50 protein-coding genes (2 of these 50 cut by a window edge) are annotated in these 55943 nt (G+C 70.6%); 30 read left to right on the forward strand and 20 right to left on the reverse strand.

What is annotated here, in order from left to right; genetic code table 11:
• The 3 genes in view from AC6JA9_RS01375 to AC6JA9_RS01385 are tightly spaced (at most 9 nt apart) and all read right to left on the reverse strand, a layout consistent with a single transcriptional unit that may run on beyond the window.
• Nucleotides 1–1095, reverse strand: partial view of a hybrid sensor histidine kinase/response regulator gene (locus AC6JA9_RS01375; protein WP_497958975.1) — the 5' portion only. 951 nt of this gene lie to the left of the window's left edge; 1095 of the gene's 2046 nt are visible here — the first part of the coding sequence; the start codon lies at nt 1093–1095; its stop codon lies beyond the left edge, outside the window.
• On the reverse strand, nt 1092–1796 hold the full coding sequence (locus tag AC6JA9_RS01380) for a hypothetical protein (RefSeq protein WP_141327985.1): 705 nt from the start codon (nt 1794–1796) through the stop codon (nt 1092–1094). The genes AC6JA9_RS01375 and AC6JA9_RS01380 overlap by 4 nt, the downstream gene beginning before the upstream one ends.
• Nucleotides 1797–1805: 9 nt before the next feature.
• Entirely contained in the window at nt 1806–2459 is a 654-nt protein-coding gene (locus tag AC6JA9_RS01385) for a cobalamin B12-binding domain-containing protein (RefSeq protein ID WP_223751947.1), read from the reverse strand.
• A gap of 294 nt (nt 2460–2753) precedes the next feature.
• On the opposite strand from AC6JA9_RS01385, the gene AC6JA9_RS01390 reads away from it, so the two are divergent.
• Genes AC6JA9_RS01390 through AC6JA9_RS01400 form a run of 3 tightly spaced genes read left to right on the forward strand, consistent with a single transcriptional unit; the run spans nt 2754 to nt 4650 of the window.
• On the forward strand, nt 2754–3239 hold the full coding sequence (locus AC6JA9_RS01390; RefSeq protein WP_046710437.1) for an RNA polymerase sigma factor: 486 nt from the start codon (nt 2754–2756) through the stop codon (nt 3237–3239).
• The gene (locus AC6JA9_RS01395) at nt 3236–4039 is read left to right on the forward strand and encodes an ActD-like protein (RefSeq protein WP_497958976.1); all 804 of its coding nucleotides are present in this window, start codon (nt 3236–3238) and stop codon (nt 4037–4039) included. The genes AC6JA9_RS01390 and AC6JA9_RS01395 overlap by 4 nt, the downstream gene beginning before the upstream one ends.
• On the forward strand, nt 4039–4650 hold the full coding sequence (locus AC6JA9_RS01400) for a peptidase (protein WP_223751945.1): 612 nt from the start codon (nt 4039–4041) through the stop codon (nt 4648–4650). The genes AC6JA9_RS01395 and AC6JA9_RS01400 overlap by 1 nt, the downstream gene beginning before the upstream one ends.
• 5 nt (nt 4651–4655) lie before the next feature.
• Here the strand turns inward: AC6JA9_RS01400 and AC6JA9_RS01405 are convergent, their stop codons facing one another.
• On the reverse strand, nt 4656–5156 hold the full coding sequence (locus AC6JA9_RS01405) for a DUF6748 domain-containing protein (RefSeq protein WP_223782125.1): 501 nt from the start codon (nt 5154–5156) through the stop codon (nt 4656–4658).
• A 270-nt stretch (nt 5157–5426) separates the two neighbouring features.
• Between AC6JA9_RS01405 and dnaN the strand changes: the two genes are divergently transcribed.
• Together dnaN and AC6JA9_RS01415 are read left to right on the forward strand one after the other, a co-directional pair.
• On the forward strand, nt 5427–6533 hold the full coding sequence (dnaN, locus tag AC6JA9_RS01410) for a DNA polymerase III subunit beta (protein ID WP_074948321.1): 1107 nt from the start codon (nt 5427–5429) through the stop codon (nt 6531–6533).
• A gap of 425 nt (nt 6534–6958) precedes the next feature.
• Nucleotides 6959–8167: a hypothetical protein gene (locus AC6JA9_RS01415; protein WP_223751943.1), complete on the forward strand. Its 1209-nt coding sequence runs from the start codon at nt 6959–6961 to the stop codon at nt 8165–8167.
• Nucleotides 8168–8683: 516 nt separating this feature from the next.
• On the opposite strand, the gene AC6JA9_RS01420 is transcribed toward AC6JA9_RS01415, so the two are convergent.
• Nucleotides 8684–9946 carry a DUF1990 family protein gene (locus tag AC6JA9_RS01420; protein WP_497958977.1) on the reverse strand — a complete coding sequence of 421 codons (1263 nt, stop codon included), beginning with the start codon at nt 9944–9946 and terminating at the stop codon, nt 8684–8686.
• Nucleotides 9939–10631, reverse strand: coding sequence for a DUF1990 family protein (locus tag AC6JA9_RS01425; protein ID WP_408888429.1), 693 nt, complete (start codon nt 10629–10631; stop codon nt 9939–9941). The genes AC6JA9_RS01420 and AC6JA9_RS01425 overlap by 8 nt, the downstream gene beginning before the upstream one ends.
• Nucleotides 10632–10690: 59 nt before the next feature.
• On the opposite strand from AC6JA9_RS01425, the gene AC6JA9_RS01430 reads away from it, so the two are divergent.
• The gene (locus AC6JA9_RS01430; protein ID WP_141324112.1) at nt 10691–10981 is read left to right on the forward strand and encodes a hypothetical protein; all 291 of its coding nucleotides are present in this window, start codon (nt 10691–10693) and stop codon (nt 10979–10981) included.
• Nucleotides 10982–10994: 13 nt separating this feature from the next.
• Here AC6JA9_RS01430 and AC6JA9_RS01435 read toward each other — a convergent pair whose 3' ends face one another.
• A complete protein-coding gene (locus tag AC6JA9_RS01435; RefSeq protein ID WP_305070866.1) occupies nt 10995–12107 on the reverse strand; it encodes a DNA alkylation repair protein in 1113 nt (370 codons plus the stop codon).
• A gap of 157 nt (nt 12108–12264) precedes the next feature.
• Between AC6JA9_RS01435 and AC6JA9_RS01440 the strand changes: the two genes are divergently transcribed.
• The gene (locus tag AC6JA9_RS01440) at nt 12265–14247 is read left to right on the forward strand and encodes a sensor histidine kinase (protein ID WP_497958978.1); all 1983 of its coding nucleotides are present in this window, start codon (nt 12265–12267) and stop codon (nt 14245–14247) included.
• A 1-nt stretch (nt 14248) separates the two neighbouring features.
• Here the strand turns inward: AC6JA9_RS01440 and AC6JA9_RS01445 are convergent, their stop codons facing one another.
• Complete coding sequence (locus tag AC6JA9_RS01445) at nt 14249–15091, reverse strand: SDR family oxidoreductase (RefSeq protein ID WP_497958979.1); 843 nt, start codon at nt 15089–15091, stop codon at nt 14249–14251.
• A 353-nt stretch (nt 15092–15444) separates the two neighbouring features.
• Between AC6JA9_RS01445 and recF the strand changes: the two genes are divergently transcribed.
• On the forward strand, nt 15445–16584 hold the full coding sequence (gene recF, locus AC6JA9_RS01450) for a DNA replication/repair protein RecF (RefSeq protein WP_223751883.1): 1140 nt from the start codon (nt 15445–15447) through the stop codon (nt 16582–16584).
• Between the two features lie 7 nt (nt 16585–16591).
• On the opposite strand, the gene AC6JA9_RS01455 is transcribed toward recF, so the two are convergent.
• Complete coding sequence (locus AC6JA9_RS01455; protein ID WP_223751882.1) at nt 16592–16990, reverse strand: hypothetical protein; 399 nt, start codon at nt 16988–16990, stop codon at nt 16592–16594.
• 327 nt (nt 16991–17317) lie between these two features.
• Between AC6JA9_RS01455 and AC6JA9_RS01460 the strand changes: the two genes are divergently transcribed.
• From AC6JA9_RS01460 to AC6JA9_RS01475, 4 genes are read left to right on the forward strand one after another with little or no spacing between them, the layout of a single operon-like run.
• Complete coding sequence (locus tag AC6JA9_RS01460; RefSeq protein ID WP_174816692.1) at nt 17318–17821, forward strand: hypothetical protein; 504 nt, start codon at nt 17318–17320, stop codon at nt 17819–17821.
• Nucleotides 17818–18630: an MlaE family ABC transporter permease gene (locus AC6JA9_RS01465; protein WP_141324118.1), complete on the forward strand. Its 813-nt coding sequence runs from the start codon at nt 17818–17820 to the stop codon at nt 18628–18630. The genes AC6JA9_RS01460 and AC6JA9_RS01465 overlap by 4 nt, the downstream gene beginning before the upstream one ends.
• A gap of 6 nt (nt 18631–18636) precedes the next feature.
• Entirely contained in the window at nt 18637–19461 is an 825-nt protein-coding gene (locus AC6JA9_RS01470; protein ID WP_223751880.1) for an ABC transporter ATP-binding protein, read from the forward strand.
• Nucleotides 19458–20720, forward strand: coding sequence for an MlaD family protein (locus tag AC6JA9_RS01475; protein WP_223751879.1), 1263 nt, complete (start codon nt 19458–19460; stop codon nt 20718–20720). The genes AC6JA9_RS01470 and AC6JA9_RS01475 overlap by 4 nt, the downstream gene beginning before the upstream one ends.
• A 14-nt stretch (nt 20721–20734) precedes the next feature.
• Here AC6JA9_RS01475 and sitI6 read toward each other — a convergent pair whose 3' ends face one another.
• Nucleotides 20735–21460, reverse strand: coding sequence for a SitI6 family double-CXXCG motif immunity protein (sitI6, locus tag AC6JA9_RS01480; RefSeq protein ID WP_223751878.1), 726 nt, complete (start codon nt 21458–21460; stop codon nt 20735–20737).
• A 14-nt stretch (nt 21461–21474) separates the two neighbouring features.
• Nucleotides 21475–22122 carry a SitA6 family polymorphic toxin lipoprotein gene (sitA6, locus tag AC6JA9_RS01485; protein ID WP_483579337.1) on the reverse strand — a complete coding sequence of 216 codons (648 nt, stop codon included), beginning with the start codon at nt 22120–22122 and terminating at the stop codon, nt 21475–21477.
• 322 nt (nt 22123–22444) lie between these two features.
• Between sitA6 and AC6JA9_RS01490 the strand changes: the two genes are divergently transcribed.
• From AC6JA9_RS01490 to AC6JA9_RS01510, 5 genes are all read left to right on the forward strand, one after another.
• Complete coding sequence (locus AC6JA9_RS01490; protein ID WP_223751876.1) at nt 22445–23446, forward strand: terpene synthase family protein; 1002 nt, start codon at nt 22445–22447, stop codon at nt 23444–23446.
• Nucleotides 23447–23668: 222 nt separating this feature from the next.
• Nucleotides 23669–25006, forward strand: a complete 1338-nt coding sequence (locus AC6JA9_RS01495) for a hydroxymethylglutaryl-CoA reductase, degradative (protein ID WP_497958980.1) — start codon at nt 23669–23671, stop codon at nt 25004–25006.
• A gap of 15 nt (nt 25007–25021) precedes the next feature.
• The gene (locus AC6JA9_RS01500; RefSeq protein WP_497958981.1) at nt 25022–26041 is read left to right on the forward strand and encodes a terpene synthase family protein; all 1020 of its coding nucleotides are present in this window, start codon (nt 25022–25024) and stop codon (nt 26039–26041) included.
• Between the two features lie 85 nt (nt 26042–26126).
• Nucleotides 26127–28340 (forward strand): peptidase domain-containing ABC transporter, encoded by a 2214-nt coding sequence (locus AC6JA9_RS01505; RefSeq protein WP_497958982.1) that lies wholly within the window; start codon nt 26127–26129, stop codon nt 28338–28340.
• Nucleotides 28337–28516, forward strand: a complete 180-nt coding sequence (locus AC6JA9_RS01510; protein ID WP_223751872.1) for a hypothetical protein — start codon at nt 28337–28339, stop codon at nt 28514–28516. Before AC6JA9_RS01505 ends, AC6JA9_RS01510 begins: the two co-directional genes overlap by 4 nt.
• A 6-nt stretch (nt 28517–28522) precedes the next feature.
• Here AC6JA9_RS01510 and AC6JA9_RS01515 read toward each other — a convergent pair whose 3' ends face one another.
• Nucleotides 28523–29461 carry an ATP-grasp domain-containing protein gene (locus AC6JA9_RS01515; RefSeq protein WP_426748482.1) on the reverse strand — a complete coding sequence of 313 codons (939 nt, stop codon included), beginning with the start codon at nt 29459–29461 and terminating at the stop codon, nt 28523–28525.
• Nucleotides 29462–29513: 52 nt separating this feature from the next.
• The gene (locus tag AC6JA9_RS01520; protein WP_426748481.1) at nt 29514–29675 is read right to left on the reverse strand and encodes a hypothetical protein; all 162 of its coding nucleotides are present in this window, start codon (nt 29673–29675) and stop codon (nt 29514–29516) included.
• 118 nt (nt 29676–29793) lie between these two features.
• Here AC6JA9_RS01520 and AC6JA9_RS01525 point away from each other — a divergent pair, with 118 nt between their 5' ends.
• From AC6JA9_RS01525 to AC6JA9_RS01540, 4 genes are all read left to right on the forward strand, one after another.
• Nucleotides 29794–30705 (forward strand): zinc metalloprotease, encoded by a 912-nt coding sequence (locus AC6JA9_RS01525; RefSeq protein WP_497958983.1) that lies wholly within the window; start codon nt 29794–29796, stop codon nt 30703–30705.
• Between the two features lie 100 nt (nt 30706–30805).
• The gene (locus AC6JA9_RS01530) at nt 30806–32101 is read left to right on the forward strand and encodes a M20/M25/M40 family metallo-hydrolase (RefSeq protein ID WP_426748479.1); all 1296 of its coding nucleotides are present in this window, start codon (nt 30806–30808) and stop codon (nt 32099–32101) included.
• 103 nt (nt 32102–32204) lie between these two features.
• The gene (locus AC6JA9_RS01535; RefSeq protein ID WP_267698477.1) at nt 32205–33365 is read left to right on the forward strand and encodes a pyridoxal-phosphate-dependent aminotransferase family protein; all 1161 of its coding nucleotides are present in this window, start codon (nt 32205–32207) and stop codon (nt 33363–33365) included.
• Nucleotides 33366–33661: 296 nt separating this feature from the next.
• Nucleotides 33662–34270 carry a TIGR02265 family protein gene (locus AC6JA9_RS01540; RefSeq protein ID WP_223751866.1) on the forward strand — a complete coding sequence of 203 codons (609 nt, stop codon included), beginning with the start codon at nt 33662–33664 and terminating at the stop codon, nt 34268–34270.
• Between the two features lie 10 nt (nt 34271–34280).
• Here AC6JA9_RS01540 and AC6JA9_RS01545 read toward each other — a convergent pair whose 3' ends face one another.
• Together AC6JA9_RS01545 and AC6JA9_RS01550 are read right to left on the reverse strand one after the other, a co-directional pair.
• Nucleotides 34281–34994: a ferritin-like domain-containing protein gene (locus AC6JA9_RS01545; RefSeq protein WP_223751865.1), complete on the reverse strand. Its 714-nt coding sequence runs from the start codon at nt 34992–34994 to the stop codon at nt 34281–34283.
• Between the two features lie 11 nt (nt 34995–35005).
• Nucleotides 35006–35698, reverse strand: coding sequence for a hypothetical protein (locus AC6JA9_RS01550; protein ID WP_497958984.1), 693 nt, complete (start codon nt 35696–35698; stop codon nt 35006–35008).
• 444 nt (nt 35699–36142) lie between these two features.
• Between AC6JA9_RS01550 and AC6JA9_RS01555 the strand changes: the two genes are divergently transcribed.
• From AC6JA9_RS01555 to AC6JA9_RS01565, 3 genes are all read left to right on the forward strand, one after another.
• Nucleotides 36143–36511, forward strand: a complete 369-nt coding sequence (locus tag AC6JA9_RS01555; protein WP_141324131.1) for a response regulator — start codon at nt 36143–36145, stop codon at nt 36509–36511.
• Between the two features lie 97 nt (nt 36512–36608).
• Nucleotides 36609–38759, forward strand: a complete 2151-nt coding sequence (locus AC6JA9_RS01560) for a cation:proton antiporter domain-containing protein (protein WP_497958985.1) — start codon at nt 36609–36611, stop codon at nt 38757–38759.
• 10 nt (nt 38760–38769) lie between these two features.
• Nucleotides 38770–39588 carry a helix-turn-helix domain-containing protein gene (locus AC6JA9_RS01565; protein ID WP_223751862.1) on the forward strand — a complete coding sequence of 273 codons (819 nt, stop codon included), beginning with the start codon at nt 38770–38772 and terminating at the stop codon, nt 39586–39588.
• 10 nt (nt 39589–39598) lie between these two features.
• Here AC6JA9_RS01565 and AC6JA9_RS01570 read toward each other — a convergent pair whose 3' ends face one another.
• Entirely contained in the window at nt 39599–40348 is a 750-nt protein-coding gene (locus AC6JA9_RS01570; RefSeq protein WP_223751861.1) for a GNAT family N-acetyltransferase, read from the reverse strand.
• Nucleotides 40349–40448: 100 nt separating this feature from the next.
• Here AC6JA9_RS01570 and AC6JA9_RS01575 point away from each other — a divergent pair, with 100 nt between their 5' ends.
• Together AC6JA9_RS01575 and gyrB are read left to right on the forward strand one after the other, a co-directional pair.
• Nucleotides 40449–40907, forward strand: a complete 459-nt coding sequence (locus AC6JA9_RS01575) for a hypothetical protein (protein WP_223782143.1) — start codon at nt 40449–40451, stop codon at nt 40905–40907.
• A 157-nt stretch (nt 40908–41064) separates the two neighbouring features.
• Nucleotides 41065–43518, forward strand: coding sequence for a DNA topoisomerase (ATP-hydrolyzing) subunit B (gyrB, locus tag AC6JA9_RS01580; RefSeq protein ID WP_223782144.1), 2454 nt, complete (start codon nt 41065–41067; stop codon nt 43516–43518).
• 114 nt (nt 43519–43632) lie between these two features.
• Here the strand turns inward: gyrB and AC6JA9_RS01585 are convergent, their stop codons facing one another.
• Nucleotides 43633–44655: a hypothetical protein gene (locus AC6JA9_RS01585; RefSeq protein WP_408888418.1), complete on the reverse strand. Its 1023-nt coding sequence runs from the start codon at nt 44653–44655 to the stop codon at nt 43633–43635.
• Nucleotides 44656–44785: 130 nt separating this feature from the next.
• Between AC6JA9_RS01585 and AC6JA9_RS01590 the strand changes: the two genes are divergently transcribed.
• On the forward strand, nt 44786–45415 hold the full coding sequence (locus tag AC6JA9_RS01590) for an FMN-binding negative transcriptional regulator (RefSeq protein ID WP_223782146.1): 630 nt from the start codon (nt 44786–44788) through the stop codon (nt 45413–45415).
• 445 nt (nt 45416–45860) lie between these two features.
• On the opposite strand, the gene AC6JA9_RS01595 is transcribed toward AC6JA9_RS01590, so the two are convergent.
• Complete coding sequence (locus AC6JA9_RS01595; RefSeq protein WP_497958986.1) at nt 45861–48689, reverse strand: protein kinase domain-containing protein; 2829 nt, start codon at nt 48687–48689, stop codon at nt 45861–45863.
• Between the two features lie 449 nt (nt 48690–49138).
• On the opposite strand from AC6JA9_RS01595, the gene AC6JA9_RS01600 reads away from it, so the two are divergent.
• The 3 genes from AC6JA9_RS01600 (at nt 49139) to AC6JA9_RS01610 (ending at nt 52472) form a co-directional block, all read left to right on the forward strand.
• On the forward strand, nt 49139–50512 hold the full coding sequence (locus tag AC6JA9_RS01600; protein WP_223782148.1) for a hypothetical protein: 1374 nt from the start codon (nt 49139–49141) through the stop codon (nt 50510–50512).
• Nucleotides 50513–50690: 178 nt separating this feature from the next.
• Complete coding sequence (locus AC6JA9_RS01605) at nt 50691–51797, forward strand: metallophosphoesterase family protein (RefSeq protein ID WP_223751854.1); 1107 nt, start codon at nt 50691–50693, stop codon at nt 51795–51797.
• A 156-nt stretch (nt 51798–51953) separates the two neighbouring features.
• A complete protein-coding gene (locus AC6JA9_RS01610) occupies nt 51954–52472 on the forward strand; it encodes a hypothetical protein (RefSeq protein ID WP_223751853.1) in 519 nt (172 codons plus the stop codon).
• Nucleotides 52473–52646: 174 nt separating this feature from the next.
• On the opposite strand, the gene AC6JA9_RS01615 is transcribed toward AC6JA9_RS01610, so the two are convergent.
• Complete coding sequence (locus AC6JA9_RS01615; protein ID WP_497958987.1) at nt 52647–54026, reverse strand: beta-helix domain-containing protein; 1380 nt, start codon at nt 54024–54026, stop codon at nt 52647–52649.
• Between the two features lie 26 nt (nt 54027–54052).
• Nucleotides 54053–55943, reverse strand: partial view of a TonB-dependent receptor domain-containing protein gene (locus AC6JA9_RS01620; RefSeq protein WP_497960614.1) — the 3' portion only. 1274 nt of this gene lie beyond the right edge of the window; the window shows 1891 of its 3165 coding nt (coding positions 1275–3165); its start codon lies beyond the right edge, outside the window; it ends in the stop codon at nt 54053–54055.

Below are 55943 nucleotides of genomic sequence, written 5' to 3' on the forward strand. Positions count from 1 at the left end.
CACCTTGCGCTGCAGGTGGCTGTCGAGCTGGGTGAACTCCTCGAAGATGCGCTCGTGGTCCTCCGGCGCGATGCCGATTCCCGTGTCCTTCACGGTGAAGACCACCGTGTCGCGCGGGCCCGGCGCCGCGCTCACCGTGACGTGGCCGGCCTCGGTGAACTTCAGCGCGTTGGACACCAGGTTGCGCAGGACCTGGCTCAGCCGCGTCTCGTCCGTCTCCAGCTCCAGCGGCGCCTCCGGCTCCACCAGGCGCAGGTCCACGGGCGAGCCCGGCGGCAGCATGGGCTTCATCATGCCGCGCAGCGCGCTGAGCAGGTCGTGCACCACGAAGCGGCTGTGGCGCAGCGTCGTCTTGCCCGCCTCCACCTTGGACAAATCGAGCAGGTCGTTGACCAGCTCGAAGAGCGACTCGGCGGAGTTGCGGATGAACTGGACCTGCTTCTCCTGCTCGGAGGACAGCGGCCCGTTGATGGGGTTGAGCAGCACCTTGGACAGGCCGAGGATGGAGTGCAGCGGCGTGCGGAACTCGTGGCTGACGTTGGCGACGACGCGGCTCTTGATTTCGGCGGCGCGGTGCAGGCCCTCCGCCTTCTCGTCCAGGGCCGCGTGCAGGCTCCTCACGCCGCGGTTGGACTCCTCCAGCTCGCGGTTGAGCCGCATCAGTTCGTCCGCGCGGCGCTTGAGCTCGCGGCGCTGGGTCTCCGCCTCGCGATGCAGCGCGGACAGCTCGCTCATCGTCGTGCTCACCTGCTCCAGCGCGTTGCCGTAGTCCTCCGGCACCAGGCTGCCCACCAGCAGCACGCCGCCCTCGTGCGGGCGCGCGCGGAAGGCGAACGTGGTGGGCGTCTGGCCGCGGCACAGGATGAGCTCCCAGCCGTCCACGCGCTCGTCGCGCGCTTGGATCAACAGCCGGTCCACCTTGTCCTCGGTGCCCTGGGCCGCCAGGGCCCGCAGCGTCTTGCCCGGGACGGCCTCCAGCACGCCCTGGGCGCGCGCGTCCACCCAGGTGAGCACGCCCTCCGCGTCGCACATCATCGCGACCTCGCGGCTCAGCTCGTCCACGGGGGGGCTCTTGTCGGGAGCGGAGAGTCTCATGAGCGGGTCTCCTCCCACGAAACACCCGCGGTGGCGAGCAGCGCGCGCGCCTGCGGATGCCGGCCTCCCAGCACCGCCTTCAACATCCCCAGCACGGTGGGGAAGGCGAGCAGGCCGAAGCCCCGCCGGGGCCAGAAGCCCACGTACCAGCGCACGTGGTCCGCCATCAGCTCGGGCTTGTCCGCGTCCAGCGCGTCCGCCAGATATGAAAGCTGGAGTCTCAGCTCTTCCTCCAATCGGGGGCGGTCCTCCTGGGTGAGGTAGAGGGCCAGCCGGGCAGTGGCGGCACGGGACAGCTCCGCCGCGTCGTCTTGCAGGGTGCGTGAGGGACCTTCCGGGTAGCGCAAGGCTTCCCGGGCGGCGCGCACATGCTCGTACGGCTCGGTGCCGGGGCCCCACCCCTCGGCCTCCAGCGCGGAGGCCAGCCCGGCGAAGTTCGCGTCGAGATGGAAGGTGGACATTCCCCGCGACACCAGCAAGGTGCGCAGCCAGCGCGCATAGCCCTCCATCACCGAGGGGCGCTGCTCGTCGAGGGATTGCACAAGGTAGCGCACATGGAAGCGCGCATCCTCGTCGCCGAAGCGGCGCGCGCGCTCGGGGCCGTAGCGCGCTTCCCAGAAGGGGTCTTGATACATCGGTTCGACGGAGGCCTGGGCGATGGCGTCAGCGCGCGCAGCCAACTGGCGACTGGGTTTCTCCATGCGTTTTCCTCAAACTCCCAGCGTGCGGCACGCGGACGAGACGAGCTCGCGCGCGTCCTTGCCGTGGAAGGTCACGTCGAGCTCCTTCTCCAGGCCGGGGGCCCATCGGAAGGCGTGTCCGCCGACGGCGATGGGAAGGTGGGGGGCGACTTCTCTGGCGGCTTCCACCGCGCGGCGCAGCGCGGGCAGGTGGTACGACATCGTGACGGACAAGGCGAGCAGGTGCGGCGTCTGCTCGCGCAGCATGCGCGCCAGGTGCTCGGGGGGGACGTTGGCGCCCAGGAAGCGCACGTCGAAGCCCGCCATCTCCAGGAAGTCACTGGCCATGCGCGCGCCGACTTCGTGCAGCTCCCCCTCCACGCACGACACCATGACGACCTTGCCGTTGGGCGGGTCGCGGGGCAGGTGGCGGTAGAGGTGGGCCAGGGCGAGCTGCGAGACGGCGGTGGCCAGGTGCTCCTGGGCCACGGAGATGACGTTCTCCTGCCACATCCGGCCAATCTCGTACTGGGCCTGCTGGATGACCTCCAGGTGGATGAGCTGCAGGGGGATGCCCCGCAGCAGACCGTCATCCACCAGCAGGCGCAGGGCTTCCTGTCGGTTGCCCGCGAGCTGCGCCGCCAGGTAGCGCGTCCTGAGCTGGGTGAGGGCGTCTTCGGTCACAGGGGGCGCGAGCTGCCGGGGGCGTCGAGTTTCGGAAAGTAGTGACGGGAACCTGCCTCGATACAGTCGAGTACACGCGGGCGGGGGTGTTTTCATCGACAACCTGACACTGAACGCTCGGGAAGACGAGCGCTCGTGAAGCCGCCCGCCCTGTAGATTTTGCAGGTGGCGCGGGCCCATCGGGCTTCGCCGGCGGGGGGAATCGGGATAGGGAAACCGGAGCGCGAAGAGGCCGGTGACACTTTCGCAAGGCACTGGTGTTCCCTTTCGCGGAACGAGGGAGGCGCGACGCCGGTGTCTATCGATGTGGAGGCCTACTACCGCCGCTACGGCCCCCAGGTGCTCCGGCGCTGCCGCTTCCTCCTGCGTGACGAGGAGAAGGCCGTGGACGCCATGCACGACGTGTTCGTGCAGCTCTTGCGCTACCAGGGGGCGCTGAAGGACGCCGCTCCCTCCAGCCTGCTGCACCGCATCTCCACCACCGTGTGCCTCAACCGCCTGCGCGGCGCCCGGCGCCGCCCGGAGGACCGCGAGGACGAGCTGGTGCTGCAGATCGCCTCCGCGGACGACACCGAGTCGCGCGCGAGCGCGCGGGGCATGCTGGACCGGCTGTTCGGACGGGTGCCCGCGTCCAGCCGCGACATCGCGGTGCTGCACCTGGTGGATGGGATGACACTGGAGGAGACGGCGCGCGAGGTGGGCCTGTCCGTGTCCGGTGTGCGCAAGCGCCTGCGCGCGCTGACGTCCGTGTTGCAGGAGCTCGAGCTGGAGGCCGCATGACTTCCCCCCAACGCACCCCGGACTGGCTGCTGGAGCGAATCCTGCTGGGCGAGCTCCCCCCGGAGGAGCTGGCCGCCGCGCGCGCGCGGCTGGAGTCGGAGCCGGAGGGCCTGGCGCGCCTGGCCGCGCTGGAGGCCGACACGCGCGCCACTTTGGAGCGGCTGCCCGCCGAGCGCGTGACCCGCGAGGTGGATGCGCGATTTCGCCGGGGCGCCGGGCGTCGTGCGACTCGTCCCGCGTGGCTGACGCCCGCGATGGGGCTGGTGCCGGTGCTGGCGGCGCTCGCGCTGTTCATGGTGGTGAAGCCCGCGTCCCGGCCCTCGGATGGCGTGGAGGCGCCGGTGGCGGGGTGGGACACGGAGACCACGCGCTCCAAGGGCCTGAAGCCGAAGCTGGAGGTGCACCGCCAGCGGGGGCAGGCGGACGAGGCGCTCCAGGACGGCGCGCGCGCGGCGCCGGGAGACGTGGTGCAGCTGGCGTACGTGGCGGCGGGTCGGGCGCACGGCGTCATCCTCTCCGTGGACGGGCGGGGCGCCGTCACGCTGCACGCGCCGGAGCACGGGGCCCGGGCCGCGGCGTTGTCCCCCTCCGGCACACAGCGGCTGCCGGGGGCCTACGAGCTGGATGACGCGCCAGGCTTCGAGCGCTTCTTCCTGGTGACGTCCGACGCGCCCTTCGAGGTGGAACCCGTGGTGGAGGCGGCCCGGCGACTGGCGGCGTCGGCCGGGGCCGACACCGCGTCGCTCATGTTGCCCGAGGGCTTGACGCAGGTGTCCTTCACCCTTCAAAAGAAGGAGTGATGAAACCCCGAGCCCTTCTCGCACTGTGGCTGTGGGCGGGGGCGGCGGTCGCCGATGTCAGGGCGGCGCGCCCCCTCGCGATGGAGGAGGGTGAAGGTGCGTTCGCGCAGTCGGCGGACCCGGGCCCCGAGCCCGAGCGTCGCGGGCTGCGCAAGGGCAACGTCCACATGGAGCTGTGGTCGAGCGACATCCAGCTCGCCAACCTCGCGGTGAAGCTGGGCGGTGGCCCCTTCTACCTGACGCTGCTGGCGGGCATCGAGCCGGGCAGCCGCGACGAGGCCCGCTTCAACTTCGGCCTGGGCGTGGGCGGGCACATCGTGCTGTCGCACCGCTTCTGGCTGGACCTGGACGTGACGGGCGGCGCGGTGCAGCCGGTGCAGAAGCCGCTCGAGGGCGACGGCGGCAACGTGCTGGGCCAGCTGCGCCTGATGCTGGGCGTCCAGGTGATGCCGCGCTTCGCGGTGTTCGTCGGCCCCACGTACAACGCGTGGCTCGTGTGGGGACAGCCGGACTTCGCGTCGGTGACGCGCATGTCCGTGCGCGAGAGCCACCCGAAGGCCGACAAGCGCTTGCAGCACTGGCCCGGCCTCCAGCTGGGACTGCACTTCTAGTCGGGCTACTCCACCTTGCTGGCGCGCAGCACCGTGGCGTCGCCCGCGGGGCCCGCCTTGGCGCGCGTCTCCAGCGTGGCGCGGATGCGCAGCCCGCCGCTGGTGGTCTGCTGCATGAGCGACTCCATCTGCTGCTCGTTGCCGCCCGTCACCGCCGTCAGGTCCAGCTCGTGGACGGGAATCGCGTCCATGCCCGGCTTGTCCGCCAGCACCGCGTTGTACGAGGGGCACGGCGGCGCGATGCACCGGATGCCGCTGTCCGTGACGATGTAGACGGCGCTCTCACCCGGCTTGGCCTCGCCGCCGTTGGCGTTGGAGGGGGGCGGGGCGACAGGGGTGCCGCTGCGGTCATTGTCGGGGGCGGCGTTCTCCGCGGCCGGGCGGGTGTCGCCCGGGGGGGGCGTACCCGGCTCGCCCGTGGCCGACGACGAGGAGGCGGACGGCTTGCTGCAGCCGGCGGCGAAGCCCAGCGCGAGGGCGGCGAGCAACAGCGGGCGGACGTTCATGGGAAGGCTCCGGAAGGCGGGAAGGCACCCAGTGTCCATCGCCCCCGGCGATTGGGCCAGTCTCCCGTTCACCCGGCTGACTGGCGGTCAATTGGACTGCCCGTGGCTGAATGCCCGTACAGGGCGGGTAGGGTGGCTGATGTGCTTCAGTTGACGTCCTGGCGCTCGTGTCCAGAGTGCTTCTGGCGCGTTGACCCGCCTGGACTCACGGGCTACATCGACCGCCTGATCGGCTCCCTCTGGGGGGCCGGGATTCAAGGACGACCTCCGATGGAATTCCGCATCGCCGCCGACGAGCTGAAGAAGGCCCTCTACCGCGCCCAGGGCATCGTGGAGCGCAAGACGACGATGCCCATCCTGGCCAACGTGCTCGTCAACGCGACGAAGGGCGGCATCACCGTCACCGCGTTCGACCTGGACATCGGCATCGTGTCCGAGCACCCCGCCGAGGTCATCAAGACGGGCGCCGTCACGCTGAGCGCCAAGTACGTCTTCGACATCGTGCAGAACCTGCCGGACGCGCAGGTGACGCTCAAGAAGCTGGCGAACAACTACGTGGACATCGCCAGCGGCTCCGCCCACTTCAAGATTGTCGGCATGGCGGCGGAGGAGTACCCGAAGCTGCCCAAGGAGGAGAATGCCCCGCTGGTTCAGGTGGGCGGCAACACCCTCCTGGAGATGATCAAGAAGACCCAGTTCGCCATCTCCAGCGACGAGACGCGCTACATCCTGAACGGCGTCTTCTTCGAGCCGCAGGCCAGCGGCAAGGTCCGCATGGTGGCCACGGACGGTCACCGGCTGTCGCTCATCGAGCGGGAGCTGACGGGGGACTTCAAGCTCAAGAGCGGCGTCATCATCCCGCGCAAGGGGTTGATGGAGTTGAAGCGCCTGTTGGACGAGGCGCCGGACGCGGAGTGCCACCTGGGGTTCGCGGAGAACTCGGCGCTCTTCAAGAAGCCGGGCCTGACGATGGTGATGCGGCTCATCGACGGGCAGTTCCCGGAGTACCAGCGGGTGATTCCGAAGGAGGGGGAGAAGGTCGTCCTCGTTCCCAAGGTGCGGCTCCTGGAGGGGCTCAAGCGCATCGCGCTGTTGTCCGCGGACAAGAGCAACGCGGTGCGAATCGGGCTGGCGGAGAACAAGCTCATCATCACCGCGAGCAACCCGGACCTGGGCGAGGCGCGCGACGAGGTGGAGCTGGCGTACCAGGGCAAGGACATCACGGTGGGCTTCAACGCGCGCTACCTGATGGACGTGCTCGCGGTGACGGACACGGACGAGGTGAGCTTCGAGCTGGGTGACGAGCACAGCCCGGGCGTGCTGCACGCGCCGGGGGACCGCACGTTCACCGCGGTGGTCATGCCGATGCGCGTCTGAGTCGGCCACGGCCGGCGTCTCGCCGTGCGAGCCCATGCGTGCTCCGCCTTCGGGGTGGGGTCGCATGGGCTTTTTCGTGGGCGCGAGGGCGGGGTGCTCGCGCGGAGGTGCGTGCGGGTTCGAGCCGCGCTCGTCCGGCGTGAGAGGACGCGGACTGCTCCGCGCTTGCTTGGGCGAGGAGTCCGAGATTGAGAGCGGCTCGTCCGGCGTGGTGCGCGACGAGAGGGCGTGCTCCACACGCGCACTTGGGCGGGAGGCCTCGCCCGAGCGCGGCGCGCCGGATGCCTCATTCTGGACGGGGAACGCGCGGGGCGCGCACTCGGGAGGGCGGGGCGCGGTCCCGGGTGACACATCGTGCACGCTCTTCCGAGGAGAGAGGGGCCGGGGGGCCTGCGAGATGAGGGCCGCGCTTTTATAGTGAGGCCGTGGCCACGCACCCGGACGACCTGCGCGCACGACTGGAGGACCGCGCGGACCTCCTGGAGGCCACGCGCCTGCGCTACGTCGCCCTGCGCGGCATGTTGGATGCCTTCTTCTGGAAGGACCGGGTGCGCGCGCACTTCGAGCTGCTGCGCGAGGTGGCGCAGGTGCAGCCCGAGGTGGACGCCACGCTCGCCGCGCTCCAGCGTCGCGCCGCCGCCGAGAGCTGGCCGCGCGACGCCGCGCCCATGAAGTTGATGGCGGAGGTGACACGGCTGCGGGACGCCGTGCGGCAGGTGGCCCGGAAGCGGCTGCCGGAGGCGGAGCGCTCGTCGTCCCTGGGCGAGATGTTGCTGCGGCTCGAGGAGGTGGTGCTGGAGGCGGGGCCGCTGCTGGGCCGACGCACGTGGGCGCGGGCCATCGAGTTGTTGCCCCGGAACCTCCCGGAGCTGCGCGCCGCGTGTGCCGCGGCCGAGGTGTTCGAGCGTGTGTTCAAGCGGCCCACGCGGCCGGGGGCCCTGCCGTTCAGTGAGGCGGAGGCGGATGAGCTGCGCCGTGCCCTGCCGCTCGCGGAGTCCGCGCTGGGGGCGCTGTGGGCGCGGCTGGAGCACTTCGACACGAGCGGGCGGGTGAAGGAGTTCCTGTCGCGCCGGGCCTCGCGCACGCCGCTGCATGCGCCTCGGAGCGGGCCGGAGCTGGTGCTGCATGCGGCGTTCTGGCACGGCGTGGCGCGAGCGAGGTTGCGCGCGTTGCTGGAGGAGCGACTGGCGCCAGTGTCCCCGCTGGAGACGGAGGTGCCCGCGCTGCTGCCGTGGATTGCAGCGCGCGAGGCCGCGTCGGGCGGCGAGGCGAAGCTCAGCGCCGGTGAATCCTTCGACGAGGGACGCGCGGGCCTGTTCGAGCTGGCCGCGGAGCTGGCGTCGCTGTCGCACGAGCGCCCCACGGGCGCGTGGAACGAGGAGGCCGCGTGGACGCGGCTGTGGAGCGCGGCGCAGCGAGCACGTGACGAGGGCGGCGCGGACGTGGAGCGACTGCGCGATGCCCTGCGCCTGTTCGTCATCCTGCGCGGCACGGAGCAGACACCGGCCCGACTGTTCTCTCCGTCCCGCGCGTCACCGCGTGCCTCGGAGGAGCCGGGGCGCGATGTGCGGGACATGAAGGACCTGCCCGCGCTCGTCCAGGCCGCGAGGCACGCAGCCACTCGGCGCGGCTGAGTGTCGAGCCTGGATGAGGACGAGCGTGCGCCGTGGTGCTCGTCGATGCGCGCGCCACGTCGCGATGTTCTCGTCGGTGCGCGCCACGTCGCGATGTGCACGTCGGTGCGCGTGCCCCGCCGCGATGTGCTCGTCGATGCGCGCGCCCCGCCGCGATGTGCTCGTCGATGCGCGCGCCACGCCGCGATGTTCTCGTCGGTGCGCGCCACGTCGCGATGTTCTCGTCGGTGCGCGCCACGTCGCGATGTTCTCGTCGGTGCGCGCCACGTCGCGATGTTCTCGTCGGTGCGCGCCAAGTCGCGATGTGCACGTCGGTGCGCGTGCCCCGCCGCGATGTGCTCGTCGATGCGCGCGCCACGCCGCGATGTGCTCGTCGATGCGCGCGCCGTGCCACGATGCGCGCACGCCGCCGCGATGTGCTCGTCGATGCGCGCGCCACGCCGCGATGCGCGTGTCGTTGCGCGATTCCACCTGCGCATGGGCCTCCCGCGCGGCGAGCGCGAGAGGCCCGTACCCTCACGCCTCCGCGGAGCGATTCGAGACCAGCGGCATCAACCGCGAGGCGAGCGCCGCCACCAGCGCGTCCTCCGCGAACGCCGCCGCCATGCTCGGCACCCGGAACCGGGTCGTGGCCAGCTTGCGCAGCGAATAGAACGTCCACGTCGAAGCCGCCGCCGCGAGCCCACCCAGCGCCGCCGCGAGCACCCTGCGCTTTCGCGGCTGCCCCGCCACCGACGTCGCCGCGGCCACCGCCCCCATGAAGATGCGCCCCGTCATCGGCACCAGCTTCACGCGCGCGGGCGTCGTCGGCAGCTTGTCCCCCACCAGCTCACCCAGCGTCAGCACCTCCAGCACCCGAGGCACCCAGGGCTTCGACAGCGCGACCGACAGCGGGTCCGTCCTCGGCTCCGGAGACTCCGCCAGCCGATGGCTCACCAGCGCCGGCGCGCTCATGCTCCGCATCCCCGCCATCACTCCCAGCCCGACGGGCGTCAACCAGTGTCCTCGTTGCACGGCTTCCACCTCCTCCTCGAGTTGTGACTTCAGTCGCCCAGGCGCCCGCTGCGCGAAGAAGCGCACCGGCCCCAGCTCCTCCAGCTCATGGCCGGAGTGGTCCACCTTGCCCTGCTCCGCGGGCCGCCCCGCCAGCTCTGGGTGATGCAACGTCAAGGCGCGCAGGCGCGCATGCGTGAGCCGATGCCACGCGCGCTGATAACGCCGCCCCACCACCGTGAAGCCCACACGGCTCCACCAGTTGGGGAACCTCCCGGGCCGCCACGCCGCCTCGATGTGGAAGCGCACCTCGCCCGTCTCGTGGCTCTTGCGCAGCAGGAACCACTCGCGCCCCTCCTCGATGTGCCCGTCCAGCGTCTCGAAGCTGAAGCCGAACACGCTGCACGTCCCGCCCTGCTCCTCGCGAGTGTCCCCCACCCGCACGGCGCACAGGAAGCGCAGCCGCTGCGCCAGCGACTTCAGCTCCAACACCACCGTGCGCCCATGCAGCGGCGAGTCCGCGTTGAAGTGCCACCGCACGATGCGCGGGTCCGAGAAGTCGAACGTCTCCAGCACCCCCTTCGCGCGCGCGAAGAGTCCATCCGCCACGGGCGGCCCCGGCGCCTCATGGCCCAGCGAGGCCACCGAGTGCACCTGGTTCCATCCCCCCTCCAGCGTCATCTCCCCCGACGCGGCCTCGAAGTTGCGAGACAGCGCCCGCGCCGCCGCCAGCCGCGGAGCCAGCTCCTCGTCCGTCCACCCGGAGAGCCATCGCCACTCAATCATCCGCTTCGTCTCCTCGCGCGAGGAACGTGGGACCCGCCGTCACGTCGCCCCCCTCGGGCTCATCCTCCAGCTCCACCGTCTCCGCGTGGATGGCCCCCACCACGCCCTCACCCGTGGACACCGCCACGCGCAGCACGAACTCCGTCCAGGTGTTCGTCTGCATCGCCTCACCCCCCGCCACGAACCCCCAGTAGTGGACGGGCGAGCCCGAGCGCGCGCGGCTGCGGATGTGGAAGAGCACGTCCCCGTACTCGTTGCGGTACGCGCCGAAGGTGATGCGCCCGGCCTCCGGGTGCCCCGGCAGCGTGGCGAGCGTCAGGCTCTGCCGGTCCTTGTGGATGACGCGCACGCCGAACGTCCCCGCGCCCTGGATGTGCACCGTGAGCCCCTCACCTGGCTCCAGCGGCTGCCCCTCGCGCGAGCGGTCCTCCCGCTCGAAGACACACAGCTCGTCCGGCGCCAGCTCCGGGAAGCGCCGGGCCACCCAGTCCACCAGGTCCGACGGCCGGTGATGGCATTGGCGGATGACGGCCCAGTAGTCGCGCTGCAACAGCGGCCCCGCGCCCGCCTTCGGCAGCTGCAGGTCGCCCGCCTCACCGTCTGTCGTGTGTGGTGTGTGGTGCACCCTCTCGCCCTTTGCCAGGTCCGGTCCCACCATGATGGGGACCGCCACGACGGGAGGCATGGGGCCTGCCCGCCCGTGCGGGGCATGGGCGGGCCTGACCGGCCGCCAGGGGAGGGAGCATGAGCCTGGACGTCAACCCCGCGAGCGAAGCCTCGAAGCACGACTACGAGGCACCGCCCGTCGTTCGCGCCGAGCACGCCGACAGCTCGTTCACCCGCCTGCTCGAGCAGCAGACGGCCAAGATACCCTCCCACGTCTTCCTGTTCGCCAGCCTCTGCTCGATGGGCGTGTCCCTGGGCTTCGAGCTGACGGGGCGCACCCAGCCCGCGCGCTTCGTCGGCTCCTGGGTGTCACCCCTGCTGGTGATGGGCGTCTACAACAAGCTGGTGAAGCTGCTCGGCTCGCGCTGACGGCCCGGCCAGGTCACTCCACGACGTCCACCGTGCCCAGCGGCAGGTCCACGCCGTTGACGCGCACCTCCAGCCGATGCGGCCCCGCGTAGTGGCGGCGCGTGGACAGCTGCGCCAGCGACACGCGCTTGCCCACCTCCTCCTCCTGGCCCGCGCCCAGCACCAGCTCGCGCACCTTGAAGACCTTGGGCTGCGGCGCCTCGCCCCGCGACTTGAAGAAGTGCACCGCCAGGTCCACCACCAGCGACTGTTCCTTCCGGGAGCGGTTGGCCACCACGAAGCGCACGTCCATGGCGCCGCCCAGCTTCGCGCGCCGGGGCAGCTGCGTGGGGCGCACCTCGATGCCGGAGGGCTTGCCCGCGCCCACCACCTCCAGCGCGGAGGGCTCGCCGCGCTTGATGGCGAAGCGCAGCGCGTGGCGCACCAGCCACTCGCGCTCCGGCGTGGCGTCCTTCATCCACCGCTTCGCCACCTTCACCAGCACGTCCGGGTGGTCCTTGCCGATGTCGTTGAGGTTGTTGGCCACCGAGCGGCGCACGTACAGCTCCGGGTCGTCCTTGAGCAGCTCCAACAACCCCAGCACCGGCGTCGGGTCCTCCTGGAACGCGCGCAGCCGGGAGCCCCACGGCAGCCTCGGCCGCGTGCCCTCGGAGACGAGCCGCCGCACATGCACGTTCTCGTCCGTGGCCCACTCGGAGAGCCGCGCCAGCGTCTTCTCCGGGTGCTTCTCCAGGAACGGCCGGATGGAGAACTCCGCGGTGAAGCGCTGGGTGAGCGCGTGCTGCGCCCGCATGGACTCCTCGAAGTGCCCCAACCCGTACTCCGCCACGAAGGTGGTGTGGGGCAGGTAGAAGAAGACCTCCATGCCGCCCACCCGGTCCACCTCCCGCACCGGCCCCAGGGAGCGCAGCAGCACCTGCACCGCCTGGGGATAGTCGTCCGGCAGCGAGCGCCGCATGGCCAGACACAGGTGCCGGGCCCGGCCCACCAGCTCGTGCGCCTCCAGGCCCTCTCGGGCCTCGCGCAGGAACGTGTCGATTGGGAACGCGGGGTGCGCGCGGTGCAGCGAGGTGCCCAGCCGCTCCACCAGCCGCGCGTCGAAGAAGGTCTTGAGAGGCTCCGCCATGATGGGTCCACCAAACCCTGTCAGGACGTGGTCCACAAGACGTGTCCTACCTTTCGGCGCTGCCAGGAATGACAGTCTTCTGCTAGTCGTACGCTCCGTGCCGACACGCAAAGGCCGCGGCTCTCGGGGTGGGAAGCAGCGCAAGCAGACGGGCCGCATGGCCGGTGTGGACGACGTCGTGCGCCCGCCCCAGCCCGCGCTTCGCGAACAGCTCTCCTTCGTGACGGACCCGCTGGCGCTCCTGGAGGGCTTGTTCCTCCACTCGCCCGTGCCCTACGCCATCTTCGACGTGGAGGGGCACTGCCGGCTGAGCAACCCGGCGTACCGGGCGATGTTCGGCTCGGTGCCGCCGCCCGAGTACAGCCTCTTTCGCGACGAGCTGGTGGCGAAGCTGGGGCTGGATGTCCTCCTGCGCCGGGCCTTCGCGGGCGAGACGGTGCAGACGCCGGTCATCTGGTACGACGTGAAGGAGCTGCGGCACATCGACGTGAAGGACGCGCACCGCATCGCCATCGCGTGTACGTGCTTCCCGCTGTCCGCGTCCGGAGGCGAGGTGCGCCACATCGCCCTGGCCTACAAGGACGTGACGGCGGAGCTGGCCGCGCGCGAGGCGGAGCAACTGGAGAGGAGCCGGCTCTACCAGCTGCTCACGCAGTCGCCCGTGGCCATCAACCTCCTGCGCGGCCCGGAGCTGCGGTTCGAGTTCGCCAACCCGCTGCTGCAGAAGCTGATGGGCGGCCGCGCGCTGGTGGGCCGCGCGCTCCTGGAGGCGATTCCAGACATCTCCCCGGAGCTGGTGAGCCTGTACCTGGGCGTGCTGGAGACGGGCGAGCCGGTGGCGGCGCACGAGTACCCGCTGGCCATCGACTACGCGGGCCAGGGCCAGGTGGAGACGCGCTACTGGAACATGCTCTACGAGCCCTTGCGCGACGAGCGGGGGCGGGTGGACGGGCTGGTGACGTTCGCCTTCGAGGTGACCGAGCAGGTGCTCGCCCGGCACGCGGTGGAGAACCAGCAGCGCTGGTTGGAGGCGGTGCTGGACTCCATGCCCCTGCCGGTGGTGATGGCGGAGCCGGGCACGGGCAACCTCGTCTTCTCCAACGCGGCGGCGGACCGGCTGCATGGCCAGCACATCCCCACGCGCGTGCCCGCGTCGGAGTACGGCGCGCTGTTCCACGTCACGGACCTGCAGGGGCGCAGGCTCACGGGCGACGAGCTGCCGTCCTCGCGCGCGGCCCGGGGGGAGAAGCTGGAGGGCATGGAGGCGGTGTGGCACACGAGCGCGGGGGAGGTCGTGTTGAGCATCTCCTCGGAGATGCTGCCCGCGATGCATGGCCACCCCGCGGTGACGCTCCTGCCCTTCCTGGACATCACCCGGCTGAAGACGGTGGAGCAGCGGCTGCAGGAGGCCATCCGCGCGCGCGACGAGTTCCTCTCCGTGGCGAGCCACGAGCTGAAGACGCCGCTGACGGTGCTGAGCCTCCGGCTGCAGGCCTTCGCGCGCGCGACGCTGTCGGACCCGGAGTCCCCCTGGGCGCTGCGCCACGGCCGCGAGGTGCAGGGGATGCTTCGGCAGGTGATGCGGCTGGCGGACCTGGTCAATGGCCTCCTGGACGTGTCGCGCATCGGCACGGGGCGGCTGCGATTGGAGCTGGAGCAGGTGGACCTGCGCGCGCTGGTGCAGGAGGTGGTGGCGCGCTTCCAGCCGGAGGCCGAGCGCGCGGAGTGTCAGGTGGAGCTGGAGGGCGGGCCGCCCGCGGTGGGGACGTGGGACCGGATGCGGCTGGAGCAGGTGGTCACCAACCTGGTGTCCAACGCGCTGAAGTACGGCGCGGGGCGGCCCGTGCGGCTGCGCGTGGAGGCGGACGCGGGGCTGGCGCGCCTGAGCGTGCGCGACGAGGGCATCGGCATCAGCCGGGATGCCCAGGCGCGCATCTTCCACAAGTTCGAGCGCGCGGTGTCCGAGCGCAACTACGGCGGCCTGGGCCTGGGGCTGTACGTCGCGCGCACGCTGGTGGAGGCCATGCGGGGCGTCATCCGCGTGGACAGCCACCCAGGCGAGGGCTCCACCTTCACCGTGGAGCTCCCGCTCGTCCCCGAGGCGTCCCCCGAAGCGGCCGCCACGGACCTGGCGTCCTGAGTCAGGCGGAGCGCGACTTGACCCGGAGCGTGAGCAGGCCGTCGGCGCGGATGGCCTGCTGGTCGGCGAGCAGCGCGTCCAAATCATCCTGGACGGTGAGGTAGCAGCCGCTCAGCGCCGAGTACCCACCGCTGGCGAGCCGGAGCAGGTTCTTCGCGCCCTGCTCGGCCGACACCGTCCTGCCGGCCTCCTGCTCCGCCAGCACCCACTGCTGGATGGCGCGCCTGGGTGTCCCCTCCTCCTCGGAGATGGCGAGGCCATCGGCGACGAGCCCCGTGCCGACCACCAGGCCCGGATGGTAGGCGAAGAGGGCGACACCCTTGTGGCGCGTCTCGAACGCCAGGTTCTCCGTCAGCTTGATGATGGCGGCCCGGCTGATGGAGTAGGAGGACGCGGTGGGCCAGCGGTAGGCCCCCGCGTGGCTGGTGATGTTGATGATGGTGGTCGTGGAGTCGACCTGGTGGTCGACCCGGTGCCTGAGCACGGCGTGGGTGCAGTAGACGGGCCCCTTCACGTTGATGTCCATGGCCTCCTGCCACTCCTCGAGCGACGTGTTCCAGAAGTAGTCGACGGGGCCCCAGCTGCCCGCGTTGTTCACCAGCACGTCGATGGCACCCTGCCTCTGGTGGATGTCGTCGAACGCGGCCTTGGTGGCCATCGCGTTGGAGATGTCGAAGGCCTGGGTCTGCACCTGGCCTCCCAGCGTCTGGGCGGCCTTGGCCAGCGTCGTGGCGTCGCGGCCGGTGATGGTGACCTTCGCGCCCTGCTCGAGGAAGCTCCGGGCGAAGGCGAGGCCCAGACCCCGGCCTCCGCCAGTGATGACGACTCGCTTGTTCTTCACCATGTGTGTCGTTCCCTTCGGGCGCGGGGGCGCGCGAGGAGGCGCGGCGGTCGGGAGCGTTCCTCCCGGCCGTCAGCGCTGTCTTGTTTGGGGTTGGGTTCCCGGTGGCCCTGCACGGATGTGGAGATTGAATTGCTATGATTTGGGTATGCCTTCAAGGTGTCCTTTGGTTCCATGTCCCGGTAGAATGTTTGTCTTTGGTTGTGGGATGAGCGGGAGGACCCGGCGGGGCACGGGCTGGCCCGCTGGTGTGGAGGGCCTTTGCGGGGGCGGGAGCGGGGAGGCCGCGCGGCCCTGCCTCGGGACCGCGAGATAACCTCCCCTGTCGGCCCCAAGGCGGGTATACGGGGGGCGCCGTGCGCCTCCTCGCACTCCACGTCCAGGACTTCCGCAATCTCGCCCAGGTGTCGCTCACCCCGAGTGCCCACGCCACCATCGCGGTGGGGCAGAACGGGCAGGGCAAGACGAACCTGCTGGAGGCGCTGTACTTCCTCGCCACGCTCAAGCCGCTGCGCGCCGGGCGCCTGTCGGAGCTGGTGCGCTGGGGCACCCAGACGGCCCGCGTGTCCGGCCGCTTCCTGCTCAAGGGGGCCGAGCGTGAAATCGCGGTGGAGGTGGGCGGCGGCACCCGGCAGGCCTTCGTGGACGGCAAGAAGGCCGCGAGCCTGGAGGAGTACTTCGGCGGCGTCTCCGTGGTGGCCTTCACTCCGGACGACCTGGAGGTCGTCAAGGGCGGGCCGGACTCACGGCGCGCCTTCCTGGACCGCGCCGTGTTCAACCGCTTCCCCGCGTACCTGCGCGAGAGCCGCGAGTACGCGCGCGCGCTGAAGAACCGCAACCGCCTCTTGCGCGAGGGCGGCGCGGTGGACCCCGCCTACCTGGACGCCTACGACGAGACCCTGGCCAAGGCCGGCGCGCGCATCTACTCGCGAAGGCGCGCGCTGATGGCGGAGCTGGCGCCACGCGCGCAGGCGACCTTCGCCTCGATTGGCCGCACGGTGGACCCGGCCGTGTATGGCTATCACCCGGCGCACCTGGCCTGTGACTTCGCCGCGGCGGACGAGGCGGTCCTGGCCTCCTCCCTGCGCGAGTCATTGACGGCCCGGATGCGGCGGGACCTGGACCGGGGCTTCACCTCGGTGGGGCCGCACTCGGATGATGTGTCGGTGACGCTGGGAGGCCGCAGCGCCCGGGCCTACGCGAGCCAGGGGCAGCAGCGCGCGCTGGTGCTCGGCTGGAAGATCGCCGAAATCGAGAACCTGGAGTCCTGCACGGGCTTCCTGCCGCTGTTGATGCTGGACGACGTGTCGAGCGAGCTGGACCCGGAGCGCAACGCCTACCTGATGGACTACCTGGCGAGGAGCGGCGCGCAGGTCTTCCTGTCCACCACGGATGGCTCGCTGGTGAGGGGCGCCGCGGCCGAGGACACGCTGTGGCTCTCCGTGCACTCAGGGCAGGTGACGCTCCGCGAAGAGGACGCGCCCCCGGTCGGCTGACGGCGCTTCAGTGCACCGAGCGACGCCGGTGCCAGGGCCAGTGCACGTTCATCCGCCGCGCGGGGTGGTGCTGGTGCACCGGCAGGTCCTCCCGCCGCACGTTGCCGAAGGCGCTGAAGCGGAACTCCGCCCACAGCACGCCGAAGGCCACGGCGAACAGGAACGTCCCCAGGGTGAGCCACCACACCGTGCCCGTGGCGAGTGACACCGTGGCGAGCAGCAGCAGCGCGATGCTCACCCCCAGCGACAGCTCGCGCAGCTTCTTCGACTCGCTGAAGGCCATCCCCATGGAGGCGACCGCGAGCACCAGCAGGGCGACCACCAGGCCGTACGCCGTGCGGGCGTACAGGCCGGCGATGGACAGCAGGAAGAGGCCGAAGCCGAATATCGCGAGTCCGCCGTCCATGGAGCCTCCTGTCGAGGGGTGATGAGGAGAACCTGCGAACGCTCGCGCCAGGTCGTCACTCCCCGGGGCCCGGGCGGGCTGAATCCGACCGGGGACGGGGCGGACGGGCCACCCCTTCTCCCAGGGGGAATGCCACGGCAGTGTTCCGGTATCACGCACCTTGGGCGTGCAACCCGCGAGGTTCAGTGTCCGGTACCCACCATCCAGGGGTGGGAGGAAGGGCGCGGTAGTGGACGTTCCAGTACACGGAATTTCTTGCGGCGGCGGCTGGGCTGTCGCATGACTTGCCCGCAAGGGCCGGACGTAGATGCCGCGAAGAACGGTGCCATGCCGAGGATGACGCTGCTGCTCGTGTTGCTTCTTGCCTCCTGCGTGGGCTGCCGCCGCGTGAGCTTCGAGGACTCCGTGTTGTCCAAGCCCGACGTGCGCTACCGCGTGGGCGAGCTGCCCAAGCACTGGCGCCGCGTGTGGCTGGACGGCAACGACCTGGCCTTCGCCGAGGAGGGCACCGGCCGCGCGCTCTCCATCAACGCCACGTGCGAGGGGCACGACGACCCGCCGCTCCCGGTGCTCACCCGGCACCTGCTGATGGGCTTCACCGAGCGCCAGGAGGTGGCCCAGAGCGTGGTCGCCATGGACGGGCGCGAGGCCTTGCGCAGCCGCTACCTGGCGAAGATGGACGGCGTGCCGGTGGAGCTGGAGCTGGTGGTGCTCAAGAAGGACAACTGCGTGTTCGACTTCTCCTACGTGGCGCCGCCGGGGCTGGCGATGGAGCGCATGGCGGACTTCGACGCGCTGCTGGCGGGCTTCGAGTCGGAGCACGTCGGATGAACGCCTCGACGGAAGCGGACGCGGGCGAGCAGGTGTCGGCCCCGCGCCCCGGGCTCTGGGACAAGGCGAAGGAGCGGCTGGAGTCGCTGGGCGCGATGACGGTGATGACGGGGCAGGTGCTCCAGCGCGTGGTGCGGCCGCCGTTCGACGGCAAGACGCTCATCTTCCACATCGAGTCCTTGGGCGTGCGCTCGCTGCCCATCGCGCTGCTGACGGCGATGTTCGCCGGGCTCGTCATCTCACTGCAGTTCGGCTACTTCCTGGCGCGCTTCGGGGTGCAGTACACGGTGGGGCGCGTGGTCATCCTCACGCTGTTCCGCGAGCTGGCCCCGGTGCTGACGGCGCTGACGGTGGGCGCCAGGCTGGGCAGCGGCATGGCGGCGGAGCTGGGCGCCATGACGGTGACGGAGCAGGTGGACGCCATCCGCGCGCTGGGGGCGGACCCGCTGCGCAAGCTGGTGGTGCCGCGCGTGCTGGCGTGCCTGCTGGTGATGCCGGTGCTCACGGTGTTCGCGGACGTGGTGGGGCTGGTGGCGGGCGCGGTGGTGGTGAACACGCAGTACGCCATCTCCTTCGACCTGTTCTTCCAGGGCGCGCTGGACGCGGTGTTCATGCAGGACTTCGTGTCCGGCGTGTTCAAGGGCGCGGTGTTCGGCTTCATCATCGGCCTGGTGGGGTGCTTCAAGGGGCTGACGGTGGAGGGCGGCACGGAGGGCGTGGGCCGCGCCACCACGCAGACGGTGGCGATTACTTCCGTGGCGGTGTGTCTGGCCGACTTCTTCATCACCAAGGTGACGCTGTACCTGTGACGTGCCATGCCCTTCGCCTCTCGCCACCAGGAAGCGCCCACGTTCGAGTTCCAGCAGCCCACGCCGGGCGAGCAGCTCATCCACTTCCAGCACCTCCAGAAGTCCTTCGGCGCCAAGCGCGTCTATGACGACCTGGAGCTGGACGTGCGGGCAGGGGAGACGCTGGTGGTGCTGGGGGGCTCGGGCACGGGCAAGAGCGTGCTGCTCAAGTGCCTCATCGGGCTGCAGCGGCCGGACGCGGGCCGCATCCTCTTCCAGGGCCGGGACGTGACGGGGTTCTCGGAAGGGCAGTTCATCCCGGTGCGGCGGCACGTGGCGATGGTGTTCCAGGGCGCGGCGCTGTTCGACTCGCTGAGCGTGGGGGAGAACGTGGCGTATCCCCTGCGGGAGCACTACCCGGACATGCCGTTGTCCGAGGTGCGCGACCGGGTGGCGGAGAAGCTGGAGCTGGTGAACCTGCCGGGCACGGAGCGGCTGATGCCGGCGGACCTGTCGGGCGGCATGAAGAAGCGGGTGGGGTTGGCGCGGGCCATCGCCACCAATCCGGAAGTCATCCTCTGGGACGAGCCCACCACGGGGTTGGACCCGGTGACCACGCAGTCCATCAACGCGATGATCAACTCGATGAAGACCAAGCTCGGCAGCACCTCCATCGTCGTGACGCACGACCTGGTGAGCGCGTTCGCGGTGGGGGACCGGATGGCGATGCTGGCCAACAGGCGCATCGTCCAGGTGGGGACGCCGGGCGAGTTCCGGCGCTCGACGGTGCCGGAGGTGCGGGCGTTCCTGGACGCGCGGCGGGTGGAGCTGGAGCCGGAGGCGGCGTCATGAGCCTCTTCACTTCGACGTCGGGCGAGAAGCGGCTGGCGCTGAGGGCGGGGCTGTTCGTGGCCATCGGCCTGGCGGTGGCGGGTGTGGTGGTGTTCTTCATCGGCCAGGAGTCGCGGCTGTTCCAGCGGCAGGTGATGTACCGCGCGTACTTCACCAACGTGCAGGGCCTGAGCGACCAGTCCCCGGTGTGGCTGGGGGGCCTGGAGGTGGGGAAGGTGACGGGCATCTTCTTCTCCCAGGACCCCAACGACCCGAAGCTGGAGGTGCAGCTTCAAGTCTCCGCCCGGTATGCGGACCGCGTGAAGACGGACTCGCTGGCGCAGCTGAGCAGCATGGGGGTGCTCGGGGACAAGGCGGTGGACATCTCGCTGGGCACGCCCACGGCGCCGCCGATTGAGCCGGGCGGGGTGCTGACGTCGTCGACGAGCGGGGACTTGTCCAAGCTCTTGAGCAGCGCGAGCGAGGTGATGGACAACTCGGTGGCCATCAGCAAGTCGCTCCTGAAGACGGTGGAGGCGTACGGGGACCCGAAGCTCGCGGGTGACGTGCAGCGGGGCATGGCGTCGCTCCGGGCGATCCTGGAGCAGGTGCAGAACGGGGACGGGGTGTTGCACGCGCTCATCTACGACAAGGAGGCGGGGCGCGAGGTGCGCGCGCTGATGGCGAACGCGTCGAGCGCGGCGAGGCGGGTGGATGGCGCGGTGGGGCACGTGGAGGCGCTCTTGCGCGAGGTGCGCACGGGTGACGGCACGGCGCACGCGCTCATCTACGGCAACGAGGGCGCCACGGCGCTGCGCGAGCTGGGCGAGGCGGCGGGGCAGCTGGCGGGGCTGATTGAAGACGCGAAGAAGAGCCCGAACGGGGCGGTGCACCAGCTGGTGTACGGGGACGCGAGCGGGATGTTCGCGGACCTGGGCAGCGCGGCGGCGGACCTGAAGCAGATCACCGCCACGGTGGCGAAGGGCGAGGGCACGGTGGGCGGGCTCATCAGCGACCCCACGGTGTACGAGGACCTGCGCGAGGTGCTGGGCAACGTGAAGCGCAACCGCATCTTGCGCGCGCTGGTGCGCTTCTCGCTGAACAACCGCGAGGACCTGGAGCAGATGGGCAAGGTGAAGCGCGTGGAGCCCAAGGCCGAGGCGCCCGCCTCGCCCGCGGGAGAGGCACGGCCGGCCGCCTCCGTCACGGTGGGGGCGCCGGTGACGCCGCCCGCGCCCGGGACGACGCAGACGCCCGCGCCGACGACCGCCGCGGAGTGAGCGTGTTCCGCCTCTCAGCGAGAGGGGAGCTCACGGAACTGGATGTCACGGAGCGCGAGGTCGTTCACGGCCTCGACGAACCGCGCGCTCGCGATGATGACCGTCTTGAACTCCCGCAGCCGGAAGAGGTCCACGTCCTTGGGCAGCGTGTTCGCGTCGAGGACTGAAGCCTCCATGGGATAGCCGTTGCGATGGCTCCCGCAGCGAGGACATGGGGGCCGCCAGTCTGGAGGGCGACAGCTGGGATGGAGCTCGCCTCGCACCTGAATCTCCAACGTGAGCAACTCGAGCGGAGTGGAGGCACCGCGGTGTCGCAGGTTTCCCCGGGCCCCTTGGAGGCCCAGGAGCTTCCGGGACTGGAGTCGCTCCAGCGCCGAGCGTGTCATCCAGGGCTGCCACGGCTCCTGAAAGTAGATGTCGCCGAAGCGCCCTGACGAGCGGGCATCGATGGGCCCCAACTGGGTGCCGGGCTCCAGGGGCGCACCTGCTGGGACTCGTGGACGCAGCAGCGCGTGCAGGCGCTGATACTCCTCCAGGGAAACAGCCTGGAGACTTCGTGGCTCCTCCAGATGCTCCCGCTCGGACCAGTCCGAGAGATCGACCGTGGGGTAGTGCTCGCCCATCCCGCCATGGCCTCCGCACACCGAGCAGTCGATGCTGGGGAGGGTCCATCGACTGACGCCGTCGAGAGTGGCGTTGAAGGTCGGTGCGTCGGAGGGCAGCACTTCGAAGAAGGTCATGCGAGGCTCGGCCATCAGCGAAGGTAGTAGTACGGCACGATGGGGCCCACGAGGTCGTACTTCTGGATGAGCTTTCCGAGATGCTCCCAGACCTCAGGGTACTGCCTCGCGAAGTCCGACCACTCCCGGTTCCAGTCTCCGCCGCGAGGCCCGCTGTGGATGCGCTGATGGATGTTCGCGGGAACCACCATCGTGAAGTCATGCACGTTCAGCCCTCGTGGCGCTCGGGTGAACCACCGTGCGAGGGACTCTGCTTGAGGAAACAGATGGTGCCGCACCCATCCGGGGCCCGAGGGGAGCTCGGGCGGACGATGCTGGGGCTGAGGCGTGTTGTACCAGTCGAAGACGAAGATGGGCCCATTCCCACCGGGGAGTTTCTGGACGTTGCCCCAATGGCGGCGAGGTCCGGAACCAGGGGCCGAGGGCGGGGCGATGGGGCCCCCGCCTCGCGCCAGCAGGCGCCCAGCGTCCTCACATGAGTAGAGCCCACAGTGAGCGCCCGCGTCGCAGACCAGCGTGACGCACCGGTCTGTCTCTCCACAATCCTCACCCTCGATGTGGGCCAGGTGCCGCTGGCTCCCGGAGGACGACTCGGGAGAGGACGCACACGCCATCAACAGGAGCCCGAGGAGCCCCCCGACGTATCGCAAGCTCCTGTGCATGGTGTTCTCTTGAAGTCCTCTGTTCCAGGGTTTTCGTGGAGCGTGGTCAGGTGGGGCGTACCTGTCAAACGATGCCATGCGAGCCAGGCGGCCTCGCTGTCGCTGCGGGCCGCAGCCCCGCATCCTCCGAGACAGGCAACCCGCAGTCCGCGGTTCGACGGGCTCTGGACCGGAGTCGCGGTTGTCTGGGTTCTCGATGTCTTTATCTTGGTGCTCGTGACTGTGTTCACGGCGGAGCGGGCCTTGTCCCGACGTCCCTCCGCCGTGTGAGTTGGCATCCGAGCGCCAGGAGGAAGACGTGCTGCCCGCCGTGAATTTCCCGATGCCTTTTGTCTCGCGCTGCCATCCAGACCTGGAGGCCGCCCGACAGCGCAACCTCGAGTGGGCCCGCGAGGTCGGTCTGGTGGTCAACGAGGCGGACGCCCGCCGTCTCCTCCTCTGGGACATGGCCGGAATCTTCGCCTACTGGCTTCCCCGGGCCTCAAGCGAAGGGCTCGACCTGGCCATCGATACCATCACCGTCGGAGTCTTCCTCGAAGAGCACATGGAAGCCGCCATCGACAAGCCGCCCGAGTTCGTCCGGGATGCTTGCGCGGAGATGTTCGCCGTCATCGAGCCGGGTGGACTCCAGGCTCCGTCCACGGTCCTCTCCGCGGCGTTCGTCAACCTGTGGGCGCGCCTGTGCGAAGGGGCGCCTCTCGAATGGAGGCGACGCGTCGCGCTGCATTGGCGGTGGTTCATCGACGCGTACGTCGAGGAGGCGCGCTGGCGGCGGAGCCGCGTCCCCCAGACGCTGGACGGTTACCTGGAGCTGCGCCGTGCGTCCGGCTTCACCCACGTGATGGTCGACATGTCCGAGCGAGCCAATGGCTTCACGCTCCCCGACAGGGTCCGGGACCTCCCCAACGTGGCGCGAATCATCACCCTGACGGTGGACATCGTCGACGTCATGAACGACGTCTGCTCGCTCGAGAAGGAGCTCGCGCTCGGCGATGTGCACAACACCATCCTCGTCCTCCAACACGAGCGCGGCTGGTCCCAGGAGGCCGCCATCGCGGAGTCCTACGCGATGATGCGGCGCTGGTGCGACGACATCATCCAGCTCCAGGCCCTCATCCCCCAGGACTGTGTCCGGCATGGGCTCTCCCAGGAGGAGACAGACAACCTGCTCCACTTCATCCGCGCCCTGCAGGAGGGCATCGGCGGACAACCGGACTGGTACAGGACCTGTGGACGCTACGAGAACTCCTCGAACCCCAGGGCCGTGGCCGTCGGCACCACGAGCCCGATGCGCCCCCTCCCGGTGACACCCGCGCATCCCTGACACCGCATCCGCCTCCCGGTGCGGGGAACCTGCTGTCCCGCGTGCGGGCGATGTCTGGGTTCAGGTGCGGGCCTTGAGACATCAAACGCCGACGTCTCGTGTCGAAGTGATGTCCAAGAAATTGCCTGCGAGACGTTGTCTGACTGGTTATTGTTTTGAAACCATGTCGCGGCGGCTTGCGAGTGGGTCCCTGGCAAAGAAATACACCGAGGATGAAACCCCATGGGCATCGATATCAGCCGTAGCATCTTTTCGGGTTTCCACCGTCTCTCGCTGGAGGAGCGGTGCGCGCGGGTCGCGGCCGAGCTGGGCCTGAGCGACGCGGAGCTGGCCGCGCTCACCGGAGAGGAGGGGCTGGGCGCGGAGAAGGCGTACTCGATGGTGGAGAACGCGCTGGGCTTCTTCAGCCTGCCGCTGGGGCTGGGGCTCCACCTCCGGGTGAACGGGCGCGCGTACGTGGCGCCGATGGTCATCGAGGAGGCCTCCGTCATCGCGGCCGTCTCGTTCGCCGCGAAGCTCGTCGGCTCGGCGGGAGGTTTCATCGCGGAGGCGGAGCCGTCGCTGATGGTGGGACAGATACAGCTCACCCGCTATGGCGACCCGGAGTCCGCGCGCGCGAGCATCCTCGCCGCGCGCTCGGAGCTGCTGGACCTGGCCAACGCGCTGCAGCCCCAGCTGGTGCGCCGAGGCGGCGGCGCGAAGGACCTGGAGGTCCGTCTCATCGACGCGCCCGAGGGCCCCCTGGGCGAGCCGCTCCTGGTGATGCACTTCCACATCGACACCCAGGAGGCCATGGGCGCCAACCTCATCAACACCATGATGGAGGGCGTGGCGCCGCGCATCGAGGCGCTCACCGGAGGCCGCGTCTTCCTGCGCATCCTCTCCAACCTCGCGGACCGGCGGCTGGCGCGCTCGCGGTGTGTCATCCCCGAGGAGCTGCTCGCCGACTACGGCCTGCCGGGAGCGGACATCGCGGAGGGCATCGTCCAGGCGAGCCGCTTCGCCCAGGCGGACCCCTACCGCGCGGCGACGCACAACAAGGGCATCATGAACGGCATCGACGCCATCGCGCTCGCCACGGGCCAGGACTGGCGCGCCATCGAGGCGGGGGCGCATGCGTACGCGGCTCGCACGGGCCGGTACCTGCCGCTGTCCACGTGGAGGCGGGAGGACGGGAACCTGGTGGGCGAAATCGAGCTGCCGCTCGCGCTGGGCACGGTGGGCGGGCCGCTGCTGGTGCACCCCGGGGTGAAGGCCGCGTTCAAGGTGCTGGGGCATCCCGGAGTCCGGGAGCTGGCGTGCCTGTTCGCCTCGGTGGGCCTGGCGCAGAACCTGGCGGCGGTGCGGGCCCTGGGCTCGGTGGGCATCCAGAAGGGCCACATGGCGTTGCACGCGCGCTCGGTGGCGGTGAGCGCGGGCACGCCGCCCGAGTGGGTGGAGACCGTCGCCGCGCGGCTCGTCCAGCAGGGCGAGGTGAAGGTGGACCGCGCCCGGCGCGTGCTCGGGGAGCTGAAGGGAGGCGTGCTGCCGTTCGTGTCGCCACACAACGAGGACACGTGACGTCCGGAGGAAGCGATGAACGTGGCCGTGAACTTTCCCATGCCCTTCGCGTCCCGCTGCAGTCCGGACCGGGACGCCGCTCGCCAGCGCAACCTCGACTGGGCCCGTGCGTCCGGACTGGTGACCAACGAAATCGACGAGCGCCGCTATGTCTCGTGGGACATCGCCGACCTGGCCGCCCGGTGGCTTCCCCAGGCCTCGGGCGCCGGGCTCGACCTCGCGGTCGATGCCATCGTCGTCGGAACCCTCATCGACGAGCAGTTCGACGGCGCCCGGGACATTCCCCCCGAGCAGGTCCGCGCGGACTGCGAGACCCTGCTCGCCGTCCTCCAGGTGGAGGGGCGGCCCCCGTCTCCCGTCGGCGTCCTCGCCACCGCGCTGGCCGACGTGTGGGCGCGCACCTGCCAGGGCGCTTCGCTCGAGTGGCGGCGGCGCGCGGCACGGCATTGGCGATGGTTCCTCGAGGCGTTTCCCGAGGAGGCCCGGTGGCGGCAGGGCTCCGTGCGCCTGACCCGGGACAGCTATCTCCAGCTGCGGCGCAAGTCCGGTCTCGTCTACATGATGACGGACCTGACGGAGAAGGCGAACGGCTTCGAGACCACCGAGCGGGCGCGACAGGTCCCTGGGGTGCCACGGTTGCTGGACCTGACCGTGGACCTCATCGACACCATGAACGACGTCTGCTCCTTCGAGAAGGAGCGCGCACGCGGTGACGTGCACAACCTCGTGCTGGTCCTGCAGGCCGAGCATGGCGGGGCCTTTGAGGGGGCCCTGGCGGAGACCCATGACAGCATGCGGCGCTGGTGTGAGGAGTTCATCCAGCTTGCCGCCGGCCTCCCGGAGGCCTGCGCCCGGCAGCAGCTGTCCCGCGCGGAGACGGACAACCTGCTTCGTCTCGTCCAGGGACTGGAGGAGAACATCGGTGGTCACCCGGACTGGTATCGGGCCACCCGGCGCTACGCCGGGGTGATTCCCAGGGGAGAGGCCGCGTACGCCAGCGACCTGATGCGCCCCGTGGTCCGGGCCTCGCGTTGACGCTCGCGGCCCCGGGTTCAAGCCGCTGTGCGTCGTGTCGGGTGGTGGCTGGTTGCCCCCGGCGCTCCGTGATAGCGATTGCGCCGTGCCCCGCTCCCGGCTCGCCGTCGCCCTGGAACCGTATCCACTGCGCCACCAGCTCGAGGAGGCGGACTGCGGGCCGGCGTGTCTGGAGATGGTTGCGGCGTATCACGGCGCCACGCACTCGCTCGCCGCGCTCAAGGACCTCTCCCACGTCCAGGCGGTGGGCACCTCGTTGCCGGACCTCGCCAGCGCCGCGGAGAAGGTCGGCTTCAAGGTCCGCGCCTTCCACGTCGACGACCCCACGGACCTCGAGGACGAGGAGGGCCGGGCGCTCCTCCCCGGCATCGCGCACTGGGACGACCACCACTTCGTCGTCCTCTACGCCGTCACCCCGAAGGAGGCCGTCGTCGGGGACCCGGAGCAGGGCCTGCGGCGCATCCCGCGCGCGAAGCTCGGCGAGCACTGGGATGGAATCCTCCTCTCGCTGGAGGCCACCGAGGCCCTCTTCCGTCCCCTCCCCACCGCGCCCGTCACGTCCCGCCGCTTCGGCGCGCTGCGACGCTTCGGACGGGGCCTCTTGCGCTACCGCCTGCTGCTGTTCCAGGTGTTCGTCACCACGCTGCTGCTCCAGGCGCTCGCGCTCGCACAGCCGCTGCTCATCCAGGGGCTCGTGGACAAGGCCGTGGGCGGCCGGGACGTCTCCCTGCTCACCGCCGTGGGCGTGGGGCTGGCGGTGCTGCTCGTCGCGCAGGTCGCCGTGTCGATTGCGCGCGGCGCGGGCCTCTTCCTGTTGTCGCGAGGCTTCTCCGCGCTGCTGCTCGCGCAGTTCTGGCGGCGCCTGTTGTCCCTGCCGGTGGCGTTCTTCGCGCGGCGTCACCGGGGAGACCTGCTCAAGCGCATCGAGGACCACCAGCGCATCCGCCGCATCCTCCAGGGCGCGTCCGTGTCCGTGCTGTTGGACCTGGTGATGCTCGTGGGCTACGGCGCCGTGCTGTTCCTCTACGACCGCGCCGTCTTCGGCCTCTTCGCGGGCGGGGCCGCGGTGTACGCGGTGTGGACGCTCTTGCTGATGCCGCGCCGCACGGTGCTGGACCACCAGCGCTTCCGCGTCGCGGCCGAGGCCAGCCGGCTGGAGCTGCAGATGCTCGGCGGCATCCAGACGCTCAAGGCCTGCGGCGCCGAGCGACAGGCCCGCACGCGCTGGGAGAAGCTCCAGGCCCGCGAGGCCGAGGCCGCGCGCCGCATCTGGCTGCACGACACCGTGCACACCTCCGGCGCGCAGCTGGTCAATCAGGCCGTGTCCATGGGCATCCTCGTCTACGAGGCGCACCTGGTCCTCGAGGGCCGGCTCACGCTGGGGCAGATGGTGGCGACGCTCGCGATTCTCGGCCTCGCGCTCGCGCCCATGCAGAACCTGGTGATGTTCATCCACCAGCTCCAGGACGTGGTCATCTCCCTGCGCCGCGTGGACATCGTCTACGAGTCCACGCCCGAGCTGCGCGACGACACCGCGCAAGGCACCGGCGCCCTCACCCGCGCCCCCGAGCTGCGCCTGGACCACGTCACCTTCCGCTACGGCTCTCCCAACGAGCCGCCCGTGCTGGACGACGTGAGCTTCACGCTGCCCGCGGGGAAGATGACCGCCATCGTCGGCCGCTCCGGCGCGGGCAAGACGACGCTCACCCAGGTGCTCTACGGCCTGTATCGCCCCGAGCAGGGCCGGGTGCTCTACGACGGCCAGCCGCTGGAGACCTTCGACCCGGTGGCGCTGCGCCGCTCGGTGGCCTTCGTCTTCCAGAAAACCGATATCTTCGACGGCACCCTCGCGGAGAACATCGCCCTGGGCGATGACACGCCGGACGCGGAGCGACTGCTGCACGCCGCGCGCACCGCGTGCCTGGATGAGCTGCTCGCGCTGCCCAACGGCCTCAAGACGCGCATCGGCGAAGCGGGCGTGCGGCTGTCCGGTGGCGAGGAGCAGCGGCTCCAGCTCGCGCGCGCCATCTATCGCAATCCGCGCGTGCTCTTCCTCGACGAGGCCACCAGCCACCTGGACGCATCCCTGGAGCGGGCGATCACCGAGGCCCTCCAGCGTGAGGCCGCCGGACGCACGCTCGTCGTCGTGGCCCACCGCCTGTCCACCGTGCGCCGCGCGGACAAGATTGTCGTGCTCGACCAGGGGCGCGTCGTCGAGGAAGGCACCCACGACGAGCTGGTGCTCATCCCCGGCGGCCGCTACCGCGCGCTCGTCGAGAACCAGATGGAGCAGCGATGACGTCCCCCCGTGACGACGAGGACCTGGACGCGGACCCGGCGATGACGGAGGAGCTGCGCGCGGTGATGCACCCGCGTCCCCATCGCCCGCTGCTGTTCACCGCCGCGCTGGTGCTCGTCCTCGGCGCGCTGGCGTGGGGGGCCTCGCGCACCGTGCTCGCCGCGCTGTGGCGATAGCGCGCCTCAGCCGCCCCGCGCGTGCTTCGCCAGCGCCCGCGTGAAGTGCCCGGCCACGTCCGTGCCTCCGCCCGCGTCGAAGCCGAGGAACATGGGCGAGCCGTTGAGCTCCAGGAACTTCAGCTCACCGTCCACGCCCCGCTTGAGGTCCAGCCCCGTCCAGCGCAGGCCGAGCACCTCGCACGCCCTCACGCACTGCCGCGCCACCGCGTCCGGGAGCACCACCTGCTCGATGCGCTCCTCGTTCTGCCGGAAGTCCAGCGCGGAGGTGACGATGTGCAGGCTCGCGATGACCTCGCCATCCAGCACGAAGACGCGGATGTCCTCGCCGGGCAGCAGCTCCTGGAAGGTGACGGGAGACGCGGCCAGCGCCGCGAGCCGCGCGTCCGTGAGGTCCTCCGGCAGGAGCTCCTGCGTCGCGGCCCCGCCCATGACGGGCTTGTAGGCCACGCGTCCGCCCGAGGCGAAGCGGCGCACCGCCTCCGGCTCGTTCGTCCACAGCGTGCGAGGCACCGGCAGCCCCGCGGCCCCGAGCGCGCTCAGCTGCACGGGCTTGTGCAGCCCCCAGTCCGCCGAGGGCGGGTTGTACAGCGGCACCCCCAACCGCTCCCACCGGCCCAGCACCCCCAACAGGAACGTGGCCTTCTCGCGGAACACGGTGAGCGTGGTGCGCCAGTCCTCCGCCATCGCCTCCGAGGCGTCGACCCCGTGCGCCAACGGATGCGTGTGCAGCCCGCGCAGGTACGCCGCGGCGGGGCGCCCCAGCTCGCGCCCGTCCACGCGGATGCCAGCCAGGTCCTCGGTCAGCGACATCCGCGTCTCGTCGGGGAACGTCAGCGTGTCCACCACGACGCTCGCCACACCCAGGGCCTCCAGCCTCCGGCCCACCTCCTGGATGTGGATGTCCTCCCGGGAGCCCACCAGTGCCACCACGCCAGTCGTCATGGACGCGAAGCGAAGCAGATGCTCGGTGGGAGCTCCAGGGACGCGCACCGCGTCAATCGCGCGGGCCGCTGTCCGGCGGCTTCGACTCCTCGCCCACCGCCATCGTCGTCATCGGCTTGGGGCCGCCGGGCTTCCCCGTCCCGGGCGGCTTCGGCGTCTCCCCCAGCTCCGTGATGAACAGCTCCCGCCGACGATGAATGGATTTGCGCGTCATGGTGTGTCCTCCACGGACATTCCAATCCCACCCCCGCCGTCGCACCAGGGGACGGTTTGACTATGAGACAGCTTTTCGTGGAAAATACGTATTCCACGCATTTTCCGAGGAGTCGGGAATGTCCAGCTTCGTTGCGCGTCGCAGTGGCCGTTTCTCCGTGGTCATCGGTGTCCTGGCGTTGCTGTCCGGCTGTTCGAGCGCTCCGGAGTCCCAGCAGCCGGAGCCCACGCCTCCGGCGGCCGAGGAGCAGCCCGGTCAGCAGGCCATCGAGGGTCGCGGCTGCGGCGTGAACCCGACGCACGAGGAGATGGCGGACATGGAGCGCCGCTTCCAGTCGGAGCGCGCGGTGTCTGCCTTCGCGCGTCCGAACGGCTCGGTGAACATCCCCGTCTACTTCCACGTCATCAACAAGGGCACGGGCGTGGCGAACGGCGACATCACCACGGCCATGATTACCAACCAGATTGCGGTGCTGAACGCCGCGTACGCGAACACGCCGTTCAAGTTCACGCTGACGGCGACGGACCGCACGACGAACAGCACCTGGTACAACCTGGGCTCGGGCTCGTCCGCGGAGCGCGCGATGAAGACGGCGCTGCGCAAGGGCGGCAAGAACGCGCTCAACATCTACTCGGCGAACCTGAGCGGCGGCCTGCTCGGCTGGGCGACGTTCCCCTCCAGCTACGCCAGCAACCCGACGATGGACGGCGTGGTGATTCTGTACTCCAGCGTGCCGGGCGGCAGCGCGTCGCCGTACAACCTGGGTGACACGGGCACGCACGAGGTCGGCCACTGGCTGGGCCTGTACCACACGTTCCAGGGCGGCTGCTCCACCACGAACGACTCCGTCAGCGACACGCCGGCGGAGGCCTCGCCCGCGTACGGCTGCCCCACGGGTCGCAACACCTGCTCCGCCGCGGGCAACGACCCCATCACCAACTTCATGGACTACACGGACGACTCCTGCATGAACACGTTCACCACGGGCCAGGCGGCCCGCATGGACTCGCAGGCGCTGACCTACCGCTGAGCGCGGCCCGCTGAAGTCTCGACGCCGGGGCTCTGCATGGGGCTCCGGCGTCGTCGTTTTCAGTGACATCCTGTCGGCACCTGGGCTCCAATCCGCGCCCATGTCCGCGCTCATGTTGAAGGAAGACCGCTTCCTGGATGTGCTCCGCCGTCTCATCGCCCTGACGCCCCGGTTGCAGAACAACCTGGAGGCGGGGCTGGTGCCCCAGGAGCGGCTGGCCGCGCAGGTGGTGCTGGACACGCTGGCCCCGCACATCGCCAGCGGCTTCATCCACGCGGAGGCCCTCGCGTCCCAGGGCAACGAGTCGCGCGTCAGCCTGGTGCTCACCGTGAAGGGCACGGGCGAGGGCGCGGTGGGCTTCGTGGGCGCGCACTTCGACGTGGTCCCCGCGGACCAGGTCGCCGAGGGCTGGGAGCGCAGCCCCTTCGAGCTGTGGGAGGGCCCGGACGGCGTGCTCTACGGGCGCGGCGTCACCGACTGCCTGGGCCACGTCGCGGTGGCCACGGACCTGCTCGCGCAGCTGGCGGAGGCCAACGTGCGCCCGCGCCGCACGCTCAAGGTGGTGCTCATCGCCAACGAGGAGGCGGGGGATTTGCCCGGCCTGGGCCTGAGCTACGTGGCCGAGCAGGGCCGGCTCAAGGACCTGGTGGGCCAGCCGGTGTACTGGCTGGACAGCGCCAACTTCGGCCCCACCGTGGGCACCGCGGGCAACAGCGTGTGGGAGCTGAAGGTGACGGGCGTGGGCGGCCACTCGGGCATGCCGCAGAACTGCGTGAACGCGCTGGAGCTGGCGATGGCCGCGTCGCTGGAGCTGGGCCGCTGGTTCCACGCGCGCTACCCGCCCAACGAGGACGAGAAGCGCTGGGGCTTCCTCGCGACCTCCAGCCTCAAGGCCACCGTGATGGAGGCGGCCAACACCAAGGAGAACAAGATTCCCGGCGACGTGGTGGTGAAGGGCGACGTCCGCCTGACGCCCTTCCACGACATGGCCGAGGTGCGGCGCGCCACCGAGGACTTCGTGCGGGAGCTGGACGCGCGGCTGGAGCGCGGTGAGGTCCCCGCCGGCTGGCCTCGCACGCGCACCGAGGACGGGCGGCGCGGCCGGCTGGCCCTGCGCTTCCAGGGCGGCGGCACCGAGGGCATCGCGTGCCGGCTGGACTCGCCCGGCCTCCAGGCGCTGAAGGACGCGATGAAGGCCGTGCGCGGCGTGGACGCGCAGCCCTTCTCGCTCACCGGCTCGCTGCCCCTGGTGAGGGACCTGCAGCGCCAGGGCTGCGACGTGCAGATAACAGGCTTCGGGGACATGAAGTACTACCACGCGCCGAACGAGCAGGCGCACCTGCAGGACTTCCGGCAGGGGTTCTCCATCCTGTGGGAGCTGCTCGAAAGACTGTGAGTGCGCCCTGGCGGGGCCCACGCTCCCGCCCGTCGTCCCCCGTGCCTATACCGTGACGCCCAACCGCTCGGAGCCCCCGAGCCCCCTGAGGAGTGGTGACGCCGTGAGAGAACTGCTGATGATTCCGGGGCCCGTGGAGTTCGAGGAAGAGGTGCTGCGCGCGCTGGGCGCCCCCTCGCTCAGCCACACGGACCCGGCCTTCATCGTCACCTTCGGCCGGGCGCTGCAGCGGCTGCGCGAGGTGTGCCTCGCCCCTTCCGCGCAGCCCTTCGTCGTCTCCGGCTCCGGCACCCTGGCCATGGAGATGGCCGTGGCCAATCTGGTGGAGCCCGGCGACGCGGCCCTCGTGGTGAACACCGGTTACTTCAGTGACCGGATGGCGAAGATTCTCGAGCGGCACGGCGCGAAGGTGACGCACGTGCGCGCCTCCCCGGGCGACGCGCCCTCGGTGGCGGAGGTGAAGTCCCAGCTGGAGCGCGGCGGCTTCAAGGTGATGACCGTCACGCACGTGGACACGTCCACGGGCGTGCTCGCGCCGGTGGAGGGACTGGTGAAGGCCGCGCGCGCGCTCGGCGTGCTGTCGGTGGTGGACGGCGTCTGCGCCACCGCGGGCGAGGTGTTCCACCAGGACGCGTGGGGCGCGGACGTGTACCTGACGGCGAGCCAGAAGGCGGTGGGCGTGCCGCCCGGCCTCGCGCTCGTCACCGCGAGCCCCCAGGCGATGGCGGCGTGGAAGGGCCGCAAGGCGCCGGTGGCCAGCGTGTACTCGGACTGGGCGGAGTGGCTGCCCATCATGGAGGCGTACGCGGGCGGCAAGCCCTCGTACTTCGCCACGCCGCCCGTCAACCTCGTCAGCGCGCTGGACGTGAGCCTGGGGCAGATTCTGGCCGAGGGCATGGAGGCGCGCTTCGCCCGTCACCAGCGCCTGGCCCGCGCCTTCCGCGCCGCGTGGAGCGCGCTGGGCCTGCGCCTCTTGCCCGTGTCGGAGGCGGTGACGGCGAACACGCTCAGCGCCGTCTACTACCCGGAGGGCGTGGACGCCTCGCTCGTCGGGCGCGTGAAGGCCGAGGGCGTGGTGATTGCCGGCGGGCTCCACCCGGACCTCAAGACGCGCTACTTCCGCGTGGGCCACATGAACCGCGTGGGCCCCGGCGACGTGCTCGTCACCGTGGGCGCCGTGGAGCGCGCCCTGCTCGCCGCCGGTCACCGGGCGGAGGCCGGCGCGGGCCTGCGCGCCGCCGAGTCCGTGCTCGCCGCCCGCTGACCCGGGCGCCGCCCGGGAAGGGCCCTTCCCCGCACCTCCCAGGTCCCCCGCACCCCGAGGGACCTCCAGGCTCGTGGCCTCCGAGACGTCCATGTGCCTGGAATCCGGGCGTTTCGTACGCTGGCGGAACCTGGTCCGGACCCCGGGGCCATCTCGAACCATTCGACAGGGGTAGAAAAATATGAGAGGGTTGGTACCTAGGAAGTGGGGGGAATCCGGCGAACACAGAAAGACCTGAGCAGCGCCGGACGTGTCCCCTGAGCCGAGGCAGTGCGAGCCCCTCGGGGGAGACGACCATGTACGTGAGCATGGATGTGAGCGGTGGTGGCGCGGCGTGGGAGCTGGAGCAGCGTCGGCTGGCCGCGACCGAGGACGACCAGGCGCGCGGGATGTTCTTCCGCGGCGCGCTGCACGTCATCGCGTTCCTGGGCGGAGAGGGCTCCGTCGCGCGGTGCAAGGGCGTGGCGGGCGTGTGGGAAATCAACCCGTTCCAGCTCTACTCGGTGTCGCGCTACCTGCGCATGGTGTCCACGGCGGCGCGGCTGCTGGCGCCCCGGCAGGGCGGCTTCGACGAGGTGCTCGAGCGCATGGGCGCGCAGGCCACGGTGGACTTCCTGGCGTCGCTGTTCGGTCGGGAGCTCCTGGCGGAGTCGGCGGGCAGTCCCCGGCTGCTGCTCGAGTCCCTGGGTGACGCGTACCGCATGGCGGTGAGCTACGGGGAGCGCTACCCGGTGTGGACGGGCGAGCGCAGCGCGCGCTTCATCATGCGCCGCGACTTCATGCCCGCCGCGTACCACGAGGGCGTGCTGCGCGGCGCGCTGGAGGCGGTGGGCGCCCGCGACGTGCGCGTGAGCGGGCGGCAGGTGGCGCTGCTGGACAGCGAGTTCGAGCTGTCCTGGCGGTAGGGCTTCTTCGTCAGCCCGCGTCTCCGACGGCGAGGTCGGGCTCCGCGCCCAGCCCCTCGCCGCCGCCCAGCTCCTCGGTGGAGGCGACGAAGGGGCGGGGCACCACGCGCGAGGCGTCGAGCGCGGGCGCCATCTCCAGGCGCGATTCGACGAGGGCCGTGAGCACCGCGAAGTGCTGCGCGTGGATGCCCTGGATGGAGGCGAGCACGAAGCGCGTGTTCGGCGTCTGGATGGAGGCGAGCACGCGGGTGAAGGCGATGATGGAGCGGCGCTCCTCGTTGGCCGACAGCTTCAGGACGTTGCCGACGGAGGGCTTGAAGCCCGCGGGCGGCGCGTAGGAGACCGTGTCCTCGCGCACGGGGATGGCGCCCAGGTCCGTCATCGTCCGGGCGAGCAGCGCCGCGTGCGCGGCGTGATGCTGCTGGAAGGCCTGCGCCAGCCCGAGCGCGAGCACGGCCAGCTCCCGCTCCGCCTGGGGGCGCGCCGGGTCATCGCGCGCGGCCACGAGGCGCGAGGTGGCCTGGGCGTAGGCCGCGACGAGCGAGTACTCGGCGGCGAGCAGCGTGTTGAGGGCGCCCACCTCCCGGGCGCGCTCGATGGGGTTCACCTCCTGGTTCGGCCGGTACTCCATGGGGGCATCACAGGCCCCGAGCGCGTGGGCGCCCGTGGCGAGGCCCAGGCATTGGAGGACGCGGCGGCGGGCGAGGCGCGGGTTCGCAGTCATGGGGGGCTCCTTCAGCGGGTCACGTCGTAGAAGGGCAGCCCGGTCTCGTCGTCGAGGCCCGCGCCGTCGTCCAGGCTGATGGCCAGCGAGCGCGGAACCCACGCGGCGACGAGGCTCGCGAGCGCGTCCGCGGGCTGGTTCGCGGTGGCCGCGGGCGGGGTGGCGAGGCCGCGCGCGAGCAGGTTCAGCACGACGAAGCGCTGGGAGGCGACCGCGCCGAGGCTCGCGGCGAGCCCTCCGTTGGCGTCGAGCCTCAGGGCGGTCTGCGCCTGGGTGCAGGTGAGCGCGCACGCCTTCTCCAGGTTGGTCAGCAGGTCGAGCGCGTTCTGGAGGCAGGGCGCGAAGTCCTCGGGGAGCCTCGCCGTGCCCGCGCCCACGTCGTCGGTGCCTCGCTGCTGGACGAGCGCGTCCACCAGCCGTTCGGCGTGCTCCGCGTGCTGCTGGCGGAAGCGCGAGAGGAGCGCCTCGAGCAGCCCCCGGAAGGCGAACAGCGCGTCGGTGGCGGGCGCGGCCGCGAGCACGCCGGCCAGGGCGTCATGCGTCGCGACGGCGTCACGCTCGGCGGCGAGCAGCGCGCGCACCACCGGCAGGTCCTCCTTGATGCTTCGCTGGGCGTGGGCGCGCGAGGTGGCCGTGAGCAGGCCCAGCCCCGCGACGGCGGCGGCGTGCCCCAGCGCGGCACGGCGAGAGAGTGCTTCGGTCATGGTGCCCCCCGGCTTCCGTCCGCGCGCGCTGGCGGGCCTCCATGACCCCCTTCGGTCCTCGCGCGGGCGAGGCAAGGAGATGGGGGCGGGCCCTCTCGCGCGCACGTCCTGAAACACGGGGACGGTGTCTCCGAGACAGAGGAGGTCGCACCCTTAGGTCTCGGGGGTGAGGCCCCGTTCGCCCCCGAACGCGTATCGACTCCCAGCACCCGAGAGTCCGCGCGGTCGCTCGTCACCCAGCGCGCTTCACTGCTTCACGAGGAATCCCCAGATGCACACGCCGCCGTTGGCTCGTATTGGCCAATGCTCAACACCGCGCCGACAACACGACACGAGCCTGGGGCGGAGCGCCCGCCTCCCGTCGAGACATGTGACGTATGCGTCGGTGGCGCGAGATAGTCTCGAGGCCGTCGGGTGGTCGGGTCGAGAGAAGGAGGCGAGTGCGTGACTGGGCCGTTGCTGGTGGTGGACGACGACGCGGACCTGCGCGAGGCACTGGAGGAGGTGCTGCGCGACGCGGGCTATTCGGTGACGGGGGCCATCAATGGCAAGCACGCGCTCGACGTCCTCGGGGACATGTCGTCGCTGCCCGTGCTCGTGCTGCTCGACATGATGATGCCCGTGCTGGATGGCGCCGGCTTCGCGCGGGCCATGCGCCAGGTGCCCGCGTGGCGTGACATCCCCGTGCTCGTCTTCTCCGCGTCCGCCAACGCCCGCCAGGTGGCGGAGGAGATTGGCGCGTGTGGACACCTGCGCAAGCCCGTGGACGTGGACACGCTGCTGGACGCCGTGCGCAGACACCAGGCGGCCTGACGTCCCTCCCCCTCCCCGCGCGCAATGCGCGTTTGACGCTGCGCGAGGTGGGCTGGTAAGTGCTCACTTAACAGGCGCGCTCGCCGACGGAGGCCGGATGCATTTCAACCCGCTCACGCTGCTCATCACGCAGCTCATCGTCATCATCGGCGTGTCGAGGTTGATTGGCCGGGGCGCGCGCTGGTTGGGCCAGCCGCTGGTCATCGCGGAGGTGGTGGCGGGCATCGTGCTGGGGCCGTCGCTGTTGGGGTGGCTGGCGCCGGACCTGATGGACGCGCTGTTCCCGGCCAGCTCCATGCCCGTGCTCAAGATGTTGAGCCAGGTGGGCCTGGTGCTGTTCATGTTCCTCATCGGCCTGGAGCTGGACCCGAAGATGCTCAAGGGCCGGGGCCATGCGTCGGTGGCCATCAGCCACACGAGCATCGTGGTGCCCTTCATCCTGGGCGCGGTGGCGGGCGCGCTGTGGCTCTACAAGTCGCTGTCGGACCCGAGCGTGCCGTTCTCCTCGTTCGTGCTCTTCATGGGCGTGGCGATGAGCATCACGGCCTTCCCGGTGCTCGCGCGCATCCTCGCCGAGCGCGGGCTGCTGCAGTCGCGCATCGGCGCCATCGCGATTACGTGCGCCGCGGTGGATGACGTCACGGCGTGGTGCCTGCTGGCCTTCGTGGTGTCCATCGTCCGCGCGGCGAGCCTGGCGGAGGCGGCGCTCACCACGGCGTTCGCGGTGGGCTACATCGCGTTCATGCTGCTGGCGGTGCGGCCGTTCCTCGCCCGGCTGGGCGCGCGCGTGGCCAGCCGCGAGGGCCTGACGCAGAACGTGGTGGCGGGCACGCTGCTGTTGCTGCTCGCGAGCGCGCTCGCCACGGAGCTCATCGGCATCCACGCGCTCTTCGGCGCGTTCCTCTTCGGCGCCGTCATCCCCAAGGAGGGGGGGCTGGCCGAGGCGCTGGTGGAGAAGCTGGAGGACACGGCGGTGGTGCTGCTCCTGCCCCTGTTCTTCGCCTTCAGCGGCCTGCGCACGCAGATTGGCCTGCTCAACACGCCGGAGGCCTGGATGACCTGCGGGGTCATCATCCTGCTGGCCTGTCTGGGCAAGTTCGGCGGCAGCGCGGTGGCGGCGCGGCTGACGGGCATGCGCTGGCGCGAGGCGGGCGCCGTCGGCATCCTGATGAACACGCGCGGGTTGATGGAGCTCATCGTCCTCAACCTGGGCCTGGACCTGGGCGTCATCTCGCCCACGCTCTTCACCATGATGGTCATCATGGCGCTGGTGACCACGTTCATGACCACGCCGCTGCTGCGCCTCATCTACCCGCTGGAGGAGATGGCGCGCGACAAGCTGGAGCTGGCGCCGGCCACGGCCCCGGGCCTGACGCCCTACACGATGCTGATGTGCGTCTCCCATCAGCAGGCCGGGCCGGGCATGGCCACGCTGGCCAAGGCGCTCTCCGGCACGGAGGCCACGCAACTGCACGCCCTGCACCTGGTGCACCCGGAGCGCGTGTCCCTGCGCGAGGCCGAGCCGCGCGCCGGGGCGTCCGAGGAGTCCGCCGAGGGCGAGGGCGCGCTGGCGCCGCTGCTCGGCCGGGCGCGGAGCCTGGGGCTGTCGGTGCGGCCGCTGTCGTTCGTGTCCACGGAGCCCGCGCAGGACATCCGCCGCACGGCCGAGGCCCGGCGCGCGGACCTGGTGCTGCTGGGCTGGCACAAGCCGCTGTTCAGCCAGACGGTGCTGGGCGGCACGGTGCACGAGGTGATGAAGGACGCGGCCGGCGGCACGGTGGCGGTGCTGGTGGACCGGGGCCTGTCCGACGTGAAGCGGGTGCTGGTGCCCTTCATCGGCAGCCGGCATGACCGCGCGGCGCTGAAGCTGGCGCGGCGGCTGATGAAGCAGGCGGGCGCGGACGTCACCGTGCTGCACGTGACGTCCCACGAGAACACCCACGCGCGCGCGCAGGTGGAGGAGCTGTTCCCCGCGGCGGAGGGCTCGGCCGTGCGGCTGAAGGTGGTGCGGCACGAGTCCCCGGAGGACGCGGTGCTCGAGGAGATCCGCCAGGGAGGCTACGACCTGCTGGTGGTGGGCATGGGCGCGCAGTGGGGCCTGGAGGACCGCGTCTTCGGGCTGCACCGCGAGCGCATCATCCGGGACGCGCCGGGCTCGCTGCTCGTGGTGCACGAGTCGGAGCCGGTGACCCAGGCCGTCGCCGCCGCGGACCCGGTCTCCCCTCGGACGGCGGCCTCGAGGAGCTGAGCACACCACCATGCACCTGGGTGCGACGCTGCGACTGTTGCGGGTGGACGCGGGCCTGTCCCTGAGGGACCTGGCAAGGCGCATCGGTGTGTCGAGCGCGTACCTCAGCCGGGTGGAGAACGGCGTGGACGCGCCGCCCACGGTGGAGCGGCTCACGGCGATTGCCCGGGAGCTGGACGTGCCTCCCAGCCTGTTGATGGATGTGGCGAACCGGGTCAGCCCCTACGTGTCCGAGTACCTGGAGGACGTGCCGGGCTCCGGGACGCTCTTCCTGGAGCTGGCGCGGCGTCGGCTGTCGGGGGCGCAGCTGGCCCGGGTGCGCGACTTCCTGGACGCGGAGTTCCCCGTGCGCAGGGGGCCCTCGGACGCGCCGGTGCCGGCGCTGGCGCCGCTCCTGGCGCCCGAGCGGATGGTGCTCCAGCTGTCCTGCGAGGGCTGGGAGGACGTGCTGGACGTGGTGGCGGGGCGGCTGGCGGTGGAGCTGCCCGGCGTGGACGCGCCGCGCCTGGCGGAGAGCCTGCGCCGGCGCGACATCACGTCCTCGTGCGCGGTGGGCGGCGAGGTGGCCGTGCCCCACGTCTTCGTGCCGGGCGCATCCCCCGTGGCGGCCCTGGTGACGCTGGCCAAGGGGCTGGCGGTGGACACGCCCGACGGCCGTCCGCTGCGGCTGGTGGTGGCGGCGGTGGACGGGGAGCTGGGGCGCGTGCGGCTGGTGCGCATGGCGCACGTGGCCCGGCTCGCCGCGCGAGGGCTGTCCGCGCGGCTCGGCGAGGCGCGCCAGCCCTCGCAGGTGTTCGCCATCCTGGAGGAGCTGGAGGCGCTGCGCTGAGGCTTTCTCCTCAAGCGACGCGCGCCCAGTTCACCCAGTCCCCCAGCTCGCGGTAGCCGAGCTTGCGGTACACGCTCCGGCCCTGCTCGGTGGCCTGGAGCACGGAGGCGGCGAGGCCCCGGGCGCGGGCCCCGGAGAGCAGGCCCTTCATCACCTCCGCGGCCAGCCCCCGGCCCCGCGCCTCCGGCAGCGTGACGACCATGTACACGCCCGCGGTGTCGTCCACGTCCAGGCTGAAGCCGCACGCCAGCGCGCGGCCCTGCTCGCGCGCGACCAGCGTGTGCACGGGCAGCCGGGGCGGCTGGTTCCACACGCAGAGGAGGTCGTCCCACTTGCCCCAGACGCGGACGTTGAGCGCCACCATCTCCTCCTGGGATTCGGTCTCCACGAGGGGGAAGGTGGGGCGCTCGTCCGGGATGTCCGCCAGCGCCAGCCCCATGGCGGGCAGCCGGTTGTCGGGGCGATAGCCGTGCGCGCCCAGCAGCCTGGCCCCTTCGTCCTGGCCGGGCAGCACCGCCACGCGCCAGGCGGGGATGCCCTGGCGCCGGTAGAAGTCCTCCAGCGCGGGCAGTCCCTCGGCGAGCGCCTGGGTCGTCCGGAAGCAGGCCTGCTGGAAGTGGGACTCGGCGGGATGGGTCGGCAGGCTGAAGGCATCCAGGCCCGGGGCGCCGAAGTGGCGCAGCATGCCCCGCTCCCGTTGCAGGTGCTTGAAGGCGATGACGTTGGTGAGGAGGCGGTCGTTCAGTTCGGCATCGGTCATGGGACGCCCCCAGCCTAGGGTGCCCGCGCCGGGCGGCGAACATCGCACCGCGCAAAAGCGCGCACCCGTCCTCCAGGACGGGTAGGGTGCGCCCGCACTCATGACGAGCCAGCGCTTCTACGCCTTCGACCCTCGCGTCCCCCGTATCGCGCTCTTCCTGGGCGCCTGCGTGCTGGCGGTATTGACGGCCTGGGCCCTGGCCAACGCCCAGGACGGCGGCGGCGTGCAGGAGCTGGCTCGCGCCGGGGTGAGCGCGGGGCTGATGCTCGCCTTCCTCGTGGCCCTCCACCGGCTGCGCCCGCGCACCGGCTGGGGCGTCACCCTGGACGCGCGCGGCGTGCGCGTGGCCCGCCCCTTCAGCGCCAGCGAGCTGGATTTGCACTGGGGCCAGATTGATTCGGTGCGCCGGCTCGGTCGGCGGGGGAACGTGCTCGGTCTGTTCCTCAAGGAAGAGGGACGGGTGCTCGTCACCCGGCATCTCTTCGCCCGCAAAGCTGTTTTCGAGGAGTTGATCTCCGCGCTGGAGGAGCGCCTGCCGCCGCCGCGGTTCGACGCCTGAACCCCCGCTCCCGGGGCGCCGCCGCCCGAGGGGGCGGCCAAGCGATTTTCACGAATATTTACGCAGCTTTGCGCGGGCTCGTTACTCTTGTTCAGTGTGCCTCTAAATGGTAGGCACAGGCCTTCTGCAAGGCTCCTTTTCCCAAGGACAGCATCACATGGAAAAGACCCCCGCTACTGGCGCCGAGGTCGCTTTGCCGCCCGTGGAGTATGGGACCGATAGCATCACCAAGCTCGAGGGCCTGGAGGCCGTTCGCAAGCGCCCTGGCATGTACATCGGCGACACGATGACCTACGGGCTCCACAAGCTCGTGTACGAGGTCGTCGACAACGCCGTGGACGAGGCGCTCGCGGGCCACTGCACGGACATCGAGGTCGTCATCCACGTGGACGGCTCGCTGAGCGTCCAGGACAACGGGCGCGGCATCCCCGTGGGTCCTCACCCCGACCCCAAGTTCAAGGGCAAGGACACGCTGGAGGTCGTCCTCACGGAGCTGCACGCCGGCAGCAAGTTCGGCAACGGGGCCTACAAGGTCTCCGGCGGACTGCACGGCGTGGGCGTCACGTGCGTGAACTTCCTCTCGGAGTGGTTCAAGGTCCGCGTCCAGCGCGCCGGCAAGGTGTTCGAGCAGGCCTACTCCCGAGGCGTCTCGCAGGGGGCGCCGCAGGAGGTGGGCACCACCGACAAGCGCGGCACGCTCATCGCGTTCAAGCCGGACAGCACCGTGATGGAGACGGTGGACTTCAACTTCGAGACGCTCAGCCAGCGGCTGCGTGAGCTGGCGTTCCTCAACGCGGGGCTGCACATCAGCATCCGCGACGAGCGCACGAACAAGGAGCACGACTTCAAGTTCGACGGAGGCATCTCCTCGTTCGTGGAGTTCCTCAACAAGTCGAAGCAGGTGCTGCACGACAAGCCCATCTCCTTCCAGGTGGAGAAGGACGGCGTGTCGCTCGAGCTGGCCATGCAGTGGAACGACGGCTACGACGAGCGCATCTACACCTTCGCCAACAACATCAACACCCACGAGGGTGGCAGCCACCTGTCCGGCTTCAAGGCCGCGCTGACGCGCACGCTCAACAGCTACGCGGAGAAGGGTGGCCTCTGGAAGGACCTGAAGGAGGCGCCCGCGGGCGAGGACGCGCGCGAGGGCCTGTCCGCGGTCATCTCCGTGAAGCTGCCCAACCCCCAGTTCGAGGGGCAGACGAAGACGAAGCTGGGCAACAGCGAGGTGAAGGGCCTGGTCGAGCAGATGGTCAACGACCAGCTCGCCACCTTCCTGGAAGAGACGCCCATGGTGGGCAAGAAGATCGTCGCCAAGATTGGCGATGCGTGCCGGGCGCGCATCGCGGCGCGCAAGGCGCGTGAGACGGTGCGCCGCAAGGGCGTGCTGGACGGCGGCGGCCTCCCCGGGAAGCTGGCGGACTGCCAGAGCCGCGACCCGCACGAGAGCGAGCTGTACATCGTCGAGGGTGACTCCGCAGGTGGCTCCGCGAAGCAGGGGCGGGACAGGCGCAACCAGGCCATCCTCCCGTTGCGCGGCAAGATTCTGAACGTGGAGAAGGCGCGCTTCGAGAAGATGCTGACGAGCGCCGAAATCGTCACGCTCATCACGGCGCTGGGCACGGGCATCGGGCCGGAGGACTACAACCCGGAGAAGTCGCGCTACCACCGCATCATCCTGATGACGGACGCCGACGTGGACGGCAGCCACATCCGCACGCTGCTGCTGACGTTCTTCTTCCGGCAGATGCCGGAGCTCCTGCAGAAGGGCTACCTCTACATCGCGCAGCCGCCGCTCTACAAAGTCACGCGCAACAAGAAGGACAAGTACGTCAAGGACCAGCGCGCGCTGGACGAGTACCTGCTGGGCATCGCCACGGAGCACGGGCGGGTGCTGACGCCCTCGGGCGAGGTGGGTGGGGCGGACCTGAAGGCGCTGCTCGAGAAGGTGATTACGTACGAGGAGCGGCTGGAGAAGCAGGCGAAGCGGCGCGACGCGCGGGTGGTGGACGCGGTGGTGCAGGGCGCGCGGCTGACGTCGGAGGTGCTGGGCGACGAGGCGGCGCTGGCGGCGGCGGTGAAGGGCGCGTACGCGGAGTTCGAGCGGCGCATGCCGGACGTGCTGGGCCGGGTGTCGCACGAGGTGGAGACGGACACGGAGAACGGGACGAAGAAGCTGGTGTTCCGCACGGACGTGAACGGCGCGATGCGGCCGACGGTGTTCGACCACGCGTTCCTGTCGTCGCCGGAGTACGTGGAGCTGGTGGCCCTGCGGGATGCGTTCAAGTCCCTGGGGGACGCGCCGTACAAGGTGAAGGTGGATGCCGGGACGGTGACGGCGTACTCGGTGCAGGAGGTCCACGCGGCGCTGCGCAAGGACGCGCAGAAGGGCCTGGGCCTGCAGCGCTACAAGGGTCTGGGCGAGATGAACCCGGAGCAGCTCTGGGACACGACGATGAATCCGCTCACGCGCACGCTGCTGCAGGTGCGGGTGGAGGACGCGGTGGAGAGCGACGAAATCTTCTCGCTGCTGATGGGCGAGGCGGTGGAGCCGCGGCGCGAGTTCATCGAGCGCAACGCGCTGGACGTGCAGAACCTCGACATCTGAGGCGCCGTCTCCCGGCCTGAGGCCGGGGATGCGCGGACTCATGGGGCGCGGTGCCGGAAGCAGGCGCCGCGCCCCGTGTCGTTTCAGGGGCCTGGGGTGGAGTATGCCGAGGCCTCAGCGCCCGCCACCGCCCGCGCCACCCCCGGGACCACCGCCCCGAGGTGGCTTGCCACCGAACCCTCCGTCACGGGGCCCGAGCGGACGCGCGGGCAGGGTGATGGCCTCGCCATCGAGCGTGGCCTGTCCGCACTCGGGTCCGAACACCAGCGTGTTCGTGGTTCCCTCCGCACCCGTCCGCACCTGCGTGCCAGCGAGCGGCCACGCGCAGACGGACGGCGGCACCCGGACGATGCCCGTGAGCGTCACCGAGGACGCGCTGCCATCCGCGAGCGTCGCGGTGAGCGTGCCGTTGCTGGTGCGCGTGGGCGTGTCCGCCTCCGCGTCGAAGTTCTCCTCCAGCGAGCCCGTGAGGTGCAGGCTGTCGAGCACCGTCCCTGCCGCGTCGAGGTGCGTGCGCGTCGTGTCGACGGTGACAGCGCGGCTGAGCGTCTGGCGAGCGCCGGGCACTCGCACCGAAGTGGAGGCGATGCTGCCCGCCATCTTCGCGCTCCGCCCATCCTCCAGGGTGTGGGTGATGTCGTGCGTGGACTGCTGCTCGAAGCGCAGCGGCGAGTCCTCACCGCACGCCTCGACCGGGGCGATGGCCGTCACCACCTCCACCGTGCCCGAGGAGACCACACCCGTGGCCTCACCGCGCTCGGAGTCCTCGGGCCGGGGGCCGCCACCCGGCGCGGGCGGCCGCTCCCATCCACAACCTCCGCCACGGGGCCCACGGGCGCGCGCCTGGCAGTCTGTCCAGGACAGATGGAGCTCGGAGGGGAAGCGCTGTCCGCAGACCTCCACCTCGGCGGTCTCCGGCTCGGCGTCGCACTGGAAGCCCTCGTGCTCCCAGCGACGCACCTCGAGCGGCAACCCCTCCAGGAACCGGGAGCCGAGAGGCACGTCCGCGGACTGCGCCTCGTTGATGGCTCCCGCGACGGCGACCACGGCTTGCTGCTCGGTGGTGTCCTGCGTCTTCTGGGCGCCACAGCCCGCGCCAACCAGCGCGGCCGCCAACATGCCTGCCTTGAGCTTCATGGTGTCTCCCCGCAACACACGTCGAAGCGCGCGCCGGCCCCGCGCACGAGAACCAAGGTAGGGGACAAACCTTGCGCGGTTCTTAAGCCCCGGTTGACGCGGTGGCCCCACCCGGGGGACGCAAGGGGGCATGTACATCCCCCGCCACTTCGAGGAACGGGACGCGGAGCGTCTCATGTCGCTGATGACGCGGCACGCCTTCGCCGTGCTGGTGACGATGGACCAGGACGGCGCGCCCTTCGCCACGCACCTGCCGTTCCTCGTCGAGCGGGACGCGGCGGGCGCGCTGCGACTGCTCGCGCACATGGCGTTGCCGAATCCGCAGTGGCGCACGTTCCCCGCCGAGCGCGACGCGCTGGTCATCTTCCAGGGGCCCCACGCCTACGTGTCACCCACCTGGTACACGACGGGCTCCCAGGTGCCCACGTGGAACTACGCCACGGTGCACGCGTACGGCAGGCCCAGCGTCATCGAGTCTCGCGACGAGGTGCTGCGCATCCTGCGAGACACGGCGGCGCGCTACGAGGCCGGCAACGCTCCCCCGTGGACGATGGAGCAGTCCCAGGAGTACGTGAACCGGCTGCTCGGCGGCATCGTCGCGTTCGAGCTCCGGGTGACGCGGCTGGAGGGCAAGTTCAAGCTCAGCCAGAACAAGGGCGAGGCGGACCGCAAGGCCGTCATCTCGGCGCTGGAGCACAGCCCGTTCCCGGGGGACGGCGAGCTGGCGGCGCTGATGCGCTCACGCGAGGAGCCTGGATAGACTCGTGGGCCCGGTGCCCTCCTCGGCTCCGCGCCCACGTGCCTTTCCCGTCTTGTCGAGCCGGGCCACGAGTGCGACACGGGCCCCGATAGCCCTTACGGCGGGAAGCTGTCAGCTCGCATCGCGCCCCGTCTGAATGCGGGGTGCGACAGGGACAGGTTAGGCACCCCGCCCAGTTCCGGGAACGCATGTCGCCGAGCCCCCGATGAACGGCTCCGGCTCATGCTCGCCGACCGGGAGGCGCATGGAGGGCTCGCCCCGTCGCCTGCTACCCCAGAGCGGAGGGGGCAGGTCGACCCAGCACCTGGGCGCGTGAGCGAGCGAAGCCGGGGCCCGCGTGTCTGTCGTCCGAGTCCACCGCCTCTCCGCGCGGCCGACCTCCCTGGATGGCGGCGCCACGAGGAGGACGCCGCTCGCGAGAAGCGTCCGTTCCGACTGGGCCTGACTACCGCTCCGAGCGGCGCGAGCCCTTGAGCGCGGCGGCGCGCTCCTTGCGCGTCATCGCCGTGGCATCGACGATGTCCACCTCGAGCGCGCCCTGGTTGTCCTCGCGCTTCACGTCCGGGAAGAAGCAGCGCAGGTCCTCGGTGTCGGTGATCTGGTAGCGCTTGCCCGTCTCGAGGATGCGATGGGTGGCGCGCACCGAGGCCGGCTCCGTGCCCCGCTCGACGCACAGCATCTGCTGGATGCGCCCATTCGCCCCCGGGCGCACCTCCGCGAAGTCGTCGCGCACCGTGAACAGGTACGTCGCGCGCGGATTCAGGCCGCGCAGCACCACCTGGTGCTCGGGCTTGAGCTGCACGGCGTGCTCCTTCGCGTCGAACGTGAGCGAGCGCGGCGGCACATACGCGGACTGCCGGAGGTTCACGCGCACCGTGCCGCTGTTGTCCTCCGGCCCATTGTCATCCACCGCGAACACATGCAGCCTGCGCGCGTTCTTGATGGTCCGCGTGGACGCGCTCAACAACCCGAAGCTCGAGTCCGCCGGGCCCTCGCCCTCGATGAAGTACACCAGCGTCCCCGACGCGGTCCCCCGGCCCTCGGCCAGCGACGCGCTGCCCTGCGTCCACACCGAGTAGGACAGCGAGGGGTTCAGGTCGATGGAGGCCGTCGAGTACTCGGGGATGGGCGCCGCGTTGTACTGGGGCCGCAGCACCAACAGCCGCGTGGGGTAGTCCACCTCATGAAGTGCCCGCTGCGACGCGGTCATCTTCTCGACCGCGGCCTGCGGCTGCTCGGCGGGCTTGCCCTCCGCCGCCACGGCCACCGTGCCCGCGTCGTCCGTCGCCGCGCCGCCGCCATCCTGCTCGGCCCCGACGAGGGACACGACGTCGTCATCCGCCTTGTCGTCCACGGGCGCCACCGCGACGGGCGCGGGCTCCGGAGGCTTGAGCGCCTCCAGCTCCGCGTTCATCGGCTCCAGCAACACCGACGCCGGGGTGAAGCGGCGGATCCACGTCGAATACCCGGGCATCGTGAGCGCCAGGGTGTTGGCCTCGCCCACGCGCACGCCGTCCAGCGTCACGGGCGTCTTGCCCGGCACGTCCTTGCCGTTGAGGTTCACGCTGGCGCCCGCGGGCGTGGACGTGATTCGCAGCGTGGTGGTGTGGACCGCCACCGCCTCCGGGGGCGGGTCGGACTTGATGACGAAGTGGTAGAAGAGCGCGACGAACAGCAGGACGATGGCGGACCCGAACATGTAGAGGGTCATCGTCCGCATGTCCTTCTGCCGCTTCGCCCCGCGCTCGGCCTCCTCGCGGGCCAGCTTCTCGCGAGCCTCGTCCGCCGCGGTGCGGAACCCCGTCCCCGTATACGTGCGCGCCGAACCCGAGGGCTGCGGCGCCACCGCCTGCGCGGTGACGACGGGAATTTCCACCGGCGTGTCCCGGGGGTCGTCGCCCATCGCGGCCACGGCGGCGGGGACCACCGTGGGCACGTACGTCTTGAGGATGTCGATGCCCGCGTCCGTGGCGGGCTCGTCCGGAAGCTCCGGGACGGGCGGACCGGGGCGCTCGTAGGAGCCGGACTTGCGGCCCGCGCCGGTGGTCTCCGCGCGCGGGATGCCGGTGTTCGTCGCACGGCGTCCACCCGCGCTCGACACCTTGCGCATGTCGGGGTTGCTGCCCGGCGCGGAGCGTCGCGCGCCGTCACTCGGGGGCCGCGCGCCTCCCTCGCTGCCGGGCCTGGAGCGCATGCCGGGGCTCGAGGGCCGCGACACGCTCCCCGACGACAGGGGCCGGGCCCGGCCCTGCGACGGCTCCACGATGCCCGCCTGCCACAGCGCGACCTGCTCCTTGAAGGCGGGCGTCACCTCCGCCTTGCGCCCCTCCGCCATCAGCTCCTCGGCGAAGAGGTACGCCATGAGCTGCGACAGCATCGTCGGCGTGAAGCGCGGGTTGTCGCGGTAGAGCAGCTCCACCAGCGACTCGCTCAGCTCCTTCGCCGTCTGGTAGCGCGCCTCCCGGTCGATGGCCATCGCGTTGCCGATGACCGTCTCCAAGTCCGGGCTCACCGTCGGGTTGTTCGCCGACGGCGGCAGACAGTCCCCCGTGAGGATGCGCGGCAGGACGGTGACGAACTCGCCCTCGTAGGGGCGCTTGCCGCACACCATCTCGTAGAGCACCACGCCCGCCGCGTACACGTCCGTGCGGGCGTCCAGGTCCTGCCGGCCCTGCGCCTGCTCCGGGGAGAAGTACGGGTACTTGCCCTTGAGCGTGCCCGGAGACGTCTTCGCCTCCACGGCGCTGGTGGCCTTGGCGATGCCGAAGTCGATGACCTTGACCTCGCCCTCGTAGGAGATGAGGACGTTGTCGGGCGAGACGTCCCGGTGCACCAGGCCCATCTCCACGCCGTCCTCGCCCACGTGGCGGTGCGCGTAGTCCAGGCCGTCACACAGCTTGCTGGCCACATGCAGCGCGAGCGGCTCCGGGAAGAACCCCATGCCCGCGCGCTGCGCGCGGCGCAGCACCTTGGACAAGGGCTGGCCCTGCACCAGCTCCATGGCGATGAAGTACTGGCCGCCCACCTCGCCGAAGTCGAAGACCTGCGCGATGTTGCTGTGGCTCATGCTGGCCACCAGCCGCGCCTCGCCGATGAACATCTCGACGAAGTCCGCCTCGTCCACGAAGTGGGGGAGGATCTGCTTGATGACGCAAGGCTTCGTGACGCCCGCGGCCCCCGTCATCCGGGCGCGGTAGGTGACGGCCATGCCGCCCGCGGCAATCTTCGAAAGAAGGACGTACTTGCCGAACTGCTGAGGGGGGGATTCCGCCACGTTTACAAGGCCAGGTCAGGTCGTCGTGAAACACCAAGCATACTCTTGTTCCATTGAAAGTCCCGGAACGGGCTCCAGTCGCATGCGAACGCGTCACCAGGGTGTTCCGTGCCTCGGGGCCTGGTGGAAAACCGAGACCTGAGTCATCCCTCACCTCGCCCGGGTGGCCTGTCGCGGGGGTGTGACAGCTCTCGGACTGAGGGGGCTGGGGGTCTCAGAATGATTCGTCGCGGTCGGGGGATAATCCGGGGTCCGGGGGATTGTGGCGAAGAGTCGCCGTGATTCCAGAGGGTTGTGGGAGCCGCGCCCGAGTCTGTCGGGTCGCTTCACATTTCTTCACGGACGTGTCCGGCGCGCGCGGGGGAAGGGCGGTTATGTAGGCCGGCACGGCCGCGCGGGCCGGTGGTGGAGGGCGGTCGGCCTTCTTCCGGAGAAACGAGGCGACGCCGATGTTGTCCGAGCTGTCCTCCCGCTCGAGGCCCCTTGCCCTGGTGGTGATGGGCGCATTGCTCGCGTTGCCGATGCGTGGGCGGGCGCAGGAGCTGGAGGCGGTGAGACCCTCCGCGTTCGATCTGCTCGCCCGGAGTCCGGAGCTGGGCGGGTCGGACATCCCGAGGGACCTGCCAGGTCGCGTCACGGTGGGGCCCGCGATGCGGCCGGGGGTGGAGCCTCCCGAGGCGCAGACGTCCTCCCCGGACGAGCACCTCGAAGGCGAGTCGGACTTCCCGCTCAGGGTCTTGACCGACAGGGACCTGGAGAGCGGATCCCCGGTGGCGCCGAGCGAGGGCGCGTTGACGCTGATGCCCGCGCCGTCGACGGCCGAGCCGCGCGAGTTCAAGGTGCTGCCCGCGGTGGTGTCGGTGGTGCCGGGGCTCTTGTTCCACGGGTTGGCGCCGGCGGTGGCGGGGGATGGGCACACGGCGAAGCGGCTGTTCGCGTTGGAGGGCACGGGGCTGGGGCTCATCGCGTTGGGCGGCGTGCCCATCGCGCTCACGGGTGCGTCGCGGAAGACCATCGCGCCGCTGTACGCGGTGACGCTGGCGGGCTTCAGCGTGTTCGGCATCTCGGCGCTCGCGAACCTGTACTCGGTGGCGTCGCCGGCGTTCGACCCGGGGGTGCCTCCACCGTCGTTGCCGCCGCTGGAGCTGGAGATGGGCTACCAGTACGTGAGCGACACGTCGTTCGACTACGACCACTTCGTGTCGTTGGGCGCGGTGGCGCGCTTCGACGAGGTGCAGCTCCGGGCCACCGCGAGGTTGGCGCCGGACGAGGGCAACACGCAGGTGCGGGTGGGCGGGGCGTATCGGTTGCTCGGGGTGTCGGAGCGCAGGCTCGAAGGCTCGGACGGGTCCTCGCTGGACGCGGAGCTGGTGGGGTTGTTCCACCGCTTCCCCACGGAGGGCTTCGCCGTCATCGGCGGAGACGTGGGGCTGCGAGGCCGCTACGCGATGGCGCGGGTGAGCCCGTCCCTGGCGGGCTCGTTCGCCGAGGTGAGCCTGGGCATGTCGATGCAGGGCTACACGTACTTCGGCCCGGTGGACGACGGGAACCTGCACACGCAGTTGCTCTTCACCTTTGGCTACGGCGTGTGGCTGGGGCGCGGAGGCGGGCCGTTCAGGGGTGAGGCGATGCTGTACTACGACCATCGCAAGGATGACTTCGCGGGCGGAGTGCGCTCGTTGGGCGGAGGCGTGGTGGGCAACTTCGGTCTGCGCGGGCGCGTGCTGCTGACGGACGCGTGGGGCGTGGCCGCGGAGGCGCAGGCGGGTGGAGCGCTCGTCGGACGCCTGTCGCTCATCTACGCGTTCGGAGGTGACCTGTGATGCACGAGCGCATGTGTACCGACTCCGCGTCGGGACGTCGTGAGCGGACGCGGGAGAGGACCGAAGTGGCGAGGCCTCGGTCTCTCATGTCCGCGCTGACGCTGCATGGGAGTCGCGCCGCGAAGCAGGGCGCGAGGACGCGTGGTGTCGGCGTGTCGGGTCAGGGAGGAGCGCTGTGATGCGGCTCGGAAGCGTGGGCGTGGTGTCGGCGCTGTTGCTGGCGGGGTGTCTGCGTCCTGCGGAGAACCGCGCGATGCGCGACCTGAAGGTCGGGCAGGCGGAGGGCGGTGGACTCTCGCTCGTGGTGGAGGACGGGCTCGCGGCGGTGCGCGGCGTGGAGTCCGGAGGCGTGACGTTGTGGGGCAACGCCCCGGTCTTCACCGCGCGCGCCACGCTGGACGCGAGCGCGACGACGAACTGGCTCATCACGGTCCGCAACGCGATGCCGGACGCGCGGCTCGTCGCGGAGCTGGAGGACGGCGAGCTGCTCGCGGTGGAGCCCGTGCCCCAGTCGATTCGCACCGTGAAGGCCTGGCGCGTGGGCTTGCGCGCCGGCGCCGTGGCGAAGCTGCACGTCGCGCCGCCGGGCTGGGACTCCGCGGAGCCGTTCCGCTTCGCGGCGCTGGCGGACGTACAGGAGGCGCTGCCTCGGGTGGGAGACATCTACGCGCGCCTGTCGAAGGACCCCACGCTGCGCTTCATCCTCTTCTCCGGAGACCTGACCGAGAACGGCACGCGCGAGCAGCTGCTGGAGTTCCAGGAGCGCCTGGAGGCGGGCTCGCCCATCCCGCTGTACGCGACGCTCGGCAACCACGAGACCTTCTCGAAGGACGCGGAGGAGTACACGGCGCTCGTGGGCCGGGGCAACCAGAGCTTCGTCTTCCAGGGCGTGCGCTTCACCGTGGTGGACTCGAGCAACGGCACGCTGGACCCCATCGTGGAGGAGCAGCTCGACGGGTGGCTCGCGTCGTCGCGACACGGCACGCACGTGGTGTCGATGCACGTGCCGCCCCAGGACCCGGTGGGCCTGCGCGGCGGCGGCTTCGCGAACCGCGGCGAGTCCGCGAGCCTGGTCGGCAAGCTCGCGCGCGAGGGCGTGGACCTCACGCTCTATGGCCACATCCACTCGTACTACTCGTTCACCAACGCGGGCATCCCGGCCTTCATCTCCGGAGGAGGCGGCGCGATTCCGGAGACCTTCGATGGGGTGGGCCGTCACTACCTCGCGGTGGACGTCGGCGCGAACGAGGGGCTGCGCGAGGCGGCCCTGGTGCGCGTGGACTGACGCCGGAACGTCGGCACTGAACGAAGCGTCAGCCGGCGGTGTGTGGGAGGAAACGCGCGCGGGGCCGACAATCCGGCCTCGCAGCGTACCCTCTTGATCTGACACTGAACACGTGAGCAGATGGCGGCCCTACCGCGAGGAGCCAGGAGGCCCGCCATGTTCGATTCGAACGAGAACGACCCCATTTCCCCGGCGCTGCGTGCGCTGCTCGAGCTGTTCACCACGGAGCTGGCGGAGGTGCGCTTCCCGGACATGAGCGGGGACGTGCTGGACGACGCCGCGGCGCAGGTGCGAGCGAAGGCGGAGGCGGTGGCCCAGGCGCAGGCGGCGCTGGAGGCGGCGCGCCAGGGGCTGCAGGAGAGCCAGGACGCGCTGCTGCAGAAGGGCCAGCGCGCGCTGGCCTACGCGCGGGTGTTCTCCGAGGAGAACCCGGAGCTGGCCACGAAGCTGGACGCCATCCACCTGCCGCGTCCGGTGCGCAAGGGGCCGAAGTCGGAGGGCGCCACCTCGGAGCCGGTGGCCGCGGCGAACGGCAACGAGGAGAACGCGCCGAAGCGCCGGGGCCGCCCCCCCAAGGCGCGTCCCGCGCAGGGCGCGTCCCTCTTCTCCGAGGGCGCCACCGCCGAGTCCCTGGCCATCGCCCACGAGGGCAACGGCGTGCTGCCCTCCGCGTAGCGCGAGGGAAGTCGCGTCACACGGAGGAGGGCAGCACCCACTGCCTTGAAAAACCGCGGCCCGGACGCGAGGCCTTCCCGGAGCCCCCCTCCGGAAGAGACCCGCGCCGGGCCACGAGACCGCCCGACCTCCGCGCTCAACGCACGGACGCCGGGCGGGTACACCCGAGACGACTCAGTTCTGCGGGAACGCCGTCCAGCCAGCCATCCAGTTGGTCGTACCGAACGCGCCCACGAAGCGAGCGCTGGTGTCGAAGCCCGCGCCCGGCGTGGCCGCGTTGTCCGGGTTGAGCAGCGGCGAGCCCGTCTTCGGCAGGAAGTTCGGCGCCGTCAGGTTCGTCGCGTCCGTCAGCTGCGGGTCCTGCACCTTCACGCCGTTGGCGGCGACCAGGATCTTCTCCGCCTCGTTGAAGCGGCTCACGTCCGGGTCCACCGTCACGCCGCCCTCCACCTTCGGGTTCGGCGCGAACGGGATGGTGTCCGTCAGGTTCGCGTTGTCCCAGAAGAAGGTGTTGCGGATGGACAGCCGCGAGTCACCGGCCTCGTTGAACAGCGCCGCGGAGGCCTCGCCGTCCACGTCCACCGCCTGGTCCTTGAAGTACGCGACCACCGCGTTGCGCAGGCGGATGCCGGCGCCGGTGTTGAACACCAGGCCCTCCTGCGAGGGGTTGCCACCCGGGTCCGCGTTGGAGCCGATGAACGTCGCGTTCCAGATCTCCGGCGCGCTGATGGGCTCCTGCGTCGGCGTCGTCTTGTGGCTGGACGCCTCGATGCCGCGGTCGCCCACGCGCGGGCTCTGCTGCACCACCAGGAACTGCACCTTGCCCGTGTAGCCCAGGTCGTAGTCCAGCGCGTCGTCGTCCGCCTGCGTGATGACGATGTGCTTGAGGGGCGCGGTGCCACCGAACATCTCGATGCCGTCGTCCAGGCCCAGGTGGACCTGCACGTAGTCGATGTCCGTCGCGGAGCCGCAGCCGCCCACGGTGAGGCCGTTGAGCTCGTTGTTCGGCGCCAGCTCGAAGCCGGCGAACTCGATGCGCGCGTACTTCAGCGTGCCGCAGCTGTGCGCGTCGTCCTGGCCGCCGTACTTCGTCTGCTCGTTGCCGCTGGTGGCGAAGAAGCCCTCGACGGTGGTCTCACCGCCGGAGACGTTCAGCCGCGCCTTGCCCAGCAGCACCACGCCGCCCCAGTCGCCCGCCTCGCGCTGTCCTTCCGCCTTGGAGGACGTGAAGACGATGGGCTTGTCCGCCGTGCCCACCGCGTTGATGCGCGCGTTGCGGGTGATGATGAGCGCGCTGCCCGTCTCACCCTTCACCGTGGCGCCCGCCTCGATGGTGAGCGTGCCGCTGTTGACGAAGACGTACTTCTTCAGCACGTAGGTGTTGCCCGCCTTCCAGGTGGTGTCCGCGGTGATGTCCTGGGAGACCTCCACCGTCTCCGGGTTGGTGGGCTCAGGGTTGGTGGGAGGCGGGTCCTTCTTGTCGTCGTCGCCGCAGCCGGCGGCACCAACCACCAGGCTGGACATGATGAAGAGGGAGGCGAACAAGCGCTTCATGACGAGACTTCCTTTCGGGAGGGGAACTACAGGGAGAGGCCCAGCGACGCGGAGAACGCGAGGCCCGGGCGGAACTCGACGAGGGCGATGTCGCCCTGCTGCAACTTGATGCGGGAGTTGAGGAGGTTGGACGCGGTCAGCTTCAGCTGCGTCGCCTCGGTGAGCTTCTGCGTGACGGCCAGGTCCACGCGGTGGAAGGGCTGCTCGTAGACGTCCGGCAGGTTGTCCGTGCCCACCTCGGCGATGCGGCGGCCGTACACGTTGTAGAGCAGCGCCACTTCCGTGCCGCTCTGCTGCCGCTCGTACCCGAGGTTGACGTTGATGACGTAGGGCGACTGGCCCTGCAGCGGGCGCTTGGAATTGGTCTGCAGGCCCTGCACGTTGCCCAGGTCGATTTCGGACTGGATGAGCGTGAGGTTGGCGCCCACCTTCACCGGCTGCAGGGTGGGGGTGAGGCGCCCCAGCGACGCGCGCGCCTCCAGCTCCAGGCCGTAGGTGTTGGCGGCCGGCGTGTTCTCGAAGTTCATGTCGCCGGAGCCCACGGAGTTGATGACGCGCTCGATGGGGTTCTGGAAGCGCTTGTAGAAGGCGCTGGCGGCGAGGACCTCGTTCTCCCCGGCGAACCACTCGACGCGGGCGTCCACGTTGTGGATGCGCGTCTGCACCAGGTCCGGGTTGCCGGAGATGTTGCGGCGGCGCACGAAGTCGTAGAACGAGAAGGGCGCCAGCTCCCGGAAGGACGGCCGCGCCAGCGTGTAGCTGTAGCCGGCGCGCAGGTTCACCGTGGGGGTGAGCGCGTAGATGGCGTTGAGCGACGGCAGCCAGTCCAGGTAGTTGACGTCGTTGCGGGACGCCTCCACGTCGGTGAACTGGTTGAGCGCGACCAGCTCCTGGCGCGAGCTCTCCAGGCGCACGCCGCCCACCAGGCGCAGGGACTCGGTGGGGGTGACGTCCGCGGTGACGTAGCCGGCGAAGATGCCCAGCGACGCGTCATACGCGTCCGAGTCCGGACGGGTGCTCTCCTGGATGCGCATGCCGTTGCCCAGGTAGTCGCTGCTGAAGAGCACCTCGGGCGGCAGGAAGCGGTCCACGTCCGAGTTGGGGCTGAGGCTGTAGCGGAAGCGGCGGGCGCGGAAGTCGCGGAAGGACAGCTGGGTGAGGCCGCCCACCTTCACGCGCACGTCGCTGAAGGGCACGGTGACGTTGAGGCTGCCGCCGAAGGACGTCTCGCCCAGGTCGGCGAAGAAGCGCTCGCCGCTGTTGGCCTGGTTGGGGAAGGACATGCCGCCGGAGGGGTTGCCCAGGTTGTCGCTGTAGAGCGAGTCGCGGGTGTCCGGCTCGTCGCGGTCCACGCGGGAGAAGTTGGCCTGCCAGTCCACCTCCGAGTCGCCGAACAGGCCGATGCGGTGGAAGCCGCGCAGCTGGTTGAAGGACAGCTGCCGGACGATGAACTGCAGGCGGCTGCCCTGGTAGAGGTCGCCCTTGAGCGAATCCACGCCGTCGCTGGTGGTGGTGCGCGTCTCGGTGCCGCGGGTGTAGAGGCTGAAGAGGGTCAGCTCGTTGTCGCGGTCCAACTGGTAGCCCACGCTGGCCAGGCCGCTCAGGTTGGCGACCTCGGTGCCCAGCTGCGTCTGGGCGTCGTCGTAGCTGACGAAGTCGCCGCGCAGGTCATACGCGGCCTTGGTGTACTGGGTGCGCTGGGTGTTCTCGCGGTGGCCGTAGTTGACGGTGGCCAGGTAGCCCAGGCGCTTGTTCTCGAAGCGCAGCGTGTCGCCGAGCGACGCGCTCAGGCCCATGTTCGGCAGCGCGGTGGTGCGGCGCGCGTTCCACACGTTGTTGAAGCTGTTCCACTGGCGGGTCAGCTCCTCGCGCGACTCGCCGCCGTTGCCCAGGGCGTGGTCGGTGGGGATGGCTGCG

This window comes from Myxococcus sp. MH1, assembly GCF_059738865.1.

Coding starts and splice junctions, on each gene's coding strand:
- AC6JA9_RS01605 (WP_223751854.1), top strand. CDS start 50,691: ATGCGGCTCGGAAGCGTGGGCGTGGTGTCGGCGCTGTTGCTGGCGGGG.
- AC6JA9_RS01495 (WP_497958980.1), top strand. CDS start 23,669: ATGGGCATCGATATCAGCCGTAGCATCTTTTCGGGTTTCCACCGTCTC.
- sitI6 (WP_223751878.1), bottom strand. CDS start 21,460: ATGACCTTCTTCGAAGTGCTGCCCTCCGACGCACCGACCTTCAACGCC.
- AC6JA9_RS01430 (WP_141324112.1), top strand. CDS start 10,691: ATGAGCCTGGACGTCAACCCCGCGAGCGAAGCCTCGAAGCACGACTAC.
- AC6JA9_RS01600 (WP_223782148.1), top strand. CDS start 49,139: ATGTTGTCCGAGCTGTCCTCCCGCTCGAGGCCCCTTGCCCTGGTGGTG.
- AC6JA9_RS01560 (WP_497958985.1), top strand. CDS start 36,609: ATGCATTTCAACCCGCTCACGCTGCTCATCACGCAGCTCATCGTCATC.
- AC6JA9_RS01460 (WP_174816692.1), top strand. CDS start 17,318: ATGCCGAGGATGACGCTGCTGCTCGTGTTGCTTCTTGCCTCCTGCGTG.
- AC6JA9_RS01490 (WP_223751876.1), top strand. CDS start 22,445: ATGCCTTTTGTCTCGCGCTGCCATCCAGACCTGGAGGCCGCCCGACAG.
- AC6JA9_RS01425 (WP_408888429.1), bottom strand. CDS start 10,631: ATGCCTCCCGTCGTGGCGGTCCCCATCATGGTGGGACCGGACCTGGCA.
- AC6JA9_RS01590 (WP_223782146.1), top strand. CDS start 44,786: ATGTACATCCCCCGCCACTTCGAGGAACGGGACGCGGAGCGTCTCATG.
- AC6JA9_RS01550 (WP_497958984.1), bottom strand. CDS start 35,698: ATGACCGAAGCACTCTCTCGCCGTGCCGCGCTGGGGCACGCCGCCGCC.
- AC6JA9_RS01540 (WP_223751866.1), top strand. CDS start 33,662: ATGTACGTGAGCATGGATGTGAGCGGTGGTGGCGCGGCGTGGGAGCTG.
- AC6JA9_RS01400 (WP_223751945.1), top strand. CDS start 4,039: ATGAAACCCCGAGCCCTTCTCGCACTGTGGCTGTGGGCGGGGGCGGCG.
- AC6JA9_RS01585 (WP_408888418.1), bottom strand. CDS start 44,655: ATGAAGCTCAAGGCAGGCATGTTGGCGGCCGCGCTGGTTGGCGCGGGC.
- AC6JA9_RS01475 (WP_223751879.1), top strand. CDS start 19,458: ATGAGCCTCTTCACTTCGACGTCGGGCGAGAAGCGGCTGGCGCTGAGG.
- AC6JA9_RS01615 (WP_497958987.1), bottom strand. CDS start 54,026: ATGAAGCGCTTGTTCGCCTCCCTCTTCATCATGTCCAGCCTGGTGGTT.
- AC6JA9_RS01380 (WP_141327985.1), bottom strand. CDS start 1,796: ATGGAGAAACCCAGTCGCCAGTTGGCTGCGCGCGCTGACGCCATCGCC.
- AC6JA9_RS01510 (WP_223751872.1), top strand. CDS start 28,337: ATGACGTCCCCCCGTGACGACGAGGACCTGGACGCGGACCCGGCGATG.
- AC6JA9_RS01515 (WP_426748482.1), bottom strand. CDS start 29,461: ATGACGACTGGCGTGGTGGCACTGGTGGGCTCCCGGGAGGACATCCAC.
- AC6JA9_RS01420 (WP_497958977.1), bottom strand. CDS start 9,946: ATGATTGAGTGGCGATGGCTCTCCGGGTGGACGGACGAGGAGCTGGCT.
- AC6JA9_RS01500 (WP_497958981.1), top strand. CDS start 25,022: ATGAACGTGGCCGTGAACTTTCCCATGCCCTTCGCGTCCCGCTGCAGT.
- AC6JA9_RS01570 (WP_223751861.1), bottom strand. CDS start 40,348: ATGACCGATGCCGAACTGAACGACCGCCTCCTCACCAACGTCATCGCC.
- AC6JA9_RS01470 (WP_223751880.1), top strand. CDS start 18,637: ATGCCCTTCGCCTCTCGCCACCAGGAAGCGCCCACGTTCGAGTTCCAG.
- AC6JA9_RS01530 (WP_426748479.1), top strand. CDS start 30,806: ATGTCCGCGCTCATGTTGAAGGAAGACCGCTTCCTGGATGTGCTCCGC.
- AC6JA9_RS01395 (WP_497958976.1), top strand. CDS start 3,236: ATGACTTCCCCCCAACGCACCCCGGACTGGCTGCTGGAGCGAATCCTG.
- AC6JA9_RS01465 (WP_141324118.1), top strand. CDS start 17,818: ATGAACGCCTCGACGGAAGCGGACGCGGGCGAGCAGGTGTCGGCCCCG.
- AC6JA9_RS01445 (WP_497958979.1), bottom strand. CDS start 15,091: ATGGTGAAGAACAAGCGAGTCGTCATCACTGGCGGAGGCCGGGGTCTG.
- AC6JA9_RS01455 (WP_223751882.1), bottom strand. CDS start 16,990: ATGGACGGCGGACTCGCGATATTCGGCTTCGGCCTCTTCCTGCTGTCC.
- AC6JA9_RS01525 (WP_497958983.1), top strand. CDS start 29,794: ATGTCCAGCTTCGTTGCGCGTCGCAGTGGCCGTTTCTCCGTGGTCATC.
- AC6JA9_RS01405 (WP_223782125.1), bottom strand. CDS start 5,156: ATGAACGTCCGCCCGCTGTTGCTCGCCGCCCTCGCGCTGGGCTTCGCC.
- AC6JA9_RS01435 (WP_305070866.1), bottom strand. CDS start 12,107: ATGGCGGAGCCTCTCAAGACCTTCTTCGACGCGCGGCTGGTGGAGCGG.
- AC6JA9_RS01575 (WP_223782143.1), top strand. CDS start 40,449: ATGACGAGCCAGCGCTTCTACGCCTTCGACCCTCGCGTCCCCCGTATC.
- AC6JA9_RS01520 (WP_426748481.1), bottom strand. CDS start 29,675: ATGACGCGCAAATCCATTCATCGTCGGCGGGAGCTGTTCATCACGGAG.
- AC6JA9_RS01565 (WP_223751862.1), top strand. CDS start 38,770: ATGCACCTGGGTGCGACGCTGCGACTGTTGCGGGTGGACGCGGGCCTG.
- sitA6 (WP_483579337.1), bottom strand. CDS start 22,122: ATGCACAGGAGCTTGCGATACGTCGGGGGGCTCCTCGGGCTCCTGTTG.
- gyrB (WP_223782144.1), top strand. CDS start 41,065: ATGGAAAAGACCCCCGCTACTGGCGCCGAGGTCGCTTTGCCGCCCGTG.
- AC6JA9_RS01545 (WP_223751865.1), bottom strand. CDS start 34,994: ATGACTGCGAACCCGCGCCTCGCCCGCCGCCGCGTCCTCCAATGCCTG.
- dnaN (WP_074948321.1), top strand. CDS start 5,427: ATGGAATTCCGCATCGCCGCCGACGAGCTGAAGAAGGCCCTCTACCGC.
- AC6JA9_RS01440 (WP_497958978.1), top strand. CDS start 12,265: ATGGCCGGTGTGGACGACGTCGTGCGCCCGCCCCAGCCCGCGCTTCGC.
- AC6JA9_RS01610 (WP_223751853.1), top strand. CDS start 51,954: ATGTTCGATTCGAACGAGAACGACCCCATTTCCCCGGCGCTGCGTGCG.